We start from the raw sequence: 43899 nt of genomic DNA on the forward strand, positions 1-43899 counted from the left end.
GTGACGATCTGGTGCTCATTCCCGACATCATCGGCGTCGGCGAGATCGCCATCGCCGACCATCGCGGCGCGCAGCCCAGCGCCCACGAGCTGGCCCGCATCGCCGCCGCCTCGCGGGTCGGCGGGATGCTCGCCGGCAAGTCCGGAACGGTATTGATCCATGTCGGCGACGGCCGCGATGGCCTCGAGCTGCTGCGCCGCGCCTGCGCCGAGCATGAAGTGCGCCCGGCGCAGTTCCTGCCCACCCACTGCAATCGCTCGCGCCGCCTGTTCGACGAGGCCCGCGACTGGATCGCGCGCGGCGGCACCATCGATCTCACCAGCAGCACCACGCCTGCCATGCTCGCCGCTGGCGAGGTGCCCGCCGCCGAGGCGCTCCTCGAGCTTCTCGCCGACCCGGCCTGCGCCGATCGCGTCACGCTCAGCTCGGATGGCCAGGCCAGCCTGCCGCATTTCGATGAGGCGGGACGCCTGCTGGGCATCGAGACCGCCCGCGTCGACAGTCTGTTGGCCACTTTGCGCGCCGCCCGGCAGCAAGGCGCTGCCCTCGAGCCGGTTTTGGCCGCCGCGACCCGCACGCCGGCGCGAATCTGGGGGCTTGCCCGCAAGGGCCGTATCGCGGTCGGCGCCGATGCCGACCTGCTGCTGCTGGAGCCGGAAAGCCTGGCGCTGCGCATGGCGGTGGCAGGTGGGCAGTGCTGGCGGATAGAGGCAGGCGCGGCCAGAGCCCTCGACTGAGCGGCTTGCCTCGCAGCCGGCCCGCAAGGATCATCGCGCGCCATGCACGTGATCCTGTTCCAGCCCGAGATTCCGCCCAACACCGGCAACGTCATCCGCCTCTGCGCCAACAGCGGCGCCCGGCTGCACCTGATCCGGCCGCTTGGCTTCGAGCTGGACGACGCCAAGCTGCGCCGGGCTGGCCTGGACTACCACGAGTTCGCCCGGCTCGACGTGCATGACGACCTCGAGGGCTGCCTTGAGGCAATCGGCCGTCCGCGCCTGCTGGCCCTCTCCACCCGCAGTTCCACCCGCTACGACCGGATTGCCTACCGCGAGGATGACGCCCTGCTGTTCGGCCCGGAAACCCGCGGCCTGCCGCAGTCGATCCTCGACGCATTGCCGCCGGAACAGCGCGTGCGTCTGCCCATGCGGCCGGGCAACCGCAGCCTCAACCTGTCCAACGCCGTGGCGGTGGTGGTGTTCGAAGCCTGGCGCCAGCAGGGGTTCGCGGGCGGAGAGTAGGACCGCCCGCCAGGTCGCGGCTTCCCCTGGCGGCGCGGGCCATCAGTTCGGCGAACTCCCGGCGGCGTTCCGGTCGAGCTGCCGACCGAGCCACCAGCGATAGATCGCCGGAATCAGCAGCAGGGAAAGCAGGGGCGCCGACAGCATGCCACCCAGCATGGGCGCCGCAATGCGCTGCATGGTGGCGGCACCGGTGCCTTCGCTGAGCAGGATCGGGGTCAGTCCGGCGAGCAGGGTCAGGACGGTCATCGCCTTGGGTCTGACTCGCAGTACCGCGCCCTCCTCCAGGGCGGCATCCAGCTGCGCCCGGCTGTGCAGCTGGCCGGCCTCCCGCGCGCGCCGCACGGCCTGGGCGAGGTAGATCAGCATGACCACGCCGAACTCCGCGGCGACCCCGAACAGGGCGAGGAAGCCGACCACGACGGCCACCGACAGGGCATAGTCCAGCGCCCACAGCAGCCAGATGCCACCGACCACCGACAGCGGTGCGGTCAGCAGCACGATCAGCGCATCCGGCCAGCGGCGAAAGACCACGTAGAGCAGGACCAGGATGATGCCGAGCACGGCCGGCAGGGCGAGGCTAAGGCGTTCGGTGGCGCGGCTCAGCGCCTCGAACTGGCCGGCCCAGCCCAGGCTGACGCCGCTCGGCAGCGACACCTTCTCGCGCAGCGCGGCCTCCGCGGCGCGCATCGTGCCCAGCAGGTCGCGGGTGTCCGTATCGACGAACACCCACGCAGTCAGCCGCGCATCCTCGCTGCGGATCATGGCCGGGGCGCGCACCAGCTCGATGTCGGCCAGCCGGCCCAGCGGCACCTGCTGGCCGGAGGGTGTCACCACGCCCAGCTCGGCCAGCGCTTCGGGGCTGTCGCGCACCGATTGCGGCAGGCGCAGGGCGACCGGAAAGCGGCGACGTCCCTCGTAGGCCGTGGCGATGGGTGCGCCGCCCACCGCCTCGCCCAGCCAGGCCATGAAGGCGTCCATCTCGACGCCGTAGCGGGCCAGCGCCTCGCGCCTCGGGCGGACCTCCAGACTGCGCGCCTGGGCCCCGCGATCAGCATAGGCCGAGCGGATTCCGGGCACCCCGGCCAGCGCAGCCTCGACCTCGGTTGCCACCGCGGTCAGGGTATCCAGATCGTCTCCGGCCAGGCGCACGCCCAGCGGCGTGCGCAGCCCGGTGGCCTGCATGTCGATGCGCGTGCGGATCGGCTGCACCCAGGCATTGGTCAGGCCGGGGATGCGCAGGCGCGCATCGAGCTCGGCGACCAGATCGTCCATGCTCAAGCCTTCGCGCCACTGATCCTGCGGTTTGAGCTGGATGGTGGTCTCGATCATCGACAGCGGTGCCGGGTCGGTGGCCGAATCGGCGCGGCCGATCTTGCCGAAGACGCGGGCCACCTCCGGAGTCTCCCTGATCAGCCGGCTGGTCTGCTGCAGGAGCTGCTGCGCCTTGCCGGGCGAGAGTTCGGGCAGGGTGGTGGGCATATACATCAGGTCGCCCTCCTCAAGCTGCGGCATGAACTCGCTGCCCAGCTGGCGCAGTGGCCAGAGCGCGCTGGCGGCCAGCAACACCGTGATCAGGACGGTCAGGCGCGGGAAGCGCAGCACGCCGCGCAGCACCGGGCGGTACAGGGCTATCAGCAGCCGCGACAGGGGCTGCTCGTGCTCGCCGCGGATGCGTCCCCTGACCAGCAGCGCCATGAGCACGGGGCCGAGGGTGACCGCCAGCAGGGCGGCGGCGAGCATCGCCCAGGTCTTGGTCCAGGCCAGCGGCGAGAACATCCGCCCCTCCTGTGACTCGAGCAGGAACACCGGCAGGAAGCTCAGGGCGATGATCAGCAGCGAGACGAACACCGCGGGGCCGACCTCGATCGCTGCATCGGTCACCAGTCCCAGCCGCTCGGGTTCCCGCGGCTCGCGGCCTTCGCGCTGGCGGAAGTGCTCGATCTGCTTGTGCGCGTTCTCGACCAGCACGATGGCCGCATCGACCATGGCGCCGATGGCGATCGCGATGCCGCCGAGCGACATGATGTGGGCATTGATGCCTTGGACGCGCATGATCGCGAGCGCCAGCAGAACGCCCAGCGGCAGCAGCAGCGCCGGCACCAGGGCGGAGCGGAAGTGGCCCAGGAAGAGCAGGCAGACCAGGCCGACGACGAGGATCTCCTCCACCAGTTTCGTCGACAGGTGGCTGACCGCGCGATCGATGAGGGCCGAGCGGTCGTACACGGTGATCAGCTCGACGCCCTCGGGCAGGCTCTCCTTCAGCGCCGCAAGGCGGGCCTCCACCGCGGCGATGACCTCCCGCGCATTGCCGCCATCGCGCATCACGACCACGCCACCGACGACCTCGCCTTCGCCATCCAACTCGGCAATGCCCTGCCGCGGTCCGGCACCGAAGCGGATGTCGGCGACATCGCCGAGCAGCACCGGCACGCCGTCGCGGAGCACACCCAGCGGTACCTCGGCCAGGTCCTGGAGTTCGCGCAGGAAGCCGATGCCGCGCAGGCTGATCTCGCCTTCGGCCACCTCGATCAGCGAGCCGCCGCGCTCGGCGCCTGCGGCGCGGATGCGCGCGCTGACCTCGTCAAGACGCAGGCCGTACTGGCGCAGGCGCAGCGGATCGATGATCGCCTGGTACTGGCGTTCCATCCCGCCCACGGTGGCCACCTCGGACACGCCCGGCAGGGCCTGCAATTCAAGCTTCAGGAACCAGTCCTGCAGGGCGCGCAGCTCGGAAAGATCGTGACCGCCGCTGCGATCGACCAGCGCGTACTGGTAGACCCAGCCGACGCCGGTTGCATCCGGGCCCAGGGCCGGCTCGACTCCGGCCGGCAGCTCGCTGCGCGCCTGGCTGAGGTACTCCAGCACGCGCGATCGCGCCCAGTAGGGGTCCGTGCCGTCCTCGAACAGCACATAGACAAACGAGTCGCCGGTCATCGAGAAGCCGCGCACGTGGCGGGCGCCGGGCACCGCGAGCAGGCGAGAGGCCAGCGGGTAGGTGAGCTGGTCCTCGACCAGCTGCGGCGACTGCCCCGGCCACTCGGTACGCACGGTGACCTGGACATCGGAGAGATCCGGAATGGCGTCCACCGGCAGGGTGCGCGCGGCGTGGATAGCCGCCAGGGTCAGCAGCAGCGACAACAGCAGGACCAGGCCGCGGTGCGCCAACGAGGCGCGGATCAATGCGGCGATCATGGCCGCACCGTGCGCGGATGAACGCCCTGGTTGAACTCAGTGTTCATGAGCGCCGCCCAGCCGTTCCAGGCCGGCGCGAAGCGCCGCCTCCGAGTCGAGCAGGAACTGCGCGGACACGACCACCTGCTGGCCCTCCTCGAGGCCGTGCAGGATTTGGGTGTAGCCCTCGGCCCGTAGTCCGGCGTGCACGGCACGTGGCGTGAACCGGCCCTGTCCCTGGTCGAGGATCACCCGATCGCCGTCGGCGCTGCGGATCACCGCCTCGCTGGGCACCGCGAGCACGGCCTCGGCCGGCTCCCCGCGCAGCTCTGCCAGCATCAGCTGGCCCAGACGCAGCGTGCCGCGCCGGTTGGGGACGGGCACCCGCATCTGCAGCGTGCGCGCGACGGGATCGAGACCCGGATAGATGTAGCTGACCTGCCCGCGCCAGACGCGATCCGGCACCCCGACAAGGCGCAGCGAAGCGTAGAGGGGACCATCGCCAAGGCGTTCCAGCTCTTCCGGGAATACGTCGACGCGTACCCATACGGCATCGAGGTTGGCGATCTCCAGCATCACCGTCGACGGCGTGACATACATGCCGTGGCGCACGTCAAGCCGGGTGACCACGCCATCCGACGGCGCGCGCACCGGGACCCTGAGCTCGGAACTGCCGCGCTGGGCCAGCGCATCGATGAAGCTGTCGTCCACCCCGAGCACGCGCAGCCGCGTCGCCGCTGCGCGCTGCGCGCGCGACCCGGCGCCGCCGGTGCGCAGGGCGATCAGGTAGTCCTCCTGTGCGGCGACCAGGTCGGGGGCGTACAGCGCCATCAGCACCTGTCCCGCACGCACCGGCTCGCCCTCGGCGTGCACGTGCAGGGCCTCGATCCATCCGGCGACCCGGGTATGGACGTGGCGAATGCGGTCCTGGTCGACCATCACCTCGGCCGGCGCGCGCACCCGGGCGCTCAATACCCGGCGTTCCACCGGAGCGCTGCGCATGCCCAGCGCCTGCTGCAGGCTGCCGTCCACCTCGACGCTGACCGCCTCGACGCGCGGGCCGGCAGCGCGCGCTACCAGATCCATGCCGCAGATGGGACAGCTGCCCGGCGTCTGGCTGCGGATCTGCGGGTGCATCGGGCAGACGAAGATACTGGCCTGGCCAGGCAGTGTGACGGCGTCGGCGCCATCCGCATGATGTGCATGGCCGGCGTGGGGATCATCGTTCGCCGCCGACACCGGCGGTGAGCCATCAGCGGCGCTCGCGCGGCCTTCGGACGCGACCTGCAGCGCAAGGCCGATGGCGGCCACGGCGCACAACGCGGCGATCAGCCGCGGAAACGAAATGTTCATGGGGGACTCCCGGCAGGCGCCGGGTCAGCCCCGGCAGGTCAGGCGGTGGGCTGGCGCAAGACGCTGATCGGAGGGCGCAGAGCGGGGCCGGGAGCCGGCTGACCGACTGACTGCGGCGGAGCGTCGGACGCGCCGATCGGCGATGCCGCGATGGCCACACGCATCTCGGACGAGCGGGCCGCGCTGGTTACACAGTGCATGCAGCTGCAGCCCTCCGCTTCCGGGTCGACGCCGTCATCGGCGGCCGCTGCGGGGTCGGAGGCGGGATGCTCGTCGTGGCAGCCGCCGTGTTCCGTCGGACTGCCACTCTCGGCCGCGCTCGCATCGCCCGATCCTGGCACGCAGCATCCCGCCCAGCTTCCTGGGGAGAGGCTGAGTGAGAGCAGCAGGATGAGCAGGGTGCGCATGGGCTCCAAGCATACCGCTCGCCCGCAGCAATGGCGCGTGAGTCCATGGCGTCGGGCCCCGGCGCGCGTCCGACGGAACCCGCCACAGGATGGCGATATCGGGGAGGGGCGCAAGACGCCGCAATGGTCGCGCGCAGCTCAGACCCTCCGCGGTGTCAGTCGCCGAACAGTCCCTTCGGATACTCAGGCTTCTGCTCCCGCGAGAGCAGCATCTGCAGGCCTTCCCGGGGCGTGAGGTCGCCGTGCAGCACGCGGGCCACCAAGGCGCAGATCGGCAGATCGAGATCATGTCGCGTCGCCAGACGCATCACCTCATCCGCGGTCTGGATCGCCTCGACCACCTGGCCGATGGCCTTGACCGCCTCCTGGATGCCCTGGCCGCGGCCAAGGGCAAGGCCTAGACGGCGGTTGCGCGAGAGGTCGCCGGTGCAGGTCAGGACCAGGTCGCCCAGACCGGCGAGGCCCATCAGGGTTTCGGCGCGGCCGCCCAGGGCCTGGTTCAGGCGCAGCATCTCGTTCAGTCCGCGGGTGATCAGGCCGGCGCGGGCGTTGAGTCCGAGCTCCATGCCATCGGCGATGCCGGTGGCGACGGCGAGGACATTCTTCATCGCGCCCCCCAGCTCGGCGCCGAGCATGTCGCCGCCGGTGTAGACGCGGAAGGTCGGCCCGTGAAGGGCCTCGGCCACGCGCTGGGCGAAGGCCGCGTCTTCGGAGTGCACGGTGACCGCGGTCGGCAGGCCGGCGGTGACCTCGCGGGCGAAGGACGGACCGGTCACGACCGCCTTGGCCGCATCGGCGCCGATGAACTCCTCGGCCACCTCGTGCAGGAAGCGACCCGAACCGAGCTCGAAGCCCTTGGTGGCCCAGGCAAGCCCGGTGTCCGCGCGGCGCAGCGGCGCCAGCTCGCGGAGAATCTGCGGGAAGGCGTGGCTCGGCACCACGACCAGAAGCAGGTCGGCATCGGCCGCCGCTTCGGCGAGATCATCGGTGAAACCCAGGCCCTCGGGCAGGTCGAGGTCGGGCAGGTAGCGCAGGTTGCGGCGTGCTTCGCGCATCGCCGCCACCTGTTCGCCATCACGTCCCCACAGGAGGGTGGCGTGACCGTTGCGCGCAGCCTGTGCGGCCAGCGCCGTGCCCCAGGAGCCGGCGCCGAACACGCCCACCCTCAGGGCACTCATGCGACGGCTCAGGCGTTGCCGGCCGGCTGATCGCTGGCGGCGTTCTGGCCTTCCGCCTGCTGGGCGGCGCGACGGCGCAGCTGCTCGGCGTAGATCTGCTCGAAGTTGATCGGCTGCAGCAGGTAGGGCGGGAAGCCGCCGTTCTGGATCAGCTCGGAGATCGCCTGGCGCGCGTACGGGAACAGCACGTTCGGGCAGTAGGTCGAGAGGATGGCCTCAAGGTTGCGCTGCTCGAAGCCGGCGATGCCGAAGATGCCGGCCTGCTGGACCTCGGCGAGGTAGGCGGTCTTCTCACCCAGGGTGCAGGTCAGGGTGATGGTCAGGACGACCTCGTAGACGTTCTCGGCCAGGGTGCCGACCTTCTGCGCCATGTTGAGCTGCAGATTGGTCTGGCCCTCTTCCTGGAAGATCTGCGGAGCGCCCGGCGCCTCGAAGGACACGTCCTTGGTGTACAGCTTCTGCAGGACGATCTGTGCCTGGGGCTGGCCCTGCGGCGCGGCGCCGTTGGCGGCGGAATCGGTCATCGGGGGTCTCCGGATTGTTATGGATGGGGGTCGGGACAGAAGCGGGATTATCCCACGTGAAGGCGGGTGCTGCAGAAAACAAGTGCCTGGCCGCCGCGCGAGCGCGGCCGGCGGCCGGGTCGATCAGGCCTTGCCGCGCGCCAGCGGCAGGTCGGCCTGCTGCCAGGCTGCCACGCCCCCTTCCAGGAGGTGGACGCGGGTGAAGCCGGCCTTGACCAGCTGCTTCGCGGCATTGCCGCCCGCTACGCCAGTGCGGCAGACGATGACCACCGGCAGCTCCTTGGACTTGGCCAGCAGCTTGTGACCGGGATCGAACTGGCTCATGGCCAGGTGCCTGGAGCCGACGATGTGGCCCTTCTCGAAGTCGTTGTGCGCGCTGACATCGATGACCAGGGCGTCCTCGCGATTGATCAGCCGGGTCAGCTCGGCCGGGCTGATGCCCTTGTAGCCGCGGGTGAAGCGGGACATCTCGTTGGCCACCAGGGCGATACCGATGCCGACAAAAGCCAGGCTCAGGATCGGGTGATTGCCGATGAATTCGGGAAGCTGTTCGGAAAGCATTCTGGGTGTCGTCGCAACTTGTTGTGTGGGTTAGGGCTCAGGGCCTGGGGCCTAGGGCCTAGGGCTCAGGGCCTAGGGCTCAGCAAAGCAGGTTGACGCAAGGATGTGGCTTTGATGCTCTTACCTGAGCCCTGAGCCCTGAGCCCTGAGCCCTGAGCCCTGAGCCCTGAGCCCTGAGCCCTGAGCCCTGATCGGGCGCAGCGAGGGCGAGCCGCGCAGCGGCCGAACCCGGGCCCTGGAAAACCTACTCGCCCAGCGCCTCGCGCATGAACTCGGGCAGTACCAGGGCCGCCTTGTGGATGTCGGCGCTGTAGTACTGGGTCGCAAACGACTTGCTGTGTGCGCCGCGCTCGCGGAAGCCGGAGAGGTCGGCGCCCTTGCGTGCCATGGTGCAGCTCCACCAGCCGGTCGGGTAGGCCGGCTGGGGGAAGGGCAGGGTGCGCACCGCGGCGAAGCCGACCTGGCGCATCAGCTGGCGCATCGACTTGATCAGCGGCAGCTGGGTCAGCGGCGGCTCGCTCTGCTGGACCAGGATGCCGCCCTGGCGCAGGGCCTTGAAGCAGGTCTGGTAGAAGGCCTCGTTGAACAGCCCCTCGGCCGGGCCGACCGGGTCGGTCGAGTCGACGATGATCACGTCGATGCTCTCCGGCGCGGCGTTCTTCATGTAGGCGATGCCGTCATCGAACAGCAGCTGGGCGCGGGCGTCGCCATTGGCCTCGCAGAGCTCCGGGAAATACTGCTCGGCGACCCGGGTCACCCGCTCGTCGATCTCGACCTGGACGGCCTGCTCGACCTCGCGATGGCGCAGCACCTCGCGCAGGGTGCCGCAGTCGCCGCCGCCGATGATCACCACGCGCTTGGGATTGCTGTGGGTAAACAGCGCCGGGTGCGACATCATCTCGTGATACAGGAAATTGTCGCGGCTGGTCAGCATGATGCAGCCGTCCAGCACCATCAGGTTGCCCCAATCGGTGGTCTCGTAGATCTCGATCTTCTGGAACCGGGACTGTTCCTCGTGAAGCTTCTTCTTCACCCGGAAGCCGATCGCCGAGCCGGAGTAGCCGACTTCTTCGGTGTACCAGGACGGGGAGCTGCTCATGACGTGGCGACCGGGGGAAGCTCAAGGGGGCGGCGATTGTACCCGAAGGGCGCGCTCGGCACCGTCGCGGCTCTCGTGTCCGGATCATGACAGGATGAGACGCGCGACGACGGGAAGCCGGGCGGACGACTGGGTACACTACGCGCCCTTCCGGCCTGGAGCCCGCCCGTGAGCGATTGGAGCGTGCAACGCGCCCGCCGCACCTACTCCGTCCCCTACTGGGGCGAAGGCTACTTCGACATCGACGACCGCGGTCGCGCGCTGGCCTGTCCGCGCGGCGCCGAGGGGCCCTCGATCGTCATCGACGAAGTGGTCTCCGCCGCCCGCGAGCAGGGCTTGCGCCTGCCCTTGCTGCTGCGCTTCTCGGACATCCTGGGGGATCGCCTCAAGCGCCTGCAGGCGGCCTTCGCCCAGGCCATGCGCGACTGCGGCTATGGCGGCGGCTACACCGCCATCTACCCGATCAAGGTCAACCAGCATTTCGGCGTCGCCGGCGAACTGGCCGCGGCCGGCCGCGCTTCCGACTTCGGCCTCGAAGCGGGCTCCAAGCCCGAGCTGATGGCGGTGCTGGCGCTGTCCCGGCCGGGCGGCGTGATCATCTGCAACGGCTACAAGGACCGCGAGTACATCCGCCTTGCGCTCATCGGCCGCAAGCTGGGCCTCGAGACCTTCATCGTCATCGAGAAGGCCTCGGAGCTGGAGACGGTCATCGAGGAGGCCGCCGCGCTGGGCGTCAAGCCCGGGCTCGGCGTGCGCATGCGCCTGGCCACCCTCGGCGCCGGCAAGTGGCAGAACAGCGGCGGCGACAAGGCCAAGTTCGGTCTCTCGCCGCGCCAGCTGCTCGACCTGATCGAGCGCCTGCGCGCCGGCGGCCTGTCCGACTGCCTGCAGCTGCTGCATTTCCACATGGGCTCGCAGATCAGCAATGTGCGCGACATCGCCTCCGGCATGCGCGAGGCGACCCGCTACCTGGTCGAGGTCACCCGACTGGGCTGCCCGATCCGCTACATGGACGTCGGCGGTGGGCTTGGCGTCGACTACGAGGGCACCCGCTCGCGCGGCTACTGCTCGACCAACTACGGCCTCGACCAGTACGCCCACACCATCGTCCAGCCGCTGGCCGATGCCTGCGCCGAGCACGGTATCCCGGCGCCGCGTGTGCTGACCGAGTCGGGCCGCGCCCTGACCGCTCACCACGCGGTGCTGATCGCCAACGTGTCCGAGGTCGAGTTCGCGCCCCGCGGCGGTCTGCCGCCGGTGGGCGAGGGCGAGTCGGCCGCGCTGCGCCACCTGCGCGAGCTGCACGCGGCGCTCGACGAGCGCTCGGCGGTGGAGCTGTTCCACGATGCCCAGCATTACCTGGCCGAGGGCCAGTCGGCCTATGCGCTCGGCCAGCTCGACCTCGCCGAGCGGGCGCGCATCGACGACGTCTTCTACGCCATCGCCCACGGCGTGCGCACGCGGCTCAGCGCCGAGGAGAAGAGCCACCGGCCGCTGATCGACGAGCTCGACGAGCGCCTGGTCGACAAGTACTTCGTCAACTTCTCGGTGTTCGAATCGGTGCCCGACGTCTGGGCCATCGACCAGGTGTTCCCGATCATGCCGATCCACCGGCTCGACGAGCAGCCGGATCGTCGCGGCATCATCGCCGACCTGACCTGCGACTCCGACGGCCAGATCGACACCTACGTCGACAACGGCGAGCTGGACAGCGCCCTGCCGCTGCATGCGCCGGATGCCTCCGGCTACCGCCTCGGCTTCTTCATGGTCGGTGCCTATCAGGACACCCTCGGCGACATCCACAACCTGTTCGGCGATACCTCGGCGGTGAATGTCAGCCTGACCGGCGACGGCTACGCCCTGACCCGCTCGCGCCGCGGCGACACCTCGGACGTGATGCTCGACTACGTCGGCTACGACCTCGGCCAGTTGCGCGCCGCCTATCGCGAGAAGGTCGAGGCGGCCGCACTGGCCGAGGACGAGTCCGCGCGCCTGCTGCAGGCGCTAGAGGTCGGCCTCACCGGTTACACCTACCTGGCCGACGGACCCGGGTGACCGACGCGCCTGCCGGCCGCCAGGAACAGCGCCTGCGGGCGCGCTTCCGCTGGGCGGCCGGCTGGCTGCTGCTGCACGCCGGCGCCCACCTGCCGGCCCACTGGCGGCTGTTCCTGCACGCCGACGGCCCGCCCGAGGCGCAGCGCGGGATGGTCGAGGCGCTGCGCGAGATCCCGGTGCGCGGGCCGCTTGAGACCAGCCTGTGGGAGGTGATCGGCGCCTTCAGCCTGGTCTACGCCGTGTTGCTGGCCCTGCTCGGCGCCAGCGGCTGGATCCTTGCCCGCGAGGCACCGTCCGCTGCACTGCGCCGGCACGCCTGGCGCCACGCCTGGCTGCTCGGCGCTGCTGCCCTGTTGCTTGGCCTGATCCATCCGCTGCCGCAGCCGCTGCTGGCGGTGGGGGGAGGCGGCCTGCTCTTCCTGTGGGCAGCGCTGACCCGCCACGACCGCAGCGGCCATGCCCTGCATGGTTGATTGCCGCGTCGCCCGCGCAGCCCGGCTCCCGCGCGCAGCGCCATTCACCGCCAGGCAGTGGCCGTATGCCCTCTGCACATGCCCGCGGTGAGGGAGCACCGCGTACACTCGTCTTCGGCCCTTCACTCATCTGGAGCTCGACGCGTGGCGCCGTCTCCGCGCTCTGCCCACTCCCACTGGTTTCTGAGCCTCGCGACCGCCCTCGGCGGAGTAGTGCTTGCGCTGGCCCTGGGCCAGTACCACCTGCGCACCCTGGAGCGCGAGGATGACCGTGCGCTGGCCGACACCGCCCAGCGCTACGGGCAGGTTCTGCTGGCGCGCCTCGAGGCCAGCGCCCGGGTGGTGCGGGCGATGCAGACCCTGCTCTCCCTGGAGCCCGACCTCGATGCCGAAGCCTTCCGCCGGCGCGTGGAAGCGCTGCGCGTTCCGCAGAACTTCCCCGGCCTGCAGGCCGTCGGCTATGCCCCGCGCGAACGGGATCCCGATACGGGCGCCCTGCACTACCGATACACCCTGGTCACGCCGCTCAAGGGCAATGAGCGCCTGATCGGCCTCGATATCGCCACCCAGCCGGCCAACCTCGCGTCGCTCGAACTCGCTCGCGACACCGACGAGCCGGTGATGTCCGAGCCCTTCACCCTGGTGCAGCATGATCGACCGGGCGAGCAGTCCGACGGCGTGGTGATCCGGCTGCCCCTGTATGCCGGCGGCCTGCCGTCTCCCACCGAGCTGCAGTCCCGCCGCGCCCAGGAACTGGGTTCGATCGTGGTGTCCTTCCGTGTTTCCTCCCTGGTCGGCGCCAGCCTCGAGGCAGCCATCGACCAGGATCGTGGCTACGAGCTGCAGATCCGCGATGCCGACCAGCCCGAGGGCGCCGCGCCGATCTACTCCAGCGTCCTGGACGGAGTGGGCGCCGCCGGCGATCCTGATCGCCCGGCGGCCACGACGGAAGTGGGGTTCGGCGGCCAGGTGTGGCAGGTGCGGCTGCTGCCGAATGCCCAGTGGTACGCCGACAGCCGGCGGGAGGCGTACGTCGTTGGCGGCGGTGGCGTGGTGGCCGCCCTGCTTTTGGCCGGCTGGATCACCGCCCTGCTGCGCACCCGGGAGCGCGCCCAGCGACTGGCCGAGCAGCTTGCCTCCCGGGTACGGGATTCCGAGCAGCGTTTCCGCCGGCTCAGTGACCTGCTCCCGACCGCCACGCTGGTCGTGCGCCGCGACGATGGCGGCATCGAGTACATCAACCATGCCGGACGCCAGCTGCTGGCGCTCGAGGCAGAGGATCCACCGGGCAGCATCGATCGCTTCGGCCTCAAGCGGCAGACGCTGGCCGACTCGGCGCGGATCGACGAGGACGAGCGCACCGTCGAGCTGCAGGCGCTAGACGGCCGCAGCTTCCAGGCGGTCTGGCGCTGCGCCCCGCTGGGCGGCGCCGGCGACGGCGCCGACCACTGGCTGCTGCTGCTGGATGACGCTACCGAACGGCTGCAGCTGACCGCCCAGCTGCGCTACCAGGCCAGCCACGATGCGCTCACCGGTCTGCTCAACCGGCGCGAGTTCGATGCCCGGCTGCGCCGCGCCTGCGCCGGCACCCTGGCCGGCCTGGAGCGGGCGGTGCTGGTCTATCTCGACATCGACCAGTTCAAGCTGATCAATGACACCTGCGGCCACGCCGCCGGCGATCAGCTGTTGGCCAATGTCGGCGAGCAGCTGCGCAGCGAGGCAGGCGAGCGCTCCCAGGTGGCCCGCCTCGGCGGCGACGAGTTCGGCCTGCTGCTGGCCGAGACGCGGCCTGAAGCCTTCCGCGCCCGCGCGCAGGATCTTCTCGACAGCATCGCGGCCACGCCCTTCCTGTGGCAGGGCCGCGGTTTCGCGCTGACCGCCAGCATCGGCGCGGTGGCGTTCGATGCCGCCGACCGGCCGGACCCCGCCGAGCTGCTGGCGATCGCCGACACCGCCTGCTACCTGGCCAAGGAGGCCGGCCGCAACCGGGTCATGGTGCACAACGAGGACGAACAGGTCTCACACCGCCGGCGCAACGAGATGGACTGGGTCCAGCGCATCCGTGAGGCGCTCGCCGAGGATCGGTTCTGCCTGTACTTCCAGGAACTGCGCCCGCTCGGCCGGCAGGTCGGCGCGCCGCCGCATTTCGAGTTGCTGGTCCGGATGCGCGACCGCAGCGGCGCCATGGTGCCGCCCGGTGCCTTCATCCCCGCTGCCGAGCGCTTCGGGGTCATGCCCGAGGTCGATCGCTGGGTGGTGCGCACGGCGCTGGCCCGATTCGAGTCCCTGCATCCGCAGGGCGGAGAGATCGGCCTGTGCAGCATCAACCTGTCCGGCGCCACCATGGGTGACGAAAGCTTCCCCGGCTTCCTGCTCGCCGAGCTCGCCCGCGCCGAGCTGGCCCCGGACAAGCTCTGCTTCGAGATCACCGAGACCTCGGCGGTCTCCAACTTCAATCAGGCCTCCGCATTGATCGGGGCCCTGCGCCAGCTCGGCTGCAAGGTCGCGCTGGACGACTTCGGCGCCGGCATGTCCTCGTTCGCCTACCTGAAGAACCTCCCGGTCGATTACCTGAAGATCGACGGCAGCTTCATCCGTGACCTGGTCAACGACGAGCTCAGCCAGTCGATCGTTGCGGCGATCACCAAGGTCGGCCACCAGGTGGGCACCGGGGTCATCGCCGAGTTCGTCGGCAGCGAGGAAGCGATCGACCTGCTCCGCGAAATGGGCGTCGACTACGCCCAGGGCTTCGGCGTGCACGTTCCGGAAATCATCCCGGCCCATGCCTCGCTGAGCAGCGACCTGCCCTGATCTGGCCAGGCCGGCGCGGGGCGGCGACAATGCCGCCGGATCCTTGTGGAGTGTGGCGATGGCGCAGGCGGAGGCGGGGTTCATCGGGCTCGGAGCCATGGGCGGGCCGATGGCCGGGCATCTGGCGGCCGCGGGCCGGCTTGCCGTGGTCGGCAACCGCAGCCCCGGGCGCGTCGTGGAATGGTCGCGCAAGCTCGAGGTGAAGGGCGCCACCACCGCGGCCGATTTCGGGTCCTGCTCCGTCATCATGCTCTGTGTCGGCGAAGATCACGACGTGCTGGAGAACGTCGACGCGCTCGGCCGCGTGCTGGCCGCGGGAAGCCTCGTCATCGATCACAGCACGACCTCGGTCGAGGCGGCCAGGGAGGCCGGCAGGCGGCTGGCCGCGCACGACATCGACTTCCTTGATGCGCCGGTCAGCGGTGGCGTCGAGGGCGCCCGCAACGGCCGGCTTTCAGTGATGGTCGGCGGCACGGCCGAGGTGCTGGCCCGGGCCGAGCCGTTCCTGTCCTGCTATGCCGCGCGGATCGCCCACATGGGCGGGCAGGGCAGCGGACAGGCGACCAAGGCGGTGAACCAGGTGATGGTGGCCGGCATCAACGAGGCGGTCAGCGAGGCATTGGCGCTGGGTGAGAAGCTGGGCCTCGCGGCCGAAGACCTGCTGCCGACCCTGATGGCCGGCGCCGCCGGAAACTGGTTCCTCGACAAGCGCGGCGGCACGATGATGCGCTCGGAGTTCAACCCCGGCTTCAAGTGCGCGCACATGGCCAAGGACCTGCGCATCGCCGAAGCGATGGCCGGGTCGTTGGGCATTGCCCATCCGGTACTGGCCCAGGCGCGGCGCGACTATGAACTGCTGCAGGGCCATGGTCACGGCGATCTCGACACCTCGGCGCTGATCCTGCTCAAACGTACCGCCGGCCGGGATTAGGCGGGGCGTGCTCCCCAGCGCCACAGGCAGCTTGTAAGCTCGGGGGCCTCATCCAAGGAGGCCTGTCGTCATGCGTCGATTTGCCAGCGCGCTGTGTGCCCTGACCGCCTGTGCCGTGGCGACCGCGGGCGATCCACTGCCCACCGGATTGCGCCTGATGGACGTCGTCTCGGGGCTGACCCAGCCGCTGGGTGTCCGCCACGCTGGCGATGCCCGGCTGTTCGTCATCCAGCAGAACGGTCAGATCCGGATCGTCTCCAACGGCGTGCTGCAGGCAACGCCCTTCCTCAACATCAATGCGGCCAGTGGCGGCACCGCCCCCGCGCTGGGCTTCAGCAGCGGGGGCGAGCGCGGACTGCTCGGCCTCGCCTTCGACCCGGACTACGCCAGCAATGGCCGCTTCTTCATCTATTTCACCGACGGGGCCGGCGACACCGTCGTCGCCCGCTACCAGCGCTCGGCAGCCGACGCCAACCTCGCCGACCCGAGCAGCGGCCAGGTGGTGCTGCGGATCGACCAGGATTTCTCCAACCACAATGGCGGCGACCTGCATTTCGGCCTCGACGGCATGCTCTACATCGGGCTCGGCGACGGCGGCAGCGGGAATGACCCCTGCAACCGGGCCCAGACCCTGAACCCCGCGGACCTGGTCGGCGCCAGCAGCGGCGGCAACGGCAGCGACTGCCCCGCCGATCCGGCCTTCCTCAACAGCGGCGGCGATCCGGATTCCCGCGCCCTGCTCGGCAAGATGCTGCGCATCGATGTGTCCACCGGCGGCACCGGCAACGAGCGCTGCGGCGCCGGTGGTTCGCAGACCGGCTACGGCATCCCGGCCGACAATCCCTACGCGACGGCCGACGGCGTCTGCGACGAGGTCTATGCCAGCGGCCTGCGTAACCCTTATCGCTTCAGCGTCGACCGGCAGACCGGCGACCTGTGGATCGGCGATGTCGGCCAGGGCGCCCGGGAAGAGGTCGACCTGCTGCCGGTGGGTTCCGGCGGACTCAACTTCGGCTGGCGCTGCCGGGAGGGCTTCATCGCGACGCCCGGCATCACCTGCACGGCGCCACCGGCCTTCACCGATCCGGTCTACGACTATCCCCGCACCGTGGGCCGGTCGATCACCGGCGGCTTCCGCTACCGCGGACCCGAGACCAGCTGGCAGGGGGCCTACGTGTTCGCCGACTTCGTCGACGGCCGCTACTTCGTGGCCGACCCGGCGTCGACCGGACTCGGCTATGCCGAATGGCGCCAGGGCGGCAATCCCTCAGGCTTCGGCGAGGACAGCAGCGGTCGCCTCTACGCCGCGGACTACGGCGGCTGCTTGCGCGAGGTCACCCGCGAGGTTCTCCTGCGCGCCGGCTTCGAGGCCCGAGCCTGCCCCTGATCCGGGGTGGGATCCGCAGCGCCGATGGCGCGCCCGCGCGGCGCGGGTCTGCGCTCAGCGTCCCGGTTCGCGGATGGCGATGGCCTGGACGCCGGAGCGTTCGAGGGTCGACTTGGCATCGTCCAGCTCGCGCAGCGAGGCGAACGGGCCGAGCATGACCCGGTGCACGGTCTGGCCGCTGGCCGCGGTGGTCGGCTCGACCCGGGCGATCAGCCCGGTGAAGGCGATCGCCGCCTTGATCTCCTCGGCGCGGCGCGGATCGCTGAACGCGCCGGCCTGCAGCAGCAGGCGTTCGGCCGGTTCGGCGGGCTTCTCCGGCTCGGCCTTGGCCTGGGCACTCAGCTCGGCGTCCGGGATCACCACCTCGCGACCGGGCAGCACGGTGTAGAAGTCGTACTTCGGCTTCTTCTCGGCCGGCTGGCCCTTCTGCGCCACCGGCGCCTCGGGTTCCGGCGGGGTGGTCGCTGCGGGGTTGGGGCGCGGCAGCAGCTTGCTGGCGTCGATGCCGTCGCGGACCAGCACGATCACCGCAATGCCCAGCCCGAGCAGCAATCCGGCCAGCAGCCACACCCAGCCCGGGGTGCGCCGCTCACCGTGGCGTCTGGCCTGGGTCTTCGGGCGGCGGGCGGCCATTACATGCTCTCCGGAGCGCCGACGCCGAGCAGCTTGAGGCCGTTGGCGATCACCTGGCGCACGCCGACGCACAGGCCCAGTCGCGCGTTGCGCAACTCTTCCTCCGGCACGAGGATCGGCAGCGCGTTGTAGTAGCTGTGGAAGGCGCCGGCCAGCTCGCGCAGGTAGTTGGCGAGGATCTGCGGACCGCGCTGGTCGGCGGCGGCCTCGATGATCTCCGGGAAGCGCATCAGCTCATCGAGCAGATCCAGCTCCTGCGGCTCGGTGAGGCGGGCGCGGGCGGCGTCGGAGGCGGTGCGGTTGTATGACCAGTGCTTCTCGGCCAGCTGCCGGAACAGCGCGCAGATGCGCGCGTGGGCGTACTGGATGTAGTAGACCGGATTGTCGTTGGAGTGGCTCTTGGCCAGCTCCAGGTCGAAGTCCAGATGCTGGTCATTGCTGCGCATCACGTAGAAGAAGCGCGCGGCGTCCGAGCCGACTTCCTCGCGCAGCTCGCGCAGGGTGACGAAGCTGCCGGCGCGGGTCGACATCTGCACGCGCTCTGCGCCGCGGAACAGGATGGCGAACTGCACCAGGCGGATCTCGATGCGCTCCGGGTCGAGGCCGAGACCCTGGGCCGCCGCCTTGAGCCGGGCGATGTAGCCGTGGTGGTCGGCGCCGAAGATGTAGATCGCGCGGTCGAAGCCGCGCTCGAACTTCGACAGCAGGTAGCCAAGGTCGGAGGCGAAATAGGTGGTGACGCCGTTCTCGCGGCGGACCACGCGGTCCTTGTCGTCGCCGAACTCGGTGGCACGGAACCACAGCGCTCCGTCCTGCTCGTACAGGTGGCCCTTGCTCTGCAGCGTGTCGATGGCGCGGTCGACATAGCCGTCGACCATCAGCGAGCGTTCGGAGAAGAAATTGTCATGGTTGACGCCGAAGCCGGCGAGGTCGTCGCGGATGTCGGCAAGGCACCAGTTGAGGCCGGCCTCGAACACCTTGCGGTAGCCCTCTCCCAGCAGCTCCTTGGCCCGGGCGATCAGGCCATCGACGTGGGCTTCCTTGTCGCCGCCCTCGGACTCGTCGGCCGGCAGGCCCTCGGTGATCTCGAACGCGCCGCGGCGCAGCGCATCGCCCTCCTTGGCGCGCAGCGCGCGGGCGATCTCGACCACGTAGTCGCCCTTGTAGCCGTTGTCCGGAAAGCGCACGTTGACGCCGCCCAGCTCGTGGTAGCGCAGCCAGATGCTGACCGCGAGGATGTCCATCTGCCGGCCGGCATCATTGACGTAGTACTCGCGCTGCACGGTGTGCCCGGCGGCTTCCAGCAGCGAGGCCACCGAGGCGCCGTAGGCGGCACCACGGCCGTGGCCGACATGCAGCGGTCCGTTCGGGTTGGCCGAGACGAACTCGACGGTGACCGATTCGCGGCTGTCCTTCTCGGCCGCGCCGTAGCGCTCGCCCATCTCGCCCACGCGGCGCAGGATGCCCAGCTTGCAGCTCGCGTTGAGGGTGAAGTTGATGAAGCCTGGCCCGGCGATCTCGACCTTGGCCACGTGCTGGGCACGCGGCAGGGTATCGACGATCATCTCGGCCAGCTCGCGCGGCTTGCGCCCGGTCGGCTTGGCCAGCAGCAGGGCCACGTTGCAGGCATAGTCGCCGTGCTCGCGTGAGCGCGCACGCTCGATCACGAACTCGGGTTCGGTCTCGAAGGCGAGGCGGTCGGCGCGGCGCAGGTCGAGCAGCGCCTGCAGCACCAGTTCACGCAGATGGTCTTTCACGGCGGCAGGTTTCCAGGGCAGAGCCGCCCATTGTAGCGCGCAGGGCCGGCCCGGGCGGGCCCCGGGGAGCCGAATCCCGCCGGACTGTCACGGAACCGCAAGATATCCGAAATAACCTTTTCGACCTCGGCGTCCGGTACTCGGGCGCATTGCAAGGTTGGAGAGAACAATGGGCCGCACGTCCCGGACACCGCGCATCGCGGCGTCCCTTCTGCTGGCAGGCTTGACCGCCTCGTCCCTTCCTGCCCTGGCGCAGCAGGCGCTGTCCGAGCGGCTGATCACGCTGCGCGGCGAGGTCGAGCAGCTGAACAGTGAGCTGGAATTGCTCCGCGAGGAGCAGCGCACGGTGCTGGCGGGCCTCAATGCCCAGCGCGCCGAGCTGAGCGCCAGCGTCGACCGCCAGCAGCTGCTGGCCCGCGACGCCGAGGCCAAGCGCGATGCCGCGCTGGAGGAATCCACCGCCCGCGGCGCCGAGGCAGGCAGCCTGAGCCCGGCGCTGTTTTCGGCCATCGACCAGCTGATCAACCAGATCCGCGGCGGTCTGCCGTTCAAGATCGAAGAGCGCGTCGCCGCGCTCGAGGCGCTGCGCGGGCAGATCAACAACGGCTCGATGCCGCCGGCGCGCGCTGCGAATCGGCTGTGGGCCTTCTACGAGGACGAACTGCGCCTGACCCGCGAGACCGGCCTGCACAACCAGACCATGGAGGTCGGCGGTGAACGCGTGCTGGCCGAGGTGGTCAAGGTCGGCAGCATGGCGCTGTACTTCCGCACCCCGGACGGGCGCTTCGGCCAGGCGGTCCGTGGCGGCAACGGCTGGCAGTTCGTGGTAGCCGAACCGGCCGACGCCCAGCGGCAGATCGCCGATCTGTTCGAGGCCCAGCGCAAGCAGATCAAGCAGGGCCTGTTCACCTTGCCCCAGCTGGCCGTCGCCGGAGGTGGCCGATGAACGCCCGCCTCGGCCTGCTTCTCGGCCTCGCCTTCGCCGCGCCGGTCCTGGCCCAGGACGCCGCGCCGGTCACGACGCCCACAGCGGCCATCGAGTCGCCGGCGCCGCAGGTGTCGATCGAGGACGCCTACAAGAAGGAGTTCGCCTTCCTCGAGGCGCAGAAGCGTGAGCTGCAGCGGCGCATCAGCCAGATCCGTGGCGAGTTCGAAAAGGACCGCGCCCGCCTGGAGTCCGAGGTCGCAGCGCTCGAGGCCGCCGTACTCGCCGCGCAGTCGCGCGCCGAGCAGGCCCAGGACGCCCTGGCCCGCGCCGAGCAGCAGGGCCAGGCCAGTGTCGACAACCAGGACCTGGTCACCGCCACCCTGGAGCAGGCCAGATCGACGCTGGGCGGGCTGGGCGTCGAGGGGCTCAATGACGACGCCTTCGTGGCCCGGCCGGAGGCCGAGCGGCTGCAGGCTATGTTCGCCCAGGCCGACCGCCAGCTGGCCGCCCTGCAGAGCGTGCGCCGCGAGCCGGGAAGCTTCTACCTGGCCGACGGCAGCGAGGTGCAGGGCACCCTGGTGCACTACGGCAACGTCGCCACCTTCGGCGTCAGCGATGCCGGCAGCGGTGCCCTGGCGCCCGCCGGGGGTGGCCGTTTCAAGCTGTGGAATGCGCCGACTGCCGAAAGCGCCGCAGCGCTGGCCAACAAGCAGCTGCCGTCGGCGATCAACGCCTTCGTCTACGACAACGCATCGATCGCAGTCTCCGAGCCCGAGGCCAAGACCGTCTGGGGCGAAGTCCAGAAGGGTGGCGTGATCGGTTACGTGATCCTGCTGCTGGGCGCGGTCGCCATGCTGCTGGTGGTGCTGCGTGCGCTGTTCCTGCAGAACGCCGGGGCCTCGATCGGCAACATCCTCGATGCCGTGACCCCGGCGGTGAAGGCGCGCAAGCCCGATGAGGCGATCAGCGCCGCCAAACGCTTCAAGGGCTCGGCCGCGCGCGTGGTCACCGCCGCGCTGCGCAACGTCGACCGCGAGCGCGAGCACCTCGAGGACATCGTTTCCGAGTCGATCCTCCACGAATCCACCCGACTCAACCGCTTCGGCAGCGTCATCACCATGATCGCCGCGGTCGCCCCCCTGCTCGGCCTGCTCGGCACCGTGACCGGCATGATCCAGACCTTCGACGTCATCACCGAGTTCGGCACCTCCGATCCCAAGCTGCTTTCAGGCGGCATCGCGACTGCCCTGGTCACCACCGAACTGGGCCTGATCGTGGCGATTCCCTGCCTGCTGCTGGGCAACCTGCTGGGTGGCTGGGCCGACCGGATCAAGGACGACATGGAGAAGGCTGCCCTGCGCACCATCAACCTCTACAAGGACGTTCGCGGCCTCGCCGCCTGAACGTCGGTGGAGGCCACACGGCCATGAGCAGCCCTCTTACCCATCCCGGTGGCCTGTTCGATCAGGTCAGCGCCTATCTGGCCAGCGGCGGCTATGTCATGCCGCCCCTGGTCATCATCACCCTGGTGCTCTGGTATGCACTTGGCGCGCGCTGGGCGCTGCTGCAGCGCGGCAGCCAGAAGAACGTGCGCGTGCTGCTGCGCAAGTACTCGCAGGGACGCGGCAAGGCCCCGGAAGGCATCGTCGACCAGGCCATCGTCCACGGCCTGAGGCTGCGGGACGAGGGGCAGGCGCCGCTGCGCCGCTATCTGGACGACGCTTTCGCCGACTACGAGGCGCGCATCAAGCGCTTTGCCAGCACGGTGACGACCATGGTCGCCATCGCCCCGCTGCTCGGCCTGCTCGGCACCGTCGCCGGCATGATCGAAACCTTCGATTCGCTGGGCGACATGAGCCTGTTCTCGCAGTCCGGCGGCATCGCCGGCGGCATCGCCACCGCCCTGTTCACCACCCAGATGGGCCTGGTCGTCGCCGTGCCGGGCGTCATCTGCAAGGCGCTGCTCGACCGCCGCCAGCATCAGATCGAGATCGACCTGGCGCAGATCAAGGATCTGCTGACCAGCAACACGCACCTGGACCAGGACGCCTAAGCCATGCTCCGCCGTCGCCCGCGCGCCAGCACCGACACCACGGTCGATCTCACCCCGATGATCGACATGACCTTCATCCTGCTGATCTTCTTCATGGTCTCGACGACCTTCGTCAAGGACATGAAGATCGACCTCAACCGGCCGGGCGCGCAGAGCCAGAGCGTGGCCTCGACCAAGGCGATCCGGATCTACATCGACCGCCAGGGCGAGACCTATCTCGAGGGTGAGCCGATCCGCAGCTGGGTGATCCAGAGCCGTGTGCGCGACCAGCTCTCGGGCATGACCCAGAAGTCGGTGCTGGTGGTGACCGACGCCAACGTGCCCTCGCAGAAGCTGATCGACGTAGTCGACGCCGCGCGCCTCGCGGGCGCCGAGGACGTCGGTGTCGCCACCGTGGCCGAGGCCGGGGAAGGCTGAGCGATGAACCCGCTGCGCAATCCGCGACTGGTCGGCGGCGCGAGCGCGGCGCTGGGCCTGATCCTGGTCATGACCCTCGTGCTCACCATGAACACCCAGCTTGCGCGGCCCGATGACGACGCCGGCAGGGCCGCCAGCAGCATCGACGTGGTGAAGAAGGAAAAGCCGCCGCAGCCCGAGCCGGTCAAGCGCCCCGAGCCGCCCAGGCGCAAGCCGCAGCGCAACGCGCCGGCACCCCTGGTCGGCCTCGACTCCGGCCTTGCCGGCCTCAGCTTCGGTCTGCCCGGCTTCGACGCCAGCGAGCTGGACCTCGGCAAGGGCCTGCTCGGTGATTCCGGCGACGTGGTGATGACCGACGACTCGGTCGACGTGCCGCCGCGACCGATCGTCCAGGCGCCGATGGCCTATCCCTCGCGGGCCAAGGCCAGCGGCGTCACCGGCTATGTCGTGCTCAGCGTCCTGATCGGGCCGACCGGCCAGGTGGAGAAGGTCAAGGTGTTGGAGTCGCAGCCCTCCGGGGTTTTCGACGATGTCGCAGCGGCCGGCGTACAGGGCTGGAAATTCGAGCCGGCCCAGTACAAGGGCGAGAACGTCCGCGTCTGGGCCAAGCAGCGGGTGAGGTTCGATCTGTCATGAGCGACGTGACCACCTCCGCTGTAGGAGCCAGCTTGCTGGCGATCCACACCTGCCGATCGGAGCGTTCGCCAGCAAGCTGGCTCCTGCGGGGCATGCGTGTGGCCATGATCGCGTTCTGTCTGAGCATCGCCTTGCCCGCGCTGGCCCAGGATGAAGTCGACTACGTCGAGCTTGCCGCTGTGCTTGCGCGCGACGGCGAAATGGAGCGCGCCGAAGAGGCGCTGCGCAACGTCGATCTCGACGCCGAGGGCGTCGATCTGGCCAAGTACCACACCGTGCGCGGCCTGGTCGCCATGGAGCGCCAGCAGCTCGAGACCGCCGCCGAGGCCTTTGGCGCTGCCTTCGCGGCTGGCGAGACGGATCCGCTGATCCACCTGTATCGCGCCCAGGCCCTGTTTGGCCTCGATCGCTACGCCGATGCGATTGCCGCCATCGAGCAGGCCGGCGAGCCGGTCGAGGGCCTGTCCGGCGCCTGGCTGATGCGCGCCCATGCCGAGTGGATGCTGGATCGCCGGCAGGCGGCGATGGACACCCTGCGCGAGGCCAGCGGCCGTTTCCCCTCGAACACGTCGTTCCAGCGCCGTCAGGTGTTCTACCTGATCGAGGCCGGGCTGTATCAGGAAGCCGCCGAGCTGGGCCGCGACTATCTTTCGCGGGTCGAGGGCAAGCCGGAGGACTTCGTCGCCATCGGCACCGCCCTGCGCCGCGCGCGCAGCTTCGACGAGGCGCTGCAGTTCCTGGAGGCCGCCCGCCTTGCGCACCCCGAGGACGGCAATATCGGCAAGGCGCTGGCGCAGACCTGGCTGGAGAAGGGCAACGCCTACGCTGCCGCCGAGATCCTCGCCATCGAGGCCGAGCGCGAGCCCGCCCTGCTGGCCGAAGCCGCCGAGCTGTTCCGCCGCGCCGGGCATCCGATGCGCGCGCTCATGCTCAATGCCCGCATCAGCGACAGCGAGCGCAAGCTCAAGCAGCGCGTCGGCATCCTGGTCGAGCTCGGCCGCTTCGAGCAGGTCGCCGGCATGGAGGCCGCGCTGTACCGCGCCGGTCTGCTCGCCGACGAGGACATCCGCTATGCGCTGGCCTACGCGCACTTCCGCGGCGGCAACTTTGAGGCGGTCGAGCGCCATCTCTCGGCGCTCAAGCGCCCTGAGCTGTTCCGCAAGGCCACCGAACTCCGCCGCCTGATGCAGGACTGCGCCGACGCGCGCTGGACCTGCGCGTGACCCTCCAACGGACTGATCGATGAAATGCCCCGCACTCGCTTTGGCCGCGCTGGCGCTGGCCACCCGCCTGGCGCTGGCCGCTGACCCGGCCGAGGTATCGATCTACCTGTTCGATGACGTCACCCCCGTCGCCGACGTCGAGGTGCTGGTCGACGGCAAGCTGCTCGGCCGCACCAGCGAGGCCGGTGCCATCGCGCTGACCCTGCCCGCCGGCGCGCGCACCGTGGTGCTGCGCAGGGGCTCGGAAGAATTGCTGAACCTGCCGCTGGAACTGCAGGAGAAAGAGAACGCCCAGCTGATCGCGACCCTGCAGCCGAACGCCGCCCCGCGGGTGGTGATCGAAAGCTCTCACCGCGACGGCAGTGCCGCGATCGGGGCGCCGCAGCCGGAAGCCGCCGGCCCGCCGGGCCAGCTGTCCGGTCGCATCATCAACACCGAGAACGGCACGCCGATTGCCAATGCGCGGGTCTACGTCAGCGGCACCCCGCTCGACATCGTCACCGATGCCGAGGGCAACTTCAGCGCCGAGCTGCCCTCCGGCGACTATTCGATCTCGATTATCGCCGCCAACTTCAGCACCCTCACTCTCGACGGCGTGAAGATCACTGCCGGCGAGACCACCCAGCGTCCAATCGAACTGACCCCGGCCGGCTTCGAGCTGCCCGAGTTCGTGGTGCTGGAGCCCTTCGTCGAGGGCTCGCTGGCGGCGTTCGTCGAGGAGAAGCGCAGTTCGTCCGCGGTCGCCGATATCCTAGGCGCGGAACAGATCTCCCGCGCCGGCGACTCCGACGCCGCCGGCGCGCTCAAGCGCGTCACCGGCCTGACCCTGGTCGATGGCAAGTTCGTCTACGTGCGTGGCCTCGGCGAGCGCTACTCCTCGGTCCTGCTCAACGGCGCGCAGATTCCCAGCCCGGACCCAACCCGGCGCGTCGTCCCGCTCGATCTGTTCCCCACCGAGATCCTCCAGGGCATCGTGGTGCAGAAGACCTACACCGCCGACATGCCCGGCGAGTTCGGCGGCGGCACCATCCAGTTGCGCACCCGCGGCGTGCCGGACAGCTTCCTGCTCAGGGCCTCGCTGGGCATCGGCTATGCCGACGGCACCACCGGCGAGGACGGCCTGACCTATGCCGGCGGCCATCGCGACTGGACCGGCAGGGACGATGGCACCCGCGAAGCCCCGGCGAACCTGCTTGGCCCCGCGCTGCCCAGCGATCCTGCAGAGCTGGAGGCGCTCGGTGAGGAGCTGGCCGGGCGCGGGTTCGGCGTGTTCGAGCGGCACATCGGTGCGAACAGCAGCGCCTCGTTCTCGGTGGGCGATGATTTCCGCTTCGATGACGCGGGCTGGAGCCTCGGCTACATCGCTGCCTTCCGGCACAGCCAGAGCTGGGATACGCGCGACGAGCAGCGCAACGGCTTCAGCGTGCTGGGCAACGGCACCCTGATCCCGCTCAGCGCGTTCGAGCGGCGCAAGACCGAGCGGGCGATCGACGCCGGGCTGTTCTTTTCCACCGGACTCAAGATCGGCGAGCACCACGACATCGTCGGCACCGCCTTCCAGGTTCGCCAGACGATCGATGAGACCCAGATCGACGAGGGCCTGCTGGGCTCGGGCAATATCGAGCGTCAGTTCGCGCTGGAGTGGGTGGAGAACGAACTGACTACCAAGCAGCTCGGCGGCGAACATTCGCTGGTCGGGCTGGGCGGAATGGTCGTGTCCTGGCAGGTCACCGACTCGCGCGCGGTCAGGTACTCGCCCTTCACTCGTGAGTACGGCTTCTCCCTCGACGAGGAGTTCGGTGAGTTCTTCTACAACGGGCAGAACTTCATCCGCTTCGAGGATCTGGTCGACGATGCCGGGCAGGGCCGCTTCGACCTCAAGTGGCCGTGGCGCTTCAACGACACCGACAGCCTCACCCTGATGGCTGGCGTGGACAAGGTGGAGCGCGAGCGCCGATCGTCCATCGAGCGGTTCGCCTTTCGTGGCGGTCGCGTCAACAACGCTACCGATATTCGCGACGTTCTGTTGCCTGACCGTATCGGCCCGGACCGCAGCCAGCTGCGCCTGCAGCGCTCGACCCTGTCCACCGATGCCTACACGGCCTCGCAGACGCTGGATGCGTTCTATCTGAGCAGCGATCTGGTCTGGGGCGACTGGCGCGTGAACCTGGGCGTGCGCGAAGAGCGCAATGACCAGGAGGTGATCACCCAGCCGCTGTTCGGCAGCGCGGGCGTGCCGCCGGTTGTCGGCAGCATCGAGGCCACCGATCGACTGCCTTCAGGCTCGGTCACCTGGGCCTACACCGAGAAGGCCCAGCTGCGCCTTGGCTACAGCAGGACCGTGTCGCGGCCCGACTTCCGCGAGCAGTCCGAAGCGCCCTTCATCGACCCTCAGCTGGACATCCGCGTGCAGGGCAACCCGGACCTGAAGGCAGCCGTTGTGGAGAGCCGCGACCTGCGCTGGGAGTACTACTTCACCCCGACCGAAAGCTTCTCGGTGGCTTACTTCGAGAAGGACTTCGTCAACCCGATCGAGCTGGTCCGCATCCCGGCCTCGGGCGAGCTGCTCGGCATCCGCAATGCCGCCTCGGCTACCAACCGTGGTGTCGAGTTCGACCTGTACAAGTCGTTGGGTGAGGTGTCCGCCATCAACTGGCTGCCCGGCTGGCTGAAGGGGCTGCCCTGGGCGGATCTCTATATCGGTGGCAACTACGCCTATATCGATTCCGAGATCGACCTCGGCGACAACCAGGGCACCCAGACCAACGCGCGCCGGCCACTTCAGGGGCAGTCGCCCTATGTCGGCAACCTCAGTCTGTCCTATCTGCATCCGGAGGGGGATGTCGAGGCAACCCTGCTCTACAACGTGTCCGGCGAGCGCATCTCCCAGGTCGGCGACTCGGGGGTGCCCGACATCTACGAGCAGCCGTTAAAGCAGCTCGACTTCACGCTCAGCAGCCAGCTGCCCTGGGAAGGCTGGAAGGCCAAGCTGCGGCTGCGCAACATTCTCGATCCCGAGGCGCGCTACAGCGTCGGCAGCGAGACCTCGCGCAGCTTCCGCAAGGGTCGTGAGATCAACCTGAGTGTCGAGTGGCGCTACTGACGCCGGCCGCCTGTCATGGGGCGGTCATCTTCCTGCAGGATTCCTGAAAGACCCGCGAAGTAAGGTGCGCCCGGTGTCGGCGGAGGCCGGCCAGTCTCCCAACGAAACTCGAGGTTCATCCCATGACCAAGCTTCGCAAGTCGCTGCTCGCGGCTGCCTGCACCTTCGCCCTTGCCGGCCAGGCCGCGGCCGTCCACATCAACGAGTCCTTCGACGGTGCCTGGGTCGATCCCTCGGCCGCCGGCAACCAGAAGGGCCTGATGGTCGACTACATCCCCAGCGCCAACACCTTCTTCTTCGCCTTCTTCACCTATGACGGCGCCGGCGACCAGCTGTGGACGGTGGGTGCCTTCGAGGTGCAGGACGGCGTGCGCGACTACACCGTGCCGGTGGAAGTCGTGACCGGCGGTCGCTTCAGCGAAGGCGGCAACCCGACCGGAGCGCCGATCGGCAGCGTCGACATCTCGGTCAACTGCGGCGCGATCAACCTCGACTTCACCCCCGCTTCCGGCGTGTCGCTGACCGCCGCCAGCTACAGCTTCGAGCCGAGCCTTGGCCTCGACAAGCTGAGCTCGGGCGAGTGCAACACCCCGGTCAACGACTGCCCGGCAGGCACCACCGCCGAGGGCGACCGCTGCGCCCTGCCGAGCAGCATCAGCAACAACCTGATCCTGCCGGCCGGCAAGACCTATGTGGTCAATGGCCGTGTCTCGGTCGAGTCCGGCGGCAAACTGAGCATCGCCCCGGGCGTGACCGTGGTCGGCGGCGCCCAGGCCACCGCGCCGAACTTCATCTCGGTCAAGCAGGGCGGCCAGATCTACGCCAACGGCACCAAGGACCAGCCGATCACCTTCACCGGGCCGGAAGCCGTGCCGGGTTCCTGGGCCGGCATCGTGATCGCCGGTCGCTCGATCTGCAACGACGCCACCGCCAACCAGCCCTGCCAGTTCGAGGCCGTGCCGGACATCACCTATGGTTCCTCCACCGCCCCGGTGCTGGACGACAATTCGGGCGTGCTGCGCTACGTGCGCATCCGCTGGGCCGGTCAGCAGATCGCTCCGAACGAAGAGCTCAACTCGCTGACCCTGCTCGGCGTCGGCAACGGCACCGTGCTGGAGTACGTGCAGGTCGACGGCGGCCTGGACGACGGCTTCGAGATGTTCGGCGGCAGCGTCAATGGCCGCTATCTGGTCTGCTCGAACATGGGCGACGACTGCTTCGACTTCGACCAGGGCTACAACGGCAAGCTGCAGTTCGGCCTCGGCTTCCAGGGCAGCAACCCCGACCTGACCTCGGACTCGAACGGCTTCGAGACCGACAATGACAGCAACAACAACGACAAGCAGCCGCGCACCACGCCGAAGGTGGCCAACTTCACCATGGTCGGCACCCCGAGCGGCACCCGCGACGGCATGCGCATCCGCCGCGGCGCGGGCGGCAACTACGTCAACATGGTGGTGACCGGCTACACCCGCAGCTGCCTCAACCTGGACGATGCCGGCACCTTCGGCCTGGGCACCGCTTCTGCCCAGGGCGAGCTGTTCACCATGACCAACAGCTTCATCGGCGGCTGCACCGGCAACACCTTCGACGACGCCTCGGGCGACCCGTACGCGGTGTCTGCCTGGTACAACGCTGGCACGGGCAACCAGAGCGGCAATCCGCAGCTCGACGGCTTCCTGCCGGCGGCGGGCTCCCCGGTGCTGAGCGGCGGCGGCGTGCTGGCCGACGGCTTCTTCCAGCCGACCGCATACCGCGGTGCCTTCGGCCCGGGTGAGAACTGGACCAAGGACTGGACCGTCAACCTGCCGAACCAGTAAGCGTCAAGGCCGTCGCGACAGGGAAGCCGCCGCGGATCGGGTAGTACGGTCGGGGCGCTCTTCGGAGCGCCCCGTTTCGTTTTCGGCTGTGCCCAGGGGCGCGTGCCGGCGTGGGTGCGCCAGGCGATGCCTCAGGGCGCCAGGGAATAGGCCGAGAAGGCCTCGACCACGGCCTGCCCGTTGCGCGGGCCGCGGCCATTGAACTGCTCGCGCAGGGCGCTCGCCACCTGGCGCAGGCGCTCGGCATTGCCCTCCTTGGCCGCGGCGAAGGTGTCGCGCCCGATATCCGAACAGAAGCGGTGAAGTTCGAAGAAATAGCGCTCCTGCCCGTCGCTGAGGAAGCCGAGGCAGGGCTGTGCCGACTGCTCCGCATCCAGCGAGCGTCCACTGCGCATCTCGCGCTCCTGGCACAGCCGGCTGGCGCTCTCGGCCAGCCATGGGAAGGCCTCGCCGACATTGGCGGTATCGAGGTCCGAAGCCATCTGCGCCAGCTCCACCGCGCGCACCGCGCTCGGATCCTCGCGCCACCAGGGGAACTCGCGATCAAGGAACAGCGGCAGCTGCGGCGCCAGTGCGCCGGCGGTGGTGACCACCTCGGCGGTGTTGAACTCCCCCGGCGGCGGGGTCGGCCGCGGATCGAAGGTCGAACCGGCAATCATCATGTCCAGCGCGTCGTACAGGCCGCGATCGCGCAGTCCGTCGAAGCCGGAGAGGGCGAGAATGCGCCGCGTCTCGCAGATGCTCGCCGCCTCGTTGTTGCCGATCGGGTGGCTGAAGTCGACCTGCTCGCGTTGGCGCAGGTCGTGGCAGGTCGCGAACAGCGACAGGGCCAGCCACTCGAACAGCGGCAGCCGCTTCAGCCCGACCGTATCCATCATCCGGCCAAGGCGGCCGTCGAGGATCTCCAGCGCGTGGTTCTCGTTGTGATAGTGATGGAAGTCGTCGCCCCAGCTGCCGTGGCGCATGCCGAGGCGGGCAAGGCTGATCATCAGGGCGCGTTCGACCCGATCCAGCAGCGCCGGGTCGGCATCGGCAAAGGCCTCGCGGAACGCGTCGCGGCGGCGCTCCAGCAGCTGCAGGAAATCCGGCCGGCAGTCGCGCAGCAGCCGCTCCGCCGTGACCGAATCGGGCACGGCCCGCTCGACGCCATCGGCTGGGAACGAATGCTTCAGCTGCAGGAACACGGGTTCCACCACTCCCGACGGCATGGCCGGCGAACTGTCATGTAAGGAGTATACGGCGGGCAGGCGTGACGGACAGGCGGTGGGATGTGCTGCGGCGCAGCACGCATCCGGCCTATACCCAGCCTCGCGCGGCCATCGACACCGGCGGGCCGTCGCCGACCACCAGGTGGTCGAGGAGTCGGACATCGACCAGGGCAAGCGCGTCGCGGAGGCGCAGGGTGAGGTGGCGGTCGGCCGCGCTCGGCTCGGCCACCCCGCTGGGGTGATTGTGGCCAACGAGCACCGCAGCCGCGTTGCGCTCAAGGCAGCGCTGCACGACCACCCGCGGATGCACCTCGGCGCCGTCGATCGTGCCCTGGAACAGCACCTCGAAGGCGATCAGGCGGTGTCGCGAGTCGAGGAAGGCGACCGCGAAGGCCTCGTTGCCGAGCGGTCTCAACCGGGCGACGAACAGCCGGGACGCGCTGCCGGGGTCGGTCAGCGCCTCACCGCGCTCCAGGCCCTGCTGCAGGCAGCGGTTGCCCAGTTCGGCGGCGGCCTGCAGCCGGCAGGCCGCCACCGCGCCAAGTCCCTGGAGACGCCGCGCTGGCGGCCCGCCCAGCGCCTGCAGCAGGCCGCGCAGGCTGCCGTGAGCCTGCAGCAGCCGGCGTGCCCGGCTGACCGCATCCTCGCCGCGAACGCCGGAGCCGAGGAAGATCGCCAGCAGCTCGGCGTCGGACAGCGCCTGGGCGCCGCGGCCGGCCAGCTTCTCTCGCGGTCGTTCCTGCGCCGGCCAGTGTTTGATGCTCATCTCGAAACGTGTCTTCGGCCTGCCGCCGATCTGCGGCATGCTCAGCCTGCCGATCGTCGCCGATCCGGCCCAGAGGGCACTTCAGGCGGTTCGGGTAAGATGCCGCAGCAATGATGGGTAGGAGGTTTCCGATGGCCGCAACGCTGGCCGCAGAGCGCATCGTGCTGGGCGTCGGCGGCGGCATCGCAGCCTACAAGGCGGCCGAGCTGGTGCGCCGACTGCGCGAGCAGGGGCACGAAGTTCAGGTCGTAATGAGCGAGGCGGCGACACGCTTCGTCACGCCGCTCACCTTCCAGGCGCTTTCCGGACGCCCGGTGCGCACCACGCTGTGGGACGACGCCGCGGAAGCGGCGATGGGCCATATCGAACTTGCCCGCTGGGCCCAGCGGGTGGTGGTGGCGCCGGCGACGGCCGACCTGATCGCCCGCATGGCCACCGGCCAGGCCGATGATCTGCTCACCACCCTGCTGTTGGCCACCGGCGCCGGCGTGTTGCTTGCGCCGGCGATGAACCAGCAGATGTGGGCCCATCCCGCGGTGCAGGCCAACCTCGCCCTGTTGCGGGAGCGAGGTGTTCAGGTCGTCGGTCCGGGGAGCGGAGGACAGGCCTGCGGAGAGTTCGGTCCCGGCCGGATGAGCGAGCCTGCGGAGATCCTCGCCGCCCTGGGCGCGGCGCGCGGCGCGGGAGCGGGTGTGCTGCAGGGCCGGCGGGTGCTGATCACCGCGGGACCGACCCTCGAGGACATCGATCCGGTCCGCTTTGTCGGCAACCGCAGCTCGGGGAAGATGGGTTTCGCGGTCGCCGCCGCCGCCCGTGCAGCGGGCGCCGAGGTCACCCTGGTGTCCGGCCCGGTTTCCCTGCCGACGCCGGATGGCGTCACCCGCATCGACGTGCGCTCGGCGCAGCAGATGCACCAGGCCGTATTCGCAGCGCTGCCCGGCCAGGACGTTTTCATCGCCGCCGCGGCCGTGGCCGACTACCGGCCGGCCGAGCCGCTGGCGCAGAAGCGCAAGAAGGCCGGCGAGACCTGGCAGATCGATCTGGTGCTGAATCCGGACATCCTCGCCGAGGTGGCCGCGCGTCCGCAGCGCCCGTTCATCGTCGGCTTCGCGGCCGAGACCAATGATGTCGAGGCCCATGCCCGCGACAAGCTGCGCCGCAAACGGCTGGACATGATCGCCGCCAACCATGTCGGCCAGCCGGGCTGCGGCTTCGAGTCCTGTGACAACGCGCTGTCGGTCTACTGGCAGGACGGCGGCGAGGAGATCGCCCTTGCCGACAAATCGGCGGTGGCCGCCCAGCTGGTCGAGTGCATCGCCCGCCGCATGGAGGCTGCAGGATGAGCGGACAGCGCAGGGTGGCGCTCAAGGTGCTGGATGCGCGGCTTGGCGATGAGTTCCCGCTGCCGGCCTACGCCACTGCGGGCAGCGCCGGCATGGACCTGCGCGCGATGCTCGACGCGCCGCTGCAGCTGGCCCCTGGCCAGGCCGAGCTGGTGCCCTCGGGGCTGGCCATCCATATCGGCGATCCGTCGCTCTGCGCCGTGGTCCTGCCGCGCAGCGGACTCGGCCACCGCCAGGGACTGGTGCTCGGCAACCTCACCGGGCTGATCGACGCCGACTACCAGGGACCGCTGATGATCAGCCTGTGGAACCGGGGTGAAGGCCCCGTTACCATCGCTCCGGGGGATCGCGTTGCTCAGCTGGTGTTCGTGCCGGTGGAGCAGGTGGCGCTGGAACCCGTCGAGGATTTCTCCCTCTCCGCCCGCGGATCCGGTGGCTTCGGCCATACCGGACTGCGTTGACGCCCTGACAGGACGCCCGAATGGCCAAAGCACGAGCCGCCAAAGCCGCCCGCGACGACGCGCCGCGCTTGAGCCTGAAGAACCTTCCGATCGGCGAGTCCGGCCTGCGCATCATCCTGCTGGTCATCGCCGGCGCGATCGGCATCGCCGCGGCAGGCTATGTGGCGATCGGCCTGAACGGGCTGCGCGCGGAGCCGATCGGCGTCAACCTGGTCGACGAGCGGGCGGCGCTGGCCACCCGGCTCGCCGGCATCCTGCGCAAGGCGGGCGACGAACTGGAGCAGCGCAGCAACGACCGCTATTTCCTCGCCGACGTCGCCGCCGGCGAGTTCGAGGAAGCCGCCCAGCGCCTGGGCAGCGGCTGGGACAAGGTCGTCGGCACGAGTGTCGAGGCGGCTCGGGTGGAGGCCACCGTGGCCAGCGCCGGTGATGACGCCGACTACACCCGGTTGGCCCTGGTCGCCGCGGCCAGCGTCAGCGGTGAGATCGAGTCTGCACCGCTTGGCAGTCGCGGCTCATTGCACGTCGGGATTGCCCGGCGCATCGATCAGGACGGCCGGCCGATCGCCGTGGCGGTAGCCGAGCTGCCGATGAGCGTGCTGACCGACCACATCCGCAGCCTGTCGATTGGCGGAGCGCTGATCGAGCTCAAGGTCGGGCAGGAGATCCTGTTCACCTATGGCAACGAAGCGCTGCGTCCGACTGCGACGCCCCTGGCCGTGCCGGATTCGCCGTTTGCGCTGAACCTGGCGATGCCGAAAAGCATGACCGGCACCTCGCCGCTGGCTTCGGTCGGCATCGGCGCCGCGCTGGCGGTGCTGGCGGTGATGGTCGCCGGCTTTGCTCGGCGGGTCACTCTCGAGACGCCGGACTTCGGCGTGCCGACCTTTGCCGAGACCCTCGCCGCCGAGGCCGCGGAGGCCGCGGCGCAGAAGGCCGAGAGCGCGCCGCGCCCGGCGGCCAAGAAGGAAGAGGCGGCGAAATCCTCGCTGCGCGTCGACCGCAGCATCTTCCGCGCCTACGACATCCGCGGCGTGGTCGGGAAGTCGCTGGATACCGGCATCGCCAAGCTGATCGGCCAGGCCATCGGATCGACCCTGCGCGAGCAGGGACTGCGCGAGATCGTCGTCGGCCGCGACGGACGGCTATCGGGGCCCGACCTGTCCAAGGCGCTGATCGAGGGGCTGCGCAGCACCGGCTGCGACGTGGTCGACATCGGCCTTGCGCCGACCCCGGTGGTCTACTTCGCCAGCTACCAACTCGGCACCGGCAGCTGCGTTGCCGTCACCGGCAGCCACAATCCGCCGGACTACAACGGGTTCAAGATCGTTCTGGGCGGGGAAACGCTGTCCGGCGATGCGATCACCGCGCTGTACGAGCGGATCAGCGAGAACCGACTGCACAGCGACCAGCCGGGCGGCCTGCAGGAGCAGGCGATGGGCCGGGACTACGTTGATCGGATCTCCTCCGACGTGCAGCTCGAGCGGCGGATGAAAGTGGTCGTCGACTGCGGCAACGGTGTCGCCGGGGCCGTTGCGCCGGAGGTCCTCGAGGCGATCGGCGCGGCCGCGGACGGCCTCTATTGCGAGGTCGATGGCGAGTTCCCGAACCATCATCCGGACCCCAGCGATCCGCACAACCTCGCCGATCTGATCACCTCGGTAAAGCGAACCGGTGCCGAGCTGGGCCTCGCCTTCGATGGCGATGGCGATCGACTCGGCGTCGTCACCCGCAGCGGCAAGATCATCTATCCCGACCGGGTGCTGATGCTGTTTGCCCAGGATGTGCTGAGCCGCAACCCCGGCGCCGCGGTGATCTACGATGTGAAGTGCACTGGCCACCTTTCTGGACAGATCCTGCGCCACGGCGGCAGCCCGATCATGTGGAAGACCGGGCATTCGCTGATCAAGGCGAAGATGCGCGAGACCGCCGCCGAACTGGCCGGCGAGATGAGCGGCCACTTCTTCTTCAAGGAGCGCTGGTACGGGTTCGACGACGGCATCTACGCCGCGGCCCGCCTGCTCGAGATTCTGGCCACCGACGACCGCGATCCCGACGAGATCTTCGCCGAGTTGCCGGACAGTGTGTCGACGCCGGAGCTGAAGGTCGAGATGGAGGAGGGCGAGCATTACGCCTTCATGGAGCGCTTCCGGGAGAAGGCCAGGTTCGAGGGCGCCAAGGTATTCACCATCGATGGCGTGCGCGCCGACTGGTCGGACGGCTGGGGACTGGTGCGCTGCTCGAACACGACGCCGTGCCTGGTCCTGCGCTTCGACGGCGACAGCGAACAGGCGCTGGCGCGGATCCAGGAAACCTACCGCGAGCAGCTGCTGGCCGTCGACCCGAAGCTGAAGCTGCCGTTCTAGGCTTCCCCGGTTTCGTCTGTCCGGCGTGGAAGCTCGAAGGGTCCGCCGGCAGGCAGGCTAGCCGGAGATCCAAAGGCGAAGTCCGATGGCTGCGCCGGGCATGCAGGCGACCAGAGCCCCGGCCCGCACCAACGGCCTCGACACCTCGCCGGGCGCCTGCGAGCCCACCGGGCTTGCCTGCCATCGGGATGGAAACGGCTGCGGCCGTCGAAGGGCGCAACGAGAGGCCCGAACCGCGAAACGCCTGGCTCGCGCGGAGCACGACCAATCTAGGGAGGCGCCCCGGTCAGGCCCGGCAGCGGGGCGCAGTAAGGTTGTTCGCCTCTTGTACTCGCCGCCCCCGGATCCTGCGGCGCCTGCGGGAAAGGAGACTAGTTCTGCGCCGCCTGCTGGGCGGCCTCGGCCTGCAGGCTGAGGTAGCGCTCGCGGGTTTCGCTGTATTCCTTGTCGACCTCCGCCTTCTCGGCCTCGCGGCTGGCCAGGTAATCACGCTGCTGGGTCACCTGACGCTGGGCGAGTTCGATCGATTGGCGGATGTTGTCCGGCACCTTCTTGTTCTGGCGCTGCAGGCCGGCTGCGTGGGCAAGCAGCTCGGCAAGGCTCTTCTCCTGGCTGCGGATGCCGGCGCGTGCCGACTCCAGCGACTGTTCAAGCAGGTCGAAGCGCTCGGCGTAGGCGCGATCCAGCTCGGCCACCGACCCGTACGAGCTGAGCAGGATGTTGTCGCGCTTGGCCTGATCCTCCTCCAGCTTGCGCTGTTCGGCGGCGGCGCGCTGGGCGGCCGCGGCGACGGCCTTCTCCTCCGCGGTCAGCGCGCGGCCGACCTCGCCCACCTTCAGGCCCCGCTGGTTGATCTCGGAGCGCGCGTTCTCGATTGCTTCCGGCGGAACGTGATCGCTGTAATGGACCTTGCCGTCCTTGTCGGTCCAGCGGTACAGCCGCTTCTGCTGGGCGTCGGCAAAGCCGGCGCTCATCAGCACGACAGCGGCGATGGCAAGGGTGAGCAGACGCATTCCGGTCTCCTTCGGGTCACCCGTCGCAGCCGAACTCCGCACGGTAGCGCCGCAGCGGTTCCAGATGATCGGCCAGCCGGGCATCGCGTTCAGTATAGGCCAGTACGTCGGCGAGGCCGGCGATGGCAATCACAGGAATTTCCTCGGATTCAGCTACCTCTTGCGCCGCGGAGCGTCGCCCTGTGCCGCGTTCCTGCCGATCCAGGGCAATCAGCACGCCGCAGGGCGTCGCGCCGGCCGCGCGGATCAGCGACAGCGACTCGCGCACCGCGGTGCCGGCGGTGATTACGTCATCGACGATCAGCACCCGCCCTGCGAGCGGCGCGCCCATCAGCTGGCCGCCCTCGCCGTGGGTCTTGGCCTCCTTGCGATTGAAGGCCAGCGGCAGGTTGCGCCCACGGCGCGCCAGCGCGATCGCCACGGCAGTCGCCAGGGGAATGCCCTTGTAGGCCGGGCCGAACAGCATGTCGAAGTCCAGACCGGAGGCCTCCAGCGCATCGGCATAGCATTCCCCCAGTTCGGCCAGGGCCATGCCGCTGTCGAAGCGCCCGGCATTGAAGAAGTACGGCGAACTGCGCCCCGACTTCAGGGTGAAGCTGCCAAAACGCAGTGCCTCGCGTTCGGCGGCGAGGGCAAGAAAGCGTTGACGATGGTCGCTCATGGGCACTCCCGGGGTGATCGCCGCGCAGCTTAGGCGGGGTCGGGCGGGCTGTCATCCCGCGGCCGATTTGCCCTTGGCGGCGGCGCGAGGCAGGCTTGGCGCCGCTCCGCCGGGGCCAGTTCATGGATGGAGGGTGGGTTTTTCAATGAGGATCGTGAGTTTCAACGCCAATGGCCTGCGCTCGGCCGCGACCAAGGGCTTCTTCGACTGGTTCGCGGAGCAGGACATCGACCTGCTCTGTGTGCAGGAAACCAAGGCGCAGACGGAGCAGCTCCAGGACCAGGTGTTCTGCCCGTCCGGCTACCACCGTCACTTCCACGACGCCCGCTGCAGGCGCGGCTACAGCGGCGTCGCGGTGTATTCGCGGCAGGCGCCCGACGAGGTTTGCCGCGAGCTCGGCTGGGAAGAGTTCGACTGCGAGGGGCGCTATCTCGAGGCCCGCTTCGGTTCGCTCAGCGTAGTGTCGCTCTACCTGCCGTCGGGCTCCAGCGGCGACGAGCGCCAGGGCTACAAGTTCCGGGTGATGGAGTGGTTCGCTCCGATTCTGGAAGGTTGGCTGCGCAGCGGGCGCGACTACGTGGTCTGCGGTGACTGGAACATCGTCCACACCGAAAAGGACATCCGTAACTGGAAGTCCAACCAGAAGAACTCGGGCTGCCTGCCCGAGGAGCGCGCCTGGCTCGGCGAGCTGCTGTCAGGGCAGGGCTGGGTGGACGCCTACCGGCGGCTGCGGCCCGACGGCGAGGACTACACCTGGTGGTCGCAGCGGGGTGCCGCGCGGGCCAAGGACGTCGGCTGGCGGATCGACTACCAGCTGGTCTCGCCGGGGCTGGCCGAGCGGCTGCGCGACTGCGCGATCTGCCCGCGCGAGCTGCGTTTTTCCGACCACGCACCGTTCATCGTCGACTACCGCTGATCGGCAGGGTCGCGTCCTGCCGAGCCGAGGGCGCGGTCGACGAGGCCGGCCCGCATCATCAGCCAGAACAGGATGACGCCCGGCAGGGCGATGACGAAGGTCAGCAGGTAGAAGTCGACATAGCCCATGGACTCGATCAGCGCACCGGCGCTGGTCCCGGTGATCAGCCGGCCGACCACCGAAGCCGCCGCCGAAAGCAGGGCGAACTGGGTGGCGGTGAAGCTGAGATTGCAAAGCGCCGACAGGTAGGCCACCACGGTGACTCCGCCAATGCCGCTGGCAAGGTTCTCGAAGCCGATGCAGGCCGCGAGCAGCCAGTTGTCGTGGCCCACTGCGGCCAGCCCGGCGAAGGACAGGTTCGACACCGCCATCAGCACCAGGCTCAGCAGCAGCGCCTGCTTCAGTCCGAGCCGCGCGTACAGGGCGCCGCCCAGGAAAATGCCGACCAGATAGGCGACGAAGCCGAAGCCGACGTCATAGGTGGCGATCTCGTCATTGCTGAAGCCGAGATCGTTCAAAAGCAGGCGCAGGGTCAGCTGGCCGAGGGTATCGCCGATCTTGTGCACCAGCACGAAGAGCAGGACCAGCCAGGCGCCCGAGCGGCGCAGGAACTCGCCCAGGGGTTCGATCACCGCGGCCATGATCCCGGCACTCTCGGGGGGCGGACGGTGCCGCGACGGCTCGCCCAGCCACAGCGAGGCGAGAATGGCCGGCAGGACGAAGCTGGCGCAGGCCAGGTAGGCGGCGGTCCAGCCCCAGTGCGCGGCAATCAGCAGGGCCATCGCACCCGCTGCCACCGAGCCGATCCGCCAGCCGTACTGCGACATGCCCGAGCCGGTGCCGAGCTGATGAGGCTCAAGCGTCTCGATCCGGTAGGCGTCGATGACGATGTCGAAGGTGGCCCCGGAGACGCCGACCAGCACCGCCGCGATGGCGACCGTCTGCAGGCTGGCCTCGGGCGAGGCGATGCCGAGGAAGCCGACGCTGGCGGCCACCGCTGCCGCGCACAGCCAGAGCCAGGCGCGGCGCTGGCCAAAGCGCGACAGGCCGGGAATGCGTATCCGGTCGATGGCCGGGGCCCAGAGGAACTTCAGGTTGTAGACCAGAAAGGCCAGCGAGAACGCCGTGACCGCCTTCTTGTCGATGCCGTCCTGGGCCAGCCGGGTGGTCAGCGTTGCGCCGATCATCGCGTAGGGAAAGCCCGATGACATGCCGAGCAGCAGGGCGCCGAGCGGCGCGGATTCGACATAGGGACGCAGGGCGACCGGTAGACGCTGGTGCCAGGCAGGACTCATGGATTCGCGGGACTCAGGCGGAAAAGAGGCCGCCCAGGATGCGTGGCCCGGCCGCGCCGGTCACCTCCGGCAGGTTTCCCGGGCGGGAGTGGAGTGTCGCATGGGCGAGCCAGGCAAAGCCCATCGCCTCGACCAGGTCGGGGTCGACGCCGCGCACCGCGCTGGACTCGACCTGCGCCCCCGGCAGCCGGCGCGCCAGGCCGGCCATCAGTGCCGCGTTGCGCGCGCCGCCGCCGCAGACCAGCAGGCGCTGAGTCGACGGCTGTTCACGCAGCAGGGCGGTGGCCACCGTGTCGATGCTCAGCGCCAGCAGGGTGGCCTGGACGTCTTGCGGACGCAGCGTCTTCAGCCGAGCGCCGCCGCGTTCGCCCAGCCACTCGAGGTTGAGCATCTCGCGCCCTGTGCTCTTGGGTGCGGGCCGGGCGAAGTAGGGCTCGCACAGCAGCTGTTCGAGCAGGATGCGGTCCGCCGTGCCGCCGGCCGCCCAGTCGCCGTTGGCGTCATACCCCTCTCCGCGGTGGCGGGCATGCCAGGCGTCCAGCAGGCAGTTCGCCGGCCCGGTGTCGAAGCCGCGCACCGCGCCGCCGCGCGGCAGCAGGGTGAGGTTGGCGATGCCGCCGAGGTTGAGCACGGCGCGATCCTCGTGCGGATCGCGCAGCAGCGCAGCGTGAAGGGCGGGCAGCAGGGGCGCGCCCTGGCCGCCGGCGGCCAGGTCACGGCGACGGAAGTCCGCCACCACGGTGCAGCGGGTTCGTTCGGCGATCAGCGAGGGGTCGCCCATCTGCCAGGTGAAGGGATGCGGTCCCTCGGGCCGGTGGCGGATGGTCTGGCCATGGCTGCCAATGGCGGCGATCCGCTCCGGCCCGACCCCGGCGCTGTCCATGAGGGCCCGCGCCGCTTCGGCGAAGGCCGAGGCGATGCGTTGCTCCAGCCGGCCCAGCGCGTCGAGGTCTACCGGTTCGGTGGACTGGCTGACGCGGATGATCTCCTCGCGCAGTCCGTCCGGATAAGGGTGGGTCAGCCCGGCCAGTAGCTCCGGATGCGGATCGAACCGGCACAGCGCGGCATCGATGCCGTCGGCGCTGGTGCCGGAGATCAGACCGAGGTAGAGATCGCGTGGTGCCTGGTTCACCGCCGCGACGCGAGCTGCGCGTTGTCCTCGCGCAGCGCCAGCTGGGCGACCAGCGGTTCCTTCTGCAGGCGGAAGCGACCCATCTCCGAGGCCGGTAGCGGCTCGGGCTTGGGCATGGTCACCTTGAGCGGGTCGCGGTGGACGCCGGCCAGACGGAATTCGTAGTGCAGGTGCGGGCCACTGGCCAGGCCGGAAGCGCCCACGTAGCCGATCACGTCCCCCTGCCGTACCCGCGCGCCAGTACGGAAACCGCCGAACTTGGACATGTGGCCGTAGAGGGTGGTGACTTGGCCGCCGTGCTGCAGGATCACGGTGCGCCCGTAGCCGTTCTTCCAGCCGGCGAACAGAACCTTGCCGTCGCCAGCGGCCATGATCGGCGTTCCGGTGCGCGCGGCGTAGTCGACGCCGCGGTGGGCGCGGGTCACCCCCAGCACAGGATGCTTGCGCGCCGTGCTGAAGCGCGAGCTGATCCGGGCAAAATCGATGGGCATGCGCAGGAAGCCCTTCTTGACCGGACGGCCTTCGGCGTCGAAGTACTCGCTGCGACCGTCAGCGAACATGTAGCGGAAGACCTGGTAGCGCTTGCCCTGGTTGACGAAGGTGGCGGCGAGAATGTCGCCCGATCGCAGCCTTTCGCCGTCGCGCCAGATCTCCTCATAGATGACGTGGAACTCGTCGCCCACCCGCAGGTCCTGGGCGAAGTCGATGTCGTAGCCGAAGGCCTTGGCCAGCTCCAACGTGGCCGCCGTGCTCATGCCGGCGGCCTCGGCGGCCCCGAACAGCGAGGCGGTGATTCGGCCGGAAGCCACCAGCACCCGGTTCTGCAGCTGGCGGGCCTCGGTCTCGCTGCGGATCTCGTCGTCGTCGAGATGCAGGACGACCCGGCTGGCATCGCCCTTCTCGAAGCGCAGCGCACGCAGGGCCCCGGTTTCATCGCGCGCGAAATCGAACACCTGCCCCGGCCGGATCCGGGTCAACGGCTCGCGCATCCCCTTCACCTCGAGCAGTCGATGCAGGAGCTGCGCCGACAGGCCCTGGCCCTGGAACAGGTCGGCCATGGACTGACCCGGCTGCACGGCCACGGAAGTCCAGTCCGGCGTGCTGTCATCGCCCTCGGCGCGCACCGTCTCGATCGGCTCGGGCAGGTCGAGACCGGTCTCGACCCAGTCATCGCTCACCAGCGCCTCACCGGGCACCTCATCGGCAGGCTGTTCGCGGTGGGCATCGGCAAAGCCGGGAATGATCGAACTGACCAGCACGACCACCGCGCCAAGACAGCTCGCCAGGACCCAGTGCTCGCGCTGCCACTGACGCGGATGGCGCCAGCCTTCGATGCCGGAAAGGCCTGATTCGGACACGCGGCCCTCCCTGCGATGCGATTCGATCACCGGTCACGTACTCTTCTGAAATCGGAACGTACGATAAACAGGCTCAAGACACCGCGTCAAACCTTTGTTCCTGCTGGATTTTTCAGCTCGTCGCGTTTAACGTTGCATTAACTTCCTGCCACCCGGTTCCGGCGGGCGGCACACACCTGTTGGAAAGGATCGAGATGGCCAGTGAAGCGGTCGAAGCCGCGTTGTCCCTGATCGCCCGCGGCGCGGACGAACTCCTGAAGCGTGAAGAGCTGGAGCAGCGCCTTGCGCGCGGCCAGACGCTCCGGGTCAAGGCGGGGTTCGACCCCACCGCGCCCGACCTGCATCTCGGGCACACCGTCCTGCTGAACAAGATGCGTCAGTTCCAGGATCTCGGTCACCAGGTGATCTTCCTGATCGGCGACTTCACCGGGATGATCGGCGACCCCACCGGCAAGAACGCGACCCGCAAGCCGCTCAGTCCGGCCGACGTCGAGGCCAATGCCCGCACCTACGCCGATCAGGTGTTCAAGGTGCTCGATCGTGAGCGCACCGAGCTGCGCTTCAATTCGGAGTGGTTCAAGAGCATGGATGCCGCCGGAATGATCCGGCTCGCTGCCCGACACACCGTGGCCCGAATGCTCGAACGTGACGACTTCTCCAAGCGCTTCGCCTCGCAGCAGCCGATCGCCATCCACGAGTTCCTTTATCCGCTCGTCCAGGGCTGGGATTCGGTGGCCCTCAAGGCCGACGTCGAGCTCGGCGGCACCGATCAGAAGTTCAACCTGCTGATGGGCCGCGCGCTGCAGGAGGCGGAAGGCCAGCCGCCCCAGGTGGTGCTGACCATGCCCTTGCTCGAGGGCCTCGACGGCGTCAACAAGATGAGCAAGTCGCTGGGCAACTACATCGGAATCAACGAGCCGGCGATCGACATCGTCACCAAGACGATGAAGATCGGAGACGAGCTGATGTGGCGCTGGTTCGAGCTTCTCAGCTTCGACGCCAGCCTGTCGGACATCGAGGCAATGCGTCGCGACATCGAGTCGGGGCAGCTCAACCCGCGGGACGCCAAGCTGCGACTGGCCCGCGAATTGGCCGCGCGTTTCCAGGGCGCGGCCGAGGCCGAGCGCGCCATCGAAGGCTGGCATGCCGCGGTGAGGGGTCAGGGCGACCTGGACACCCTGCCGCTGCACGACATCGGCGTCGACGAGGGCGGCCTGCGGATCCCGGCGCTTCTGACCCGGGCGGGACTCACGTCGAGCAACAGCGAGGCGAGCCGCAAGCTGAAGGAGGGTGCCGTCCGCATCAATGGTGAAGTGGTCAGCGATGCGCAGGCCGCGCTGGACGCGGGTTTCGAAGGGCTATTGCAGGTCGGCAAGCGCAATTTCCGCCGCGTTCGCCTGGTGCGAAGCTGAACGAATCGCGAATTTTTTCGCGCAGAGGGAAAAACCCGCTTCCCATTTCGAAAGCCTTGCTGCATAGTTCGCGGCCCTTCTGCGGGGCGGTCTTTCGGGGCGGCGAAGCGGGAGGGACCGGAGTAGAAAAGTTCGTTTGAGGGTATTGACGGACTTCGGAAACGGTGTAAGATGTGCGGCTCGGTTGGACGGAAACGTTCGATC

Annotated in this window: 36 protein-coding genes (1 of these 36 only partly in view); 20 read left to right on the plus strand and 16 right to left on the minus strand. The window is 69.2% G+C overall.

Features of this window, described 5'->3' with window-relative positions:
* Both iadA and M0G41_RS02380 read left to right on the plus strand, forming a co-directional pair.
* Positions 1-737, plus strand: partial view of a beta-aspartyl-peptidase gene (gene iadA, locus M0G41_RS02375; protein ID WP_248204703.1) — the 3' portion only. 427 nt of this gene lie to the left of the window's left edge; 737 of the gene's 1164 nt are visible here — the last part of the coding sequence; its start codon lies off the left edge, out of view; its stop codon occupies positions 735-737.
* Between the two features lie 42 nt (positions 738-779).
* Positions 780-1241 carry a tRNA (cytidine(34)-2'-O)-methyltransferase gene (locus M0G41_RS02380; protein WP_248204704.1) on the plus strand — a complete coding sequence of 154 codons (462 nt, stop codon included), beginning with the start codon at positions 780-782 and terminating at the stop codon, positions 1239-1241.
* 42 nt (positions 1242-1283) lie between these two features.
* Here the strand turns inward: M0G41_RS02380 and M0G41_RS02385 are convergent, their stop codons facing one another.
* The 7 genes from M0G41_RS02385 to speE all read right to left on the minus strand — a co-directional run bounded on the left by M0G41_RS02385 (position 1284) and on the right by speE (position 9537).
* Positions 1284-4436 (minus strand): efflux RND transporter permease subunit, encoded by a 3153-nt coding sequence (locus M0G41_RS02385; RefSeq protein WP_248204705.1) that lies wholly within the window; start codon positions 4434-4436, stop codon positions 1284-1286.
* A 36-nt stretch (positions 4437-4472) separates the two neighbouring features.
* The gene (locus M0G41_RS02390; RefSeq protein ID WP_248204706.1) at positions 4473-5768 is read right to left on the minus strand and encodes an efflux RND transporter periplasmic adaptor subunit; all 1296 of its coding nucleotides are present in this window, start codon (positions 5766-5768) and stop codon (positions 4473-4475) included.
* A gap of 38 nt (positions 5769-5806) precedes the next feature.
* On the minus strand, positions 5807-6175 hold the full coding sequence (locus M0G41_RS02395; RefSeq protein ID WP_248204707.1) for a hypothetical protein: 369 nt from the start codon (positions 6173-6175) through the stop codon (positions 5807-5809).
* 155 nt (positions 6176-6330) lie between these two features.
* Positions 6331-7353, minus strand: coding sequence for an NAD(P)H-dependent glycerol-3-phosphate dehydrogenase (locus M0G41_RS02400; protein WP_248204708.1), 1023 nt, complete (start codon positions 7351-7353; stop codon positions 6331-6333).
* Positions 7354-7361: 8 nt separating this feature from the next.
* Positions 7362-7877 (minus strand): protein-export chaperone SecB, encoded by a 516-nt coding sequence (gene secB, locus M0G41_RS02405; protein ID WP_248204709.1) that lies wholly within the window; start codon positions 7875-7877, stop codon positions 7362-7364.
* A gap of 123 nt (positions 7878-8000) precedes the next feature.
* Entirely contained in the window at positions 8001-8438 is a 438-nt protein-coding gene (locus tag M0G41_RS02410; protein ID WP_248204710.1) for a rhodanese-like domain-containing protein, read from the minus strand.
* Between the two features lie 244 nt (positions 8439-8682).
* Positions 8683-9537 (minus strand): polyamine aminopropyltransferase, encoded by an 855-nt coding sequence (speE, locus tag M0G41_RS02415; RefSeq protein ID WP_248204711.1) that lies wholly within the window; start codon positions 9535-9537, stop codon positions 8683-8685.
* Between the two features lie 168 nt (positions 9538-9705).
* Between speE and speA the strand changes: the two genes are divergently transcribed.
* From speA to M0G41_RS02440, 5 genes are all read left to right on the plus strand, one after another.
* Positions 9706-11592, plus strand: a complete 1887-nt coding sequence (speA, locus tag M0G41_RS02420; RefSeq protein ID WP_248204712.1) for a biosynthetic arginine decarboxylase — start codon at positions 9706-9708, stop codon at positions 11590-11592.
* Positions 11589-12065 (plus strand): LIC_13387 family protein, encoded by a 477-nt coding sequence (locus M0G41_RS02425; RefSeq protein ID WP_248204713.1) that lies wholly within the window; start codon positions 11589-11591, stop codon positions 12063-12065. The genes speA and M0G41_RS02425 overlap by 4 nt, the downstream gene beginning before the upstream one ends.
* Before the next feature lie 144 nt (positions 12066-12209).
* Complete coding sequence (locus tag M0G41_RS02430) at positions 12210-14876, plus strand: bifunctional diguanylate cyclase/phosphodiesterase (RefSeq protein ID WP_248204714.1); 2667 nt, start codon at positions 12210-12212, stop codon at positions 14874-14876.
* A 58-nt stretch (positions 14877-14934) separates the two neighbouring features.
* The gene (locus tag M0G41_RS02435; RefSeq protein ID WP_248204715.1) at positions 14935-15807 is read left to right on the plus strand and encodes an NAD(P)-dependent oxidoreductase; all 873 of its coding nucleotides are present in this window, start codon (positions 14935-14937) and stop codon (positions 15805-15807) included.
* A 70-nt stretch (positions 15808-15877) separates the two neighbouring features.
* Positions 15878-17194, plus strand: coding sequence for a PQQ-dependent sugar dehydrogenase (locus tag M0G41_RS02440; RefSeq protein WP_248204716.1), 1317 nt, complete (start codon positions 15878-15880; stop codon positions 17192-17194).
* A gap of 54 nt (positions 17195-17248) precedes the next feature.
* On the opposite strand, the gene M0G41_RS02445 is transcribed toward M0G41_RS02440, so the two are convergent.
* Together M0G41_RS02445 and argS are read right to left on the minus strand one after the other, a co-directional pair.
* The gene (locus tag M0G41_RS02445) at positions 17249-17827 is read right to left on the minus strand and encodes an SPOR domain-containing protein (protein ID WP_248204717.1); all 579 of its coding nucleotides are present in this window, start codon (positions 17825-17827) and stop codon (positions 17249-17251) included.
* Complete coding sequence (argS, locus tag M0G41_RS02450) at positions 17827-19584, minus strand: arginine--tRNA ligase (RefSeq protein WP_248204718.1); 1758 nt, start codon at positions 19582-19584, stop codon at positions 17827-17829. The genes M0G41_RS02445 and argS overlap by 1 nt, the downstream gene beginning before the upstream one ends.
* A gap of 169 nt (positions 19585-19753) precedes the next feature.
* On the opposite strand from argS, the gene M0G41_RS02455 reads away from it, so the two are divergent.
* From M0G41_RS02455 to M0G41_RS02490, 8 genes are all read left to right on the plus strand, one after another.
* The gene (locus tag M0G41_RS02455) at positions 19754-20530 is read left to right on the plus strand and encodes a DUF3450 family protein (protein ID WP_248204719.1); all 777 of its coding nucleotides are present in this window, start codon (positions 19754-19756) and stop codon (positions 20528-20530) included.
* A complete protein-coding gene (locus M0G41_RS02460) occupies positions 20527-21915 on the plus strand; it encodes a MotA/TolQ/ExbB proton channel family protein (protein WP_248204720.1) in 1389 nt (462 codons plus the stop codon). The genes M0G41_RS02455 and M0G41_RS02460 overlap by 4 nt, the downstream gene beginning before the upstream one ends.
* Before the next feature lie 23 nt (positions 21916-21938).
* Positions 21939-22565: a MotA/TolQ/ExbB proton channel family protein gene (locus M0G41_RS02465; RefSeq protein WP_248204721.1), complete on the plus strand. Its 627-nt coding sequence runs from the start codon at positions 21939-21941 to the stop codon at positions 22563-22565.
* A gap of 3 nt (positions 22566-22568) precedes the next feature.
* The gene (locus M0G41_RS02470; protein WP_248204722.1) at positions 22569-22982 is read left to right on the plus strand and encodes an ExbD/TolR family protein; all 414 of its coding nucleotides are present in this window, start codon (positions 22569-22571) and stop codon (positions 22980-22982) included.
* 3 nt (positions 22983-22985) lie between these two features.
* Positions 22986-23618, plus strand: a complete 633-nt coding sequence (locus M0G41_RS02475) for an energy transducer TonB (protein ID WP_248204723.1) — start codon at positions 22986-22988, stop codon at positions 23616-23618.
* Positions 23619-23722: 104 nt separating this feature from the next.
* Positions 23723-24841, plus strand: coding sequence for a tetratricopeptide repeat protein (locus M0G41_RS02480; protein ID WP_248204724.1), 1119 nt, complete (start codon positions 23723-23725; stop codon positions 24839-24841).
* 19 nt (positions 24842-24860) lie between these two features.
* Positions 24861-27944: a TonB-dependent receptor domain-containing protein gene (locus M0G41_RS02485; RefSeq protein WP_248204725.1), complete on the plus strand. Its 3084-nt coding sequence runs from the start codon at positions 24861-24863 to the stop codon at positions 27942-27944.
* Positions 27945-28066: 122 nt separating this feature from the next.
* Positions 28067-29764, plus strand: coding sequence for a hypothetical protein (locus tag M0G41_RS02490; protein WP_248204726.1), 1698 nt, complete (start codon positions 28067-28069; stop codon positions 29762-29764).
* A 131-nt stretch (positions 29765-29895) separates the two neighbouring features.
* On the opposite strand, the gene M0G41_RS02495 is transcribed toward M0G41_RS02490, so the two are convergent.
* Together M0G41_RS02495 and radC are read right to left on the minus strand one after the other, a co-directional pair.
* Positions 29896-30948, minus strand: coding sequence for a hypothetical protein (locus M0G41_RS02495; protein ID WP_248204727.1), 1053 nt, complete (start codon positions 30946-30948; stop codon positions 29896-29898).
* Between the two features lie 112 nt (positions 30949-31060).
* Complete coding sequence (gene radC / locus M0G41_RS02500) at positions 31061-31738, minus strand: RadC family protein (protein ID WP_248204728.1); 678 nt, start codon at positions 31736-31738, stop codon at positions 31061-31063.
* A 131-nt stretch (positions 31739-31869) separates the two neighbouring features.
* Between radC and coaBC the strand changes: the two genes are divergently transcribed.
* Genes coaBC through M0G41_RS02515 form a run of 3 tightly spaced genes read left to right on the plus strand, consistent with a single transcriptional unit; the run spans position 31870 to position 35908 of the window.
* Positions 31870-33081: a bifunctional phosphopantothenoylcysteine decarboxylase/phosphopantothenate--cysteine ligase CoaBC gene (gene coaBC / locus M0G41_RS02505; RefSeq protein WP_248204729.1), complete on the plus strand. Its 1212-nt coding sequence runs from the start codon at positions 31870-31872 to the stop codon at positions 33079-33081.
* A complete protein-coding gene (dut, locus tag M0G41_RS02510; protein ID WP_248204730.1) occupies positions 33078-33542 on the plus strand; it encodes a dUTP diphosphatase in 465 nt (154 codons plus the stop codon). The genes coaBC and dut overlap by 4 nt, the downstream gene beginning before the upstream one ends.
* 20 nt (positions 33543-33562) lie before the next feature.
* On the plus strand, positions 33563-35908 hold the full coding sequence (locus M0G41_RS02515; protein WP_248204731.1) for a phosphomannomutase/phosphoglucomutase: 2346 nt from the start codon (positions 33563-33565) through the stop codon (positions 35906-35908).
* Positions 35909-36279: 371 nt separating this feature from the next.
* Here the strand turns inward: M0G41_RS02515 and M0G41_RS02520 are convergent, their stop codons facing one another.
* Both M0G41_RS02520 and pyrE read right to left on the minus strand, forming a co-directional pair.
* A complete protein-coding gene (locus M0G41_RS02520; protein WP_248204732.1) occupies positions 36280-36921 on the minus strand; it encodes a DUF4124 domain-containing protein in 642 nt (213 codons plus the stop codon).
* A gap of 16 nt (positions 36922-36937) precedes the next feature.
* Positions 36938-37582, minus strand: coding sequence for an orotate phosphoribosyltransferase (pyrE, locus tag M0G41_RS02525; RefSeq protein WP_248204733.1), 645 nt, complete (start codon positions 37580-37582; stop codon positions 36938-36940).
* Between the two features lie 145 nt (positions 37583-37727).
* Between pyrE and M0G41_RS02530 the strand changes: the two genes are divergently transcribed.
* Positions 37728-38498 carry an exodeoxyribonuclease III gene (locus tag M0G41_RS02530; RefSeq protein ID WP_248204734.1) on the plus strand — a complete coding sequence of 257 codons (771 nt, stop codon included), beginning with the start codon at positions 37728-37730 and terminating at the stop codon, positions 38496-38498.
* Here M0G41_RS02530 and M0G41_RS02535 read toward each other — a convergent pair.
* From M0G41_RS02535 to M0G41_RS02545, 3 genes are read right to left on the minus strand one after another with little or no spacing between them, the layout of a single operon-like run.
* The gene (locus M0G41_RS02535) at positions 38489-39793 is read right to left on the minus strand and encodes an AmpG family muropeptide MFS transporter (protein ID WP_248204735.1); all 1305 of its coding nucleotides are present in this window, start codon (positions 39791-39793) and stop codon (positions 38489-38491) included. The two genes, M0G41_RS02530 and M0G41_RS02535, sit on opposite strands and share 10 nt — an antisense overlap.
* 13 nt (positions 39794-39806) lie before the next feature.
* Positions 39807-40925 carry an anhydro-N-acetylmuramic acid kinase gene (locus M0G41_RS02540; protein WP_248204736.1) on the minus strand — a complete coding sequence of 373 codons (1119 nt, stop codon included), beginning with the start codon at positions 40923-40925 and terminating at the stop codon, positions 39807-39809.
* Positions 40922-42283, minus strand: a complete 1362-nt coding sequence (locus M0G41_RS02545) for an OapA family protein (protein WP_248204737.1) — start codon at positions 42281-42283, stop codon at positions 40922-40924. Before M0G41_RS02545 ends, M0G41_RS02540 begins: the two co-directional genes overlap by 4 nt.
* A gap of 194 nt (positions 42284-42477) precedes the next feature.
* Between M0G41_RS02545 and tyrS the strand changes: the two genes are divergently transcribed.
* Positions 42478-43695 (plus strand): tyrosine--tRNA ligase, encoded by a 1218-nt coding sequence (gene tyrS / locus M0G41_RS02550; RefSeq protein ID WP_248204738.1) that lies wholly within the window; start codon positions 42478-42480, stop codon positions 43693-43695.
* Positions 43696-43899: the final 204 nt, after the last annotated feature.

Source organism: Pseudomarimonas salicorniae (assembly GCF_023156535.1).
GTDB classification, from domain to species: Bacteria; Pseudomonadota; Gammaproteobacteria; order Xanthomonadales; family Xanthomonadaceae; genus Pseudomarimonas; species Pseudomarimonas salicorniae.

Bases quoted from the DNA above. Each gene is read 5' to 3' on its own strand.
- M0G41_RS02535 (WP_248204735.1), bottom strand. From the start codon at position 39,793: ATGAGTCCTGCCTGGCACCAGCGTCTACCGGTCGCCCTGCGTCCCTAT.
- M0G41_RS02400 (WP_248204708.1), bottom strand. From the start codon at position 7,353: ATGAGTGCCCTGAGGGTGGGCGTGTTCGGCGCCGGCTCCTGGGGCACG.
- tyrS (WP_248204738.1), top strand. From the start codon at position 42,478: ATGGCCAGTGAAGCGGTCGAAGCCGCGTTGTCCCTGATCGCCCGCGGC.
- pyrE (WP_248204733.1), bottom strand. From the start codon at position 37,582: ATGAGCGACCATCGTCAACGCTTTCTTGCCCTCGCCGCCGAACGCGAG.
- M0G41_RS02475 (WP_248204723.1), top strand. From the start codon at position 22,986: ATGAACCCGCTGCGCAATCCGCGACTGGTCGGCGGCGCGAGCGCGGCG.
- M0G41_RS02530 (WP_248204734.1), top strand. From the start codon at position 37,728: ATGAGGATCGTGAGTTTCAACGCCAATGGCCTGCGCTCGGCCGCGACC.
- M0G41_RS02460 (WP_248204720.1), top strand. From the start codon at position 20,527: ATGAACGCCCGCCTCGGCCTGCTTCTCGGCCTCGCCTTCGCCGCGCCG.
- M0G41_RS02470 (WP_248204722.1), top strand. From the start codon at position 22,569: ATGCTCCGCCGTCGCCCGCGCGCCAGCACCGACACCACGGTCGATCTC.
- coaBC (WP_248204729.1), top strand. From the start codon at position 31,870: ATGGCCGCAACGCTGGCCGCAGAGCGCATCGTGCTGGGCGTCGGCGGC.
- M0G41_RS02385 (WP_248204705.1), bottom strand. From the start codon at position 4,436: ATGATCGCCGCATTGATCCGCGCCTCGTTGGCGCACCGCGGCCTGGTC.
- M0G41_RS02515 (WP_248204731.1), top strand. From the start codon at position 33,563: ATGGCCAAAGCACGAGCCGCCAAAGCCGCCCGCGACGACGCGCCGCGC.
- M0G41_RS02440 (WP_248204716.1), top strand. From the start codon at position 15,878: ATGCGTCGATTTGCCAGCGCGCTGTGTGCCCTGACCGCCTGTGCCGTG.
- M0G41_RS02520 (WP_248204732.1), bottom strand. From the start codon at position 36,921: ATGCGTCTGCTCACCCTTGCCATCGCCGCTGTCGTGCTGATGAGCGCC.
- M0G41_RS02395 (WP_248204707.1), bottom strand. From the start codon at position 6,175: ATGCGCACCCTGCTCATCCTGCTGCTCTCACTCAGCCTCTCCCCAGGA.
- dut (WP_248204730.1), top strand. From the start codon at position 33,078: ATGAGCGGACAGCGCAGGGTGGCGCTCAAGGTGCTGGATGCGCGGCTT.
- radC (WP_248204728.1), bottom strand. From the start codon at position 31,738: ATGAGCATCAAACACTGGCCGGCGCAGGAACGACCGCGAGAGAAGCTG.
- M0G41_RS02485 (WP_248204725.1), top strand. From the start codon at position 24,861: ATGAAATGCCCCGCACTCGCTTTGGCCGCGCTGGCGCTGGCCACCCGC.
- M0G41_RS02390 (WP_248204706.1), bottom strand. From the start codon at position 5,768: ATGAACATTTCGTTTCCGCGGCTGATCGCCGCGTTGTGCGCCGTGGCC.
- M0G41_RS02480 (WP_248204724.1), top strand. From the start codon at position 23,723: ATGATCGCGTTCTGTCTGAGCATCGCCTTGCCCGCGCTGGCCCAGGAT.
- M0G41_RS02435 (WP_248204715.1), top strand. From the start codon at position 14,935: ATGGCGCAGGCGGAGGCGGGGTTCATCGGGCTCGGAGCCATGGGCGGG.
- secB (WP_248204709.1), bottom strand. From the start codon at position 7,877: ATGACCGATTCCGCCGCCAACGGCGCCGCGCCGCAGGGCCAGCCCCAG.
- M0G41_RS02380 (WP_248204704.1), top strand. From the start codon at position 780: ATGCACGTGATCCTGTTCCAGCCCGAGATTCCGCCCAACACCGGCAAC.
- speE (WP_248204711.1), bottom strand. From the start codon at position 9,537: ATGAGCAGCTCCCCGTCCTGGTACACCGAAGAAGTCGGCTACTCCGGC.
- M0G41_RS02445 (WP_248204717.1), bottom strand. From the start codon at position 17,827: ATGGCCGCCCGCCGCCCGAAGACCCAGGCCAGACGCCACGGTGAGCGG.
- M0G41_RS02465 (WP_248204721.1), top strand. From the start codon at position 21,939: ATGAGCAGCCCTCTTACCCATCCCGGTGGCCTGTTCGATCAGGTCAGC.
- M0G41_RS02455 (WP_248204719.1), top strand. From the start codon at position 19,754: ATGGGCCGCACGTCCCGGACACCGCGCATCGCGGCGTCCCTTCTGCTG.
- M0G41_RS02490 (WP_248204726.1), top strand. From the start codon at position 28,067: ATGACCAAGCTTCGCAAGTCGCTGCTCGCGGCTGCCTGCACCTTCGCC.
- M0G41_RS02410 (WP_248204710.1), bottom strand. From the start codon at position 8,438: ATGCTTTCCGAACAGCTTCCCGAATTCATCGGCAATCACCCGATCCTG.